The 42,556-nt window shown below is 68.2% G+C and carries 45 protein-coding genes and 1 tRNA gene (1 of these 46 cut by a window edge); 16 read left to right on the top strand and 30 right to left on the bottom strand.

Translation table 11 applies throughout. The annotated features are described in order from the left end of the window. The first annotated feature begins 70 nt into the window (after positions 1 to 70). Positions 71 to 370, top strand: a complete 300-nt coding sequence (locus AC3WLD_RS02500) for a DUF1761 domain-containing protein (RefSeq protein ID WP_492555341.1) — start codon at positions 71 to 73, stop codon at positions 368 to 370. 1 nt (position 371) lies between these two features. On the opposite strand, the gene AC3WLD_RS02495 is transcribed toward AC3WLD_RS02500, so the two are convergent. The 3 genes from AC3WLD_RS02495 to AC3WLD_RS02485 form a co-directional block, all read right to left on the bottom strand. Continuing rightward, on the bottom strand, positions 372 to 1,094 hold the full coding sequence (locus tag AC3WLD_RS02495) for a peptidoglycan DD-metalloendopeptidase family protein (protein WP_492555318.1): 723 nt from the start codon (positions 1,092 to 1,094) through the stop codon (positions 372 to 374). 20 nt (positions 1,095 to 1,114) lie between these two features. Continuing rightward, entirely contained in the window at positions 1,115 to 2,395 is a 1,281-nt protein-coding gene (gene serS, locus AC3WLD_RS02490; RefSeq protein ID WP_492555317.1) for a serine--tRNA ligase, read from the bottom strand. Positions 2,396 to 2,502: 107 nt separating this feature from the next. Beyond that, positions 2,503 to 2,577 (bottom strand) — tRNA-Val (locus tag AC3WLD_RS02485). 69 nt (positions 2,578 to 2,646) lie between these two features. Between AC3WLD_RS02485 and AC3WLD_RS02480 the strand changes: the two genes are divergently transcribed. Further along, the gene (locus tag AC3WLD_RS02480) at positions 2,647 to 2,946 is read left to right on the top strand and encodes a DUF3297 family protein (RefSeq protein ID WP_492555316.1); all 300 of its coding nucleotides are present in this window, start codon (positions 2,647 to 2,649) and stop codon (positions 2,944 to 2,946) included. Position 2,947: 1 nt separating this feature from the next. Here the strand turns inward: AC3WLD_RS02480 and AC3WLD_RS02475 are convergent, their stop codons facing one another. Continuing rightward, on the bottom strand, positions 2,948 to 3,145 hold the full coding sequence (locus tag AC3WLD_RS02475) for a hypothetical protein (RefSeq protein ID WP_492555315.1): 198 nt from the start codon (positions 3,143 to 3,145) through the stop codon (positions 2,948 to 2,950). A gap of 115 nt (positions 3,146 to 3,260) precedes the next feature. Here AC3WLD_RS02475 and AC3WLD_RS02470 point away from each other — a divergent pair, with 115 nt between their 5' ends. The 6 genes from AC3WLD_RS02470 (at position 3,261) to mmsB (ending at position 8,134) form a co-directional block, all read left to right on the top strand. Further along, the gene (locus AC3WLD_RS02470) at positions 3,261 to 3,773 is read left to right on the top strand and encodes a hypothetical protein (protein ID WP_492555314.1); all 513 of its coding nucleotides are present in this window, start codon (positions 3,261 to 3,263) and stop codon (positions 3,771 to 3,773) included. Positions 3,774 to 3,822: 49 nt separating this feature from the next. After that, positions 3,823 to 4,086 (top strand): I78 family peptidase inhibitor, encoded by a 264-nt coding sequence (locus tag AC3WLD_RS02465; RefSeq protein WP_492555313.1) that lies wholly within the window; start codon positions 3,823 to 3,825, stop codon positions 4,084 to 4,086. Between the two features lie 74 nt (positions 4,087 to 4,160). Beyond that, on the top strand, positions 4,161 to 5,306 hold the full coding sequence (locus tag AC3WLD_RS02460) for an acyl-CoA dehydrogenase family protein (RefSeq protein ID WP_492555312.1): 1,146 nt from the start codon (positions 4,161 to 4,163) through the stop codon (positions 5,304 to 5,306). After that, positions 5,303 to 6,352, top strand: coding sequence for an enoyl-CoA hydratase/isomerase family protein (locus AC3WLD_RS02455; RefSeq protein ID WP_492555311.1), 1,050 nt, complete (start codon positions 5,303 to 5,305; stop codon positions 6,350 to 6,352). Before AC3WLD_RS02460 ends, AC3WLD_RS02455 begins: the two co-directional genes overlap by 4 nt. 17 nt (positions 6,353 to 6,369) lie before the next feature. Continuing rightward, on the top strand, positions 6,370 to 7,152 hold the full coding sequence (locus AC3WLD_RS02450; protein WP_492555310.1) for an enoyl-CoA hydratase-related protein: 783 nt from the start codon (positions 6,370 to 6,372) through the stop codon (positions 7,150 to 7,152). A gap of 112 nt (positions 7,153 to 7,264) precedes the next feature. Further along, on the top strand, positions 7,265 to 8,134 hold the full coding sequence (gene mmsB, locus AC3WLD_RS02445) for a 3-hydroxyisobutyrate dehydrogenase (protein ID WP_492555309.1): 870 nt from the start codon (positions 7,265 to 7,267) through the stop codon (positions 8,132 to 8,134). Here mmsB and AC3WLD_RS02440 read toward each other — a convergent pair whose 3' ends face one another. Next, positions 8,135 to 9,019, bottom strand: a complete 885-nt coding sequence (locus AC3WLD_RS02440; RefSeq protein ID WP_492555308.1) for a CHAP domain-containing protein — start codon at positions 9,017 to 9,019, stop codon at positions 8,135 to 8,137. 110 nt (positions 9,020 to 9,129) lie between these two features. On the opposite strand from AC3WLD_RS02440, the gene der reads away from it, so the two are divergent. Beyond that, a complete protein-coding gene (der, locus tag AC3WLD_RS02435; RefSeq protein WP_492555307.1) occupies positions 9,130 to 10,512 on the top strand; it encodes a ribosome biogenesis GTPase Der in 1,383 nt (460 codons plus the stop codon). Between the two features lie 111 nt (positions 10,513 to 10,623). On the opposite strand, the gene AC3WLD_RS02430 is transcribed toward der, so the two are convergent. Continuing rightward, a complete protein-coding gene (locus AC3WLD_RS02430) occupies positions 10,624 to 11,652 on the bottom strand; it encodes a LacI family DNA-binding transcriptional regulator (RefSeq protein WP_492555306.1) in 1,029 nt (342 codons plus the stop codon). 84 nt (positions 11,653 to 11,736) lie between these two features. On the opposite strand from AC3WLD_RS02430, the gene AC3WLD_RS02425 reads away from it, so the two are divergent. Both AC3WLD_RS02425 and AC3WLD_RS02420 read left to right on the top strand, forming a co-directional pair. Then, entirely contained in the window at positions 11,737 to 12,960 is a 1,224-nt protein-coding gene (locus AC3WLD_RS02425) for an ArnT family glycosyltransferase (RefSeq protein ID WP_492555305.1), read from the top strand. 53 nt (positions 12,961 to 13,013) lie between these two features. Then, on the top strand, positions 13,014 to 13,973 hold the full coding sequence (locus AC3WLD_RS02420) for a complex I NDUFA9 subunit family protein (protein ID WP_492555304.1): 960 nt from the start codon (positions 13,014 to 13,016) through the stop codon (positions 13,971 to 13,973). 114 nt (positions 13,974 to 14,087) lie between these two features. On the opposite strand, the gene AC3WLD_RS02415 is transcribed toward AC3WLD_RS02420, so the two are convergent. Beyond that, complete coding sequence (locus AC3WLD_RS02415; RefSeq protein ID WP_492555303.1) at positions 14,088 to 14,759, bottom strand: glutathione S-transferase family protein; 672 nt, start codon at positions 14,757 to 14,759, stop codon at positions 14,088 to 14,090. 140 nt (positions 14,760 to 14,899) lie between these two features. Between AC3WLD_RS02415 and ku the strand changes: the two genes are divergently transcribed. Both ku and ligD read left to right on the top strand, forming a co-directional pair. Then, the gene (gene ku / locus AC3WLD_RS02410; protein WP_492555302.1) at positions 14,900 to 15,751 is read left to right on the top strand and encodes a non-homologous end joining protein Ku; all 852 of its coding nucleotides are present in this window, start codon (positions 14,900 to 14,902) and stop codon (positions 15,749 to 15,751) included. 3 nt (positions 15,752 to 15,754) lie between these two features. Beyond that, a complete protein-coding gene (ligD, locus tag AC3WLD_RS02405; RefSeq protein WP_492555301.1) occupies positions 15,755 to 18,373 on the top strand; it encodes a DNA ligase D in 2,619 nt (872 codons plus the stop codon). A gap of 93 nt (positions 18,374 to 18,466) precedes the next feature. On the opposite strand, the gene AC3WLD_RS02400 is transcribed toward ligD, so the two are convergent. The 19 genes from AC3WLD_RS02400 to AC3WLD_RS02310 all read right to left on the bottom strand — a co-directional run bounded on the left by AC3WLD_RS02400 (position 18,467) and on the right by AC3WLD_RS02310 (position 35,613). Next, entirely contained in the window at positions 18,467 to 20,533 is a 2,067-nt protein-coding gene (locus AC3WLD_RS02400; RefSeq protein ID WP_492555300.1) for a TonB-dependent receptor plug domain-containing protein, read from the bottom strand. 104 nt (positions 20,534 to 20,637) lie between these two features. After that, positions 20,638 to 21,009 carry a flagellar export chaperone FliS gene (locus AC3WLD_RS02395; RefSeq protein WP_492555299.1) on the bottom strand — a complete coding sequence of 124 codons (372 nt, stop codon included), beginning with the start codon at positions 21,007 to 21,009 and terminating at the stop codon, positions 20,638 to 20,640. A 1-nt stretch (position 21,010) separates the two neighbouring features. Then, on the bottom strand, positions 21,011 to 22,444 hold the full coding sequence (fliD, locus tag AC3WLD_RS02390; protein ID WP_492555298.1) for a flagellar filament capping protein FliD: 1,434 nt from the start codon (positions 22,442 to 22,444) through the stop codon (positions 21,011 to 21,013). 5 nt (positions 22,445 to 22,449) lie between these two features. After that, positions 22,450 to 23,616, bottom strand: a complete 1,167-nt coding sequence (locus AC3WLD_RS02385) for an EscU/YscU/HrcU family type III secretion system export apparatus switch protein (RefSeq protein WP_492555297.1) — start codon at positions 23,614 to 23,616, stop codon at positions 22,450 to 22,452. Beyond that, positions 23,613 to 24,395: a flagellar biosynthetic protein FliR gene (gene fliR, locus AC3WLD_RS02380; protein WP_492555296.1), complete on the bottom strand. Its 783-nt coding sequence runs from the start codon at positions 24,393 to 24,395 to the stop codon at positions 23,613 to 23,615. The genes AC3WLD_RS02385 and fliR overlap by 4 nt, the downstream gene beginning before the upstream one ends. Beyond that, positions 24,392 to 24,664: a flagellar biosynthetic protein FliQ gene (locus tag AC3WLD_RS02375; protein WP_492555295.1), complete on the bottom strand. Its 273-nt coding sequence runs from the start codon at positions 24,662 to 24,664 to the stop codon at positions 24,392 to 24,394. The genes fliR and AC3WLD_RS02375 overlap by 4 nt, the downstream gene beginning before the upstream one ends. Further along, positions 24,664 to 25,443: a flagellar type III secretion system pore protein FliP gene (fliP, locus tag AC3WLD_RS02370; protein WP_492555294.1), complete on the bottom strand. Its 780-nt coding sequence runs from the start codon at positions 25,441 to 25,443 to the stop codon at positions 24,664 to 24,666. The genes AC3WLD_RS02375 and fliP overlap by 1 nt, the downstream gene beginning before the upstream one ends. Beyond that, positions 25,440 to 25,706: a flagellar biosynthetic protein FliO gene (locus tag AC3WLD_RS02365; protein WP_492555293.1), complete on the bottom strand. Its 267-nt coding sequence runs from the start codon at positions 25,704 to 25,706 to the stop codon at positions 25,440 to 25,442. Before AC3WLD_RS02365 ends, fliP begins: the two co-directional genes overlap by 4 nt. Continuing rightward, entirely contained in the window at positions 25,706 to 25,987 is a 282-nt protein-coding gene (gene fliN / locus AC3WLD_RS02360; RefSeq protein ID WP_492555292.1) for a flagellar motor switch protein FliN, read from the bottom strand. The genes AC3WLD_RS02365 and fliN overlap by 1 nt, the downstream gene beginning before the upstream one ends. 21 nt (positions 25,988 to 26,008) lie before the next feature. Then, the gene (locus AC3WLD_RS02355) at positions 26,009 to 26,902 is read right to left on the bottom strand and encodes a FliM/FliN family flagellar motor switch protein (RefSeq protein WP_492555291.1); all 894 of its coding nucleotides are present in this window, start codon (positions 26,900 to 26,902) and stop codon (positions 26,009 to 26,011) included. Between the two features lie 3 nt (positions 26,903 to 26,905). Continuing rightward, complete coding sequence (locus tag AC3WLD_RS02350; RefSeq protein ID WP_492555290.1) at positions 26,906 to 27,508, bottom strand: flagellar basal body-associated FliL family protein; 603 nt, start codon at positions 27,506 to 27,508, stop codon at positions 26,906 to 26,908. Positions 27,509 to 27,532: 24 nt separating this feature from the next. Beyond that, the gene (locus AC3WLD_RS02345) at positions 27,533 to 28,060 is read right to left on the bottom strand and encodes a hypothetical protein (RefSeq protein WP_492555289.1); all 528 of its coding nucleotides are present in this window, start codon (positions 28,058 to 28,060) and stop codon (positions 27,533 to 27,535) included. A gap of 940 nt (positions 28,061 to 29,000) precedes the next feature. Further along, the gene (locus AC3WLD_RS02340) at positions 29,001 to 29,432 is read right to left on the bottom strand and encodes a hypothetical protein (protein ID WP_492555288.1); all 432 of its coding nucleotides are present in this window, start codon (positions 29,430 to 29,432) and stop codon (positions 29,001 to 29,003) included. Next, positions 29,419 to 30,717: a FliI/YscN family ATPase gene (locus tag AC3WLD_RS02335; RefSeq protein WP_492555340.1), complete on the bottom strand. Its 1,299-nt coding sequence runs from the start codon at positions 30,715 to 30,717 to the stop codon at positions 29,419 to 29,421. The genes AC3WLD_RS02340 and AC3WLD_RS02335 overlap by 14 nt, the downstream gene beginning before the upstream one ends. Before the next feature lie 26 nt (positions 30,718 to 30,743). Next, positions 30,744 to 31,340, bottom strand: a complete 597-nt coding sequence (locus AC3WLD_RS02330; protein ID WP_492555287.1) for a FliH/SctL family protein — start codon at positions 31,338 to 31,340, stop codon at positions 30,744 to 30,746. Then, positions 31,324 to 32,331 carry a flagellar motor switch protein FliG gene (fliG, locus tag AC3WLD_RS02325; protein ID WP_492555286.1) on the bottom strand — a complete coding sequence of 336 codons (1,008 nt, stop codon included), beginning with the start codon at positions 32,329 to 32,331 and terminating at the stop codon, positions 31,324 to 31,326. The genes AC3WLD_RS02330 and fliG overlap by 17 nt, the downstream gene beginning before the upstream one ends. Beyond that, complete coding sequence (gene fliF, locus AC3WLD_RS02320; RefSeq protein ID WP_492555285.1) at positions 32,328 to 33,998, bottom strand: flagellar basal-body MS-ring/collar protein FliF; 1,671 nt, start codon at positions 33,996 to 33,998, stop codon at positions 32,328 to 32,330. The genes fliG and fliF overlap by 4 nt, the downstream gene beginning before the upstream one ends. A 5-nt stretch (positions 33,999 to 34,003) precedes the next feature. After that, on the bottom strand, positions 34,004 to 34,366 hold the full coding sequence (fliE, locus tag AC3WLD_RS02315; protein WP_492555284.1) for a flagellar hook-basal body complex protein FliE: 363 nt from the start codon (positions 34,364 to 34,366) through the stop codon (positions 34,004 to 34,006). Beyond that, complete coding sequence (locus AC3WLD_RS02310; protein WP_492555283.1) at positions 34,363 to 35,613, bottom strand: sigma-54 interaction domain-containing protein; 1,251 nt, start codon at positions 35,611 to 35,613, stop codon at positions 34,363 to 34,365. Before AC3WLD_RS02310 ends, fliE begins: the two co-directional genes overlap by 4 nt. Positions 35,614 to 35,839: 226 nt before the next feature. Between AC3WLD_RS02310 and AC3WLD_RS02305 the strand changes: the two genes are divergently transcribed. Together AC3WLD_RS02305 and AC3WLD_RS02300 are read left to right on the top strand one after the other, a co-directional pair. Beyond that, positions 35,840 to 36,667, top strand: coding sequence for a flagellin N-terminal helical domain-containing protein (locus tag AC3WLD_RS02305; protein ID WP_492555282.1), 828 nt, complete (start codon positions 35,840 to 35,842; stop codon positions 36,665 to 36,667). A 139-nt stretch (positions 36,668 to 36,806) separates the two neighbouring features. Next, positions 36,807 to 37,493: a hypothetical protein gene (locus AC3WLD_RS02300; protein ID WP_492555281.1), complete on the top strand. Its 687-nt coding sequence runs from the start codon at positions 36,807 to 36,809 to the stop codon at positions 37,491 to 37,493. A gap of 33 nt (positions 37,494 to 37,526) precedes the next feature. Here AC3WLD_RS02300 and AC3WLD_RS02295 read toward each other — a convergent pair whose 3' ends face one another. Further along, positions 37,527 to 38,738, bottom strand: coding sequence for a S8 family serine peptidase (locus tag AC3WLD_RS02295; protein ID WP_492555280.1), 1,212 nt, complete (start codon positions 38,736 to 38,738; stop codon positions 37,527 to 37,529). A gap of 163 nt (positions 38,739 to 38,901) precedes the next feature. On the opposite strand from AC3WLD_RS02295, the gene AC3WLD_RS02290 reads away from it, so the two are divergent. Continuing rightward, positions 38,902 to 39,537, top strand: coding sequence for a hypothetical protein (locus AC3WLD_RS02290; protein WP_492555279.1), 636 nt, complete (start codon positions 38,902 to 38,904; stop codon positions 39,535 to 39,537). A gap of 11 nt (positions 39,538 to 39,548) precedes the next feature. Here AC3WLD_RS02290 and AC3WLD_RS02285 read toward each other — a convergent pair whose 3' ends face one another. The 3 genes in view from AC3WLD_RS02285 to motA are tightly spaced (at most 50 nt apart) and all read right to left on the bottom strand, a layout consistent with a single transcriptional unit that may run on beyond the window. Continuing rightward, complete coding sequence (locus tag AC3WLD_RS02285; protein WP_492555278.1) at positions 39,549 to 40,946, bottom strand: COG3904 family protein; 1,398 nt, start codon at positions 40,944 to 40,946, stop codon at positions 39,549 to 39,551. Between the two features lie 50 nt (positions 40,947 to 40,996). Then, on the bottom strand, positions 40,997 to 41,830 hold the full coding sequence (locus AC3WLD_RS02280) for a flagellar motor protein MotB (RefSeq protein ID WP_492555277.1): 834 nt from the start codon (positions 41,828 to 41,830) through the stop codon (positions 40,997 to 40,999). A gap of 1 nt (position 41,831) precedes the next feature. Continuing rightward, positions 41,832 to 42,556: the 3' portion of a flagellar motor stator protein MotA gene (gene motA / locus AC3WLD_RS02275; RefSeq protein ID WP_492555276.1), read on the bottom strand. Its footprint extends 139 nt past the window's final position; only the last 725 of its 864 coding nucleotides appear in the window; the start codon falls outside the window, past its right edge; it ends in the stop codon at positions 41,832 to 41,834.

Below are 42,556 nucleotides of genomic sequence, written 5' to 3'. Positions count from 1 at the left end.
TAAACCATCGAAATGAGGGGTCCCTTTTAGACGCCGATCACCCCGCTAACGGGGTCCTTTTTGCACGCCGATCCACAGCCTTGGCGCCCGCACCGCGCCGGCGCGCACGATCGCCCTCACGCTTGGCCTGCTGCTCGTCTCGTCGGCGATGATGGGTCACATGTTCGCGCGGATTGGCGAAGCGACCCTGGCGGTGAAGTGGTGGCTCTATTTCATGCAGAGCGGCGGGCTCGCCATCGCCTTCATCATCCCCTCGCTGTGGATCAGCTACACCCACCAGCGGATCAGCACCCGCCTCGCCCTGATCGATGCAGGCTTCTGGCTCGCCGCTTACCTCGCGATGGGTGCGACCTTCTGGGTGCTGGGATAAGTCAGAGCCGCGGCGGCAGGTAGAGCATCGGATCGCGCGGCACATTGTCGCGGCGCAGCTCGAAGTGCAGGGTCTTGCCCGAACCCACCCCAACCCCGATCCGCTCGCGATAGGTCACCGCGTCGCCTTCCTTGACCGTGACCTGCCCGGTGAAACCATAGGCCGTGGCCCAGCCGTTGCCGTGGTCGACGATCACCAGCTGGCCGAAGCGCGGCTCGCTCCCGGCGAACAGCACGGTCCCGCCGCTGGCCGAGAGAATGCGCTGGCCGGGAAGCAGTGACAGCTCGATCCCGTCATTGGGCTTGCCCGCCGGGGTCAGCATGCCGAACTTGCTGGTCACCGCACCGTCGGTCGGCCAGGCGATGGCCGGCGCATCGTACTCACGGGTGCTCTGGGCGAGGGGGCGCGGGGGCGGCGCAGGTGCTGGCGTCGGCGCGGGGGCGGTGCTGGGCGCCGGAACCGGCCTGGGCGCGGGTTTCGCAGCGAGCGACGGACCCCGGCCCGAGCCCGGCAGCCGCAGCCGTTGGCCCGGATGGATGGTGTATGGCGACGAAAGCCCGTTTTCCGCGGCCAGCGCCTTCATGCTCACGCCGAGCGCCGCTGCGATTTCCGAAAGGCTGTCCCCGCGCTCGACGATATAGATGCGCACCGCGCCCGATGACGCGGGACGGGAGGCCGGCACCGCCGAGCAGGCGGCCAGCAGAATGGCCAGGAGTGTGCTCATCGCGAGGGGCGCGGCGCGCATCAGTCCGCCGGGACGAGGCGCGTGAGCCCGCCCATGTAGGCGACCAGCGCCTCGGGCACCGTGACCGAGCCATCGGCCTCCTGGTAGTTCTCCAGCACCGCGACAAGGGTGCGCCCGACCGCAAGGCCCGAGCCGTTGAGGGTGTGGACGAACTCGGTCCCCTTCTGCCCCTCCGGCCGGTAGCGCGCGTTCATCCGCCGCGCCTGGAAGTCGCCGCAGTTGGAGCACGAGGAGATCTCGCGGTACGCACCCTGCCCCGGCAGCCACACCTCGAGGTCATAGGTCTTCCTTGCGGTAAAGCCCATGTCCCCGGCGCAAAGCAGCATCTTGCGATACGGCAGGGCGAGGGCCTGCAGGATCAATTCGGCGGCCTCCGTCATCCGCTCGTGCTCCGCCTCGGAATCCTCCGGGCGGACGATCGAGACGAGTTCCACCTTCTCGAACTGGTGCTGGCGGATATAGCCGCGCGTGTCGCGCCCCGCCGCGCCCGCTTCGGAGCGGAAGCATGGGGTGAGCGCAGTCATCCGCAGCGGCAGGTCGGCCTCCTTGAGGATCTGCTCGCGCACCGAATTGGTCAGGCTGACCTCGGCGGTGGGGATCAGCCAGCGACCGTCGGTCGTGCGGAAATTGTCTTCGGCGAACTTCGGCAGCTGGCCGGTGCCGAACAGCGATTCGTCCTTCACCAGCAGCGGGGTGGCGCACTCGGTATAGCCGTTCGCCCCCGTCTGGCGGTCGAGCATGAACTGGCCCAGCGCGCGCTGCAGCCGCGCCATCTGTCCGCGCAGGAAGGTGAACCGCGCGCCCGAGATCAGCGCCCCGGTCTCGAAATCGAGACCTAGCGCGGGACCGATGTCGGCATGTTCCCGCGGGCTGAAGGCGAATTCGCGGGGCGTGCCCCACCGCGAAACCTCCACATTGCCGTCCTCGTCCTCGCCTTCCGGCACTTCGGCGGCGGGGCGATTGGGATGGGCGGCGAGCGCTGCGGAAAGCTCCGCGGTGAGCGTGCGCTCCTCGTCCTCTAGCGCCGGCAGTTCCGCCTTGAGCGCCGCGACCTCGGCCTTCAGCGCCTCGGCAGCAGCCTTGTCGCCTTTGCCCATCGCCGCGCCGATCGCCTTCGATGCTTCGTTGCGGCGGGCCTGCGATTCCTGCATCCGCGTCGCCACCTCGCGGCGGCGGCTGTCGAGCGCGAGGATGTCCTGCCCCACGGGCGCAACGCCGCGGCGGGCCATGGCGGCATCGAAAGCGGCGGCGTCTTCGCGGATCAGGCGGATGTCGTGCATGGCGCGGGCTATGCCGCCTCGCATGGCGCGGCGCAAGGCAGTGGCGGCAGGACGTGGGCCCTGCGTTGCGTCTTGACGGAGAATCGTGGGGGCCATCCGGAAGGGGATGGTGGGCGCGACAGGGATTGAACCTGTGACCCCACCCGTGTGAAGGGTGTGCTCTACCGCTGAGCTACGCGCCCGCCTGATAAGGCGAAGCGCGCCCTTAGGCGAAGTTGCGCGGGCTGACAAGCGTGCTAGAGGGCGCTTCCATGACCGACGAGACCACCCCCGCCGCCACCGGCCCCGACCTGCCGCCCGACCGCCTCGCGATCAACCCGCGCAGCCCGCATTTCGATGCCGACCAGCTCCGCCGCGGCGTCGGCATCCGCTTCAAGGGCGTGGTCCGCACCAATGTCGAGGAGTACTGCATCTCGGAAGGCTGGGTCCGGGTCCAGGCCGGCAAGACCATGGACCGCAAGGGCCAGCCGCTGACCCTGAAGCTCAACGGCCCGGTCGAGGCCTGGTTCGAGGATCTCGGCGAGGACGCGCCTGTCGCGAAAGCGGGCTAGGCTAGCGCTTCGGCAAGGGCGGCGCCTCACGCCGCCGGTCCTGCTCGATCGCCTGCTGCTGTGGGGGACCGTAGAGCGGCGTATTGTCCGTGATCGTGCAACTCGAGGACTGCTCGCAGATCCCCAGCGCGATGTCGTTCGGCGTGGTGGCGCACGCACCGAGAAGCACGAGCGGGACGAGGGGAAGCAAGCTCTTCATGACACGCTTGGTGGCATGTAGCGCGCCGAGGGGCAGTGACGGCTTGCACAGCGCTGCGGGAAAGGTTTGGCCGCCGGCTCGTTGATCACAATTGGTGTCAACGATTCTGGAGACCATGATGAAACCCCGTCTGGCGCTGCTCGCCGCAATCGGCCCGCTCGCCCTCGCCGCCTGCTCGGGCGAGCCTGCTGTCGATTCCACCGATGGGCCGGCCGATGCGACTGCCTCCCCCGATCCACTTTCTCCCGACGAGGCAATGCCCGCCGAAGAGCCGACGGTCGAGGCATCCGATATCGCCGAAGCTCTTCCCGGAGCGATCATCCCTGTCGCGCTCCAGGGACGCTGGGGCCTGGTCCCGGCGGACTGCACGACCGCGCGGGGCGATGACAAGGGACTGATGAAGGTCAATGAAAAGACCATCAAGTTCTACGAATCCTTCGCGACGCTCGGTGCCATCAAGGAGACGACGCCGACCCGCCTGCGTGCGACGTTCGCCTATGAGGGCGAAGGCATGGAATGGAGCCGCGATCTCACGATGGATGTCCAGGACAATGGCAAGTCCCTTGTTTTGTGGGAGTACGGCGACGATGCGCCCCCGGGGCCCCGCAAGTACACTCGCTGCGCGTAGGAGCATGGTCATGATTGCACATCGCTCTGCCGCGCTCCTTGGATCGCTGATGGCACTCGCGGCCTGCGCTTCGTCACCGCCCGCAGCCGTGATCGAAGGCAATCCGCAGGACACCTGCCAGGCCCAACCCGGCCAGCGTTTCATCGGCATGGTCGCCAGCCAGGCATTGGGCTCGCAGCTGCTGGCCGCAACAAGCTCCCGCGAGATTCGCTGGGTGCCTCCCGGCACCGTGGTCACAATGGATTACAAGTTCGGCAGGCTGACCGTCGCCTACGACGACGAGATGCGCATTACCTCGGTCGCGTGCTCCTAGGGTGGACGTTCCGGAAAACGCAGGCTACCGGGCGTTCGTGACTTAACCGCGCAATTAAAGGCGGGAAGGGGCAGATGACCGACCAGTTCCAGCTTACCGAGGACCAGCTCGCCATCCAGGACATGGCGAGGAAGTTCACCGCCGACCGGATCACCCCGTTTGCATCGGAGTGGGACGAGAAGTCGCATTACCCGGTCGAAGTATGGAAGGCCGCCGGCGAGCTCGGCTTCGGCGCCATCTATGTCTCCGAGGAAAGCGGCGGGATCGGCCTCGGGCGGCTTGAGGCGGCGCTGATCATGGAAGCCATGGCTTATGGCTGCCCCGCCACCAGCGCGTACATCTCGATCCACAACATGGCGACGTGGATGATCGACAGCTTCGGCTCTGCCGAACTCAAGGCGCGTTACCTGCCCGAGCTCGTCTCGATGGAAAAGATCGCCAGCTACTGCCTGACCGAACCGGGCTCGGGCTCGGACGCGGCGGCGCTGAAGACCAGCGCGCGGCTTGATGGCGATCACTACGTTCTCAACGGTACCAAGCAGTTCATCTCGGGCGCGGGCTATAACGACGTTTATGTCGCGATGGTCCGCACCGGCGATCACAAGTCGAAAGGCATCACCTGCCTGGTGATCGACAAGGACACGCCGGGCCTCTCGTTCGGCGCGCCGGAAAAGAAGCTTGGCTGGAACGCCTCGCCGACCGCTCAGGTCATCTTCGAGGACTGCCGGGTACCGGTCGCGAACCGCGTCGGTGCTGAGGGCGACGGTTTCCGCTTCGCGATGATGGGGCTTGACGGCGGGCGGTTGAACATCGGCGCCTGCTCGCTCGGCGGCGCGCAGCGCTGCCTCGACGAGGCGATCCAGTATACCAAGGACCGTCAGCAGTTCGGCCAGCCGGTGGCCGAATTCCAGAACACCCAGTTCATGCTCGCCGACATGGCGACCGACCTCGAGGCGGCGCGGGCGCTGCTCTATCTGGCCGCGGCAAAGGTTTCAGCCGGAGCACCCGACAAGTCCCGGTTTTCCGCGATGGCCAAGCGCCTTGCGACCGACAGCGGCAGCGAGATCGTCAACCAGGCGCTGCAGCTGTTCGGCGGCTATGGCTATCTCAAGGACTATCCGATCGAGCGGTTCTGGCGCGACCTGCGCGTCCATTCGATTCTCGAAGGGACCAACCAGGTCATGCGGATGATCGTCGGACGGGACCTGCTGCGCCAGTGACCGAGGATGTCCTGATCCGCACCGAGGGACACGCCGGCTTTCTTTCGCTGAACCGGCCCAAGGCGATCCACGCGCTCAACATCGATATGGTCGATGCCATGACCGCTGCCCTGCTCGAGTGGCGCGAGAGCGAGGAACCGGGCGTCGTGATCATCGACCATTCGGAGGGGCGCGGCTTCTGCGCCGGCGGCGATATCGCCTTCCTGCGCAATTCCGCGCTGAACGACGGCGGCGTTTCGGGCCGCAAGTTCTTCCACGACGAATACCAGCTCAACCATCTGATCTTCAACTACGGCAAGCCGGTCGTCGCGTTCATGGACGGGATCACCATGGGCGGCGGCGTCGGGATCAGCCAGCCCGCCAAGTTCCGAGTTGCCACGGAGAACACCCGCTACGCGATGCCCGAAAGCGGCATCGGCCTGTTCCCCGACGTCGGCGGCGGCTGGTACCTGTCTCGGCTCAAGGGCCGGATCGGGCAATACCTGGCGCTGACCGGCGCGCGGCTCGACGGGGCGGAGTGCCTGTGGGCCGGCCTCGCCACGCATTATCTGCCGGCTGAGGCACTGCCCGAGGCGAAGCGGCGGATCGCGGTCGAGCCGGCGCACGTCGCCGATATCCTGGCCGATCTGTCGGTCGCACCGCCCGAGGCAAAAATCGCCGCTTATGCGGCGGACATCGAACGCCTGTTTGCCTCCGACCGGCTGGAGGACATCCTTGGCGCGCTCGAAGCCGATGGTTCGGATTGGGCACGCCAGGAACTGTCCACGCTGCGCACCAAGAGCCCGCAGACGTGCAAGGTCGCGCTGCGCCAGCTCGCCGAAAGCCACGGGATGATGAGCTTTGCCGACAACATGGCGATGGAATACCGCATCGCCAGCCGCGTCCTGACCCGCCCGGATTTCGCCGAGGGCGTGCGCGCGGTGATCGTCGACAAGGACAACGCGCCCCAGTGGAACCCGGCAAGTGCGCCTGAGGTGTCGGACGCGCTCATCGACAGTATTTTCGCTCCCTTGCCCGAAGGCGAGGAATGGCAGCCGCTCATCTGATCCTGGGGAAAACCGCCATGGCTTACGAAAACATTCTCGTCGAACAGCGCGGCGCAGTCACGCTGGTCACGCTCAACCGCCCGCAGGCGCTCAACGCGCTCAACTCGGCCGTACTCGAAGAGTTGATCGCCGCCTTCGCCGCGTTCGAGGCCGATCCCGGCCAGCGCTGTGCGGTCCTGACGGGCGCGGGCGAGAAGGCCTTTGCGGCCGGCGCGGACATCAAGGAGATGGCCGACAAGCCCGCCGCCGGCTTCTACTCTGAAGACTTCTTCAGCCGCTGGACCAGCCACCTCGTCAAGACCACCCGCAAGCCGTGGATCGCCGCGGTCAACGGCTTCGCGCTCGGCGGCGGGTGCGAGCTGGCGATGATGGCCGATTTCATCATCGCGTCCGAAAACGCGCGCTTTGGCCAGCCCGAGATCAAGCTCGGCGTCGCTCCCGGCATGGGCGGCTCGCAGCGCCTGACAAAGGCCATCGGCAAGGCCAAGGCCATGGAAATGTGCCTGACCGGACGGATGATGGGAGCCGAGGAAGCCGAGCGGTCGGGCCTCGTCGCGCGCGTCGTGCCACTGGCCTCGCTGCTCGAGGAAGCCATCAAGACTGCGACCGAGATCGCCGCGATGCCGCCGCTCGCCGCGATCGCCAACAAGGAAATGGTCAACGCCGCGTTCGAGACCACGCTCGAGCAGGGGCTGCTGATGGAGCGCCGGATCTTCCAGGTCCTGACCGCCACCGAGGACAAGGCTGAGGGGATGGCCGCGTTCATCGAGAAGCGCGCCGGGGTGTGGAAGGGCAAGTGAAACGGATCCCTTCCCGCTTGCGGGAGGGGTTAGGGGTGGGCCTGTTCCCACGCAATCTCGGGAGGAAACAGGCCCACCCCCGGCCCCTCCCGCAAGCGGGATGGGAGTACACATGAAAATCGCCTTCATCGGCCTCGGCAACATGGGCGGCGGGATGGCCGCGAACGTGGTCAAGGCGGGGCACGAGGTTCACGCCTTCGACCTTGCCGAGGACGCGCTGGCCCGCGCCCGGGACAACGGCTGCGCGACCTACACCTCGGTCAAGGAAGCGGTGCAGGGCGCGGAGGCGGTGGTTTCCATGCTGCCCAACGGGAAGATCGTGAAGGCGGTCTATTCCGCCGACGTCATCGGCCAAGCGCCTTCCTCTGCGCTGCTGCTCGACTGCTCGACTATCGACGTCGCGACGGCCCGCGAAGTTGCTTCGCTGGCGGCCGATGCAGGCTACGCGATGGTCGATGCGCCGGTTTCCGGCGGGATCGCAGCGGCCAATGGCGGCACCCTGACCTTCATGGTCGGCGGCAGCGACGCAGCGTTCGCCCGTGCCGAGCCGATCCTCTCGGCGATGGGCAAGGCGGTGATCCATGCCGGCGAGAGCGGCGCCGGGCAGGCCGCCAAGATCTGCAACAACATGATCCTCGGCGCGACGATGGTCGCGACCTGCGAGGCGTTTGCGCTGGCGGAAAAGCTCGGGCTCGACCTCCAGACCTTCTACGACATTTCGAGCAAGGCCTCGGGCCAGTCGTGGTCGATGACCTCGTACTGCCCGGTCCCCGGCGTCGGCCCGCAGAGCCCAGCCGACAACGGCTACCAGGGCGGGTTCGCCTCGGCGCTGATGCTCAAGGATCTCAAGCTGGCGCTCGAAGCGGCGAACTCGGTCGGCGCGAAGGTGCCGATGGGGGCGCGGGCGGAGGAGCTCTACGAAGCCTTTGCCGAAGCCGGCCACGGCGGGCTCGACTTCGGGGCGATCATCAAGACGCTGTGATCAGCGCGATCGGGCGGCAATGATCCGCCCGATCGGGTCGTCCGAGCGGGCCGGCGCGGCGTTCCGCGGCGGGGCTGAAGTCTTGGGCTTTGCTTTCGCCGGAGCGGCCGCCGGGCGCGGCGTAGGCGCAGCAGCCGCCAGCGTGCGGGTTGCCGGGGCGGCGCGCACCGGCACCTCGGGGCGGATACCCTTGAGGAAATCGTTCCCGATCCGTGAGGGTGCGGCGCTGGCGGTGCGCACCGGGGCGGGCGCTGCACGCGGTGCGGGCTGCGTGGCAACCCGCGCCGGAGCCGCCGAAGCGACCACTACGGTCGCCTTGCCCGGCACCGCCGGCCTTCCCTTCCCCGGCTTGACCTTCTCGGGATAGATGAAGCCGTTCAGCGGCCAGTGGGTCGTGCCCAGCCCCTGCAGCGGCGCGAACCACACCCTGACCTCGCTCCAGTCGTTGTTCGGCGAAACATCCACCGCGCGGACGTTGTCCTCGATCTGCCCGCGCCTGCCATCAATCAGCGACCAGTTTGCGTGACGCAGGAGGACGGTGCGCGAATCGATCACCCGGCTGACCGCGGCGACATGGCCGAGCCGCATGTTGCCATAAGGGCGGAAGCTCATCACCGCGCCGACTTTGGGCCGCGTGCCCTTGGCATAGAGCCCGTCGGCCTGATCCCACCAGGTCCACGCGTCGCCATAGATCTGTATGCCGCTGACCTGGCGGGCATAGGGCACGCACTGGAGATAGGGCAGGTCGCTCGCCGGCGCGTTGTCATCGTCGCCGCGCACGTCCTCGCGAACCGCGTCGATGTCGGCGGACCGGGCGAACACCGGGCTCCCCGAGGCGGCGGATAGCAGGGCTGCGAAAGCCAGCGAGGCAATGCGGAGCGTCACGCCATGCACCCTGCGACGGCATGGTTAAATATTCGTCAATCCAGGCTGCGCTTGGCCCCAAAACCCCGCGCGGCTTGCGTTTCGGGCCCAGAAGGGCCACGGGGCGAACGATGCTTCCCCAGGTCATCATCATTGGTCGTCCCAACGTCGGCAAGTCGACGCTGTTCAACCGGCTCGTCGGCAAGAAGCTGGCGCTGGTCGACGACCAGCCCGGCGTGACCCGCGACCGCCGGTTCGGCGAGGCCAGCCTGCTCGGGCTCGAGTTCCAGATTGTCGACACCGCCGGGTGGGAAGACGAAGACGCGCAGAGCCTGCCGGGCCGCATGCGCAAGCAGACGGAGGCCTCGCTCGAAGGGGCGGACGTCGCACTCTTCGTAATCGATGCCCGCGCCGGCGTGACCCCTCTCGACGAAGAGATCGCCCGCTATCTGCGCACCAGCACGGTGCCCGTGGTGCTCATGGCAAACAAGGCCGAAGGACGGGCCGGCGACAGCGGCCTCTACGATGCCTTCGCACTGGGCTTCGGCGAGCCGATCGCATTTTCGGCCGAGCACGGACAGGGGCTGGGCGATCTGTTCGAGGCGCTCCAGCCGCACATCGAGCGTGAAGACGACGACGATGAGCCGATCGAGCAGGACGACGCCGACTGGGAATTCGATCCCAAGGCCGTGCTCAAGCTGGCCATTGTCGGGCGCCCCAACGCGGGCAAGTCGACGCTGATCAATCGCATGCTCGGCGAAGACCGCCTCCTGACCGGGCCCGAGGCAGGGATCACCCGCGATTCGATTGCCGTCGACTGGTCGTGGACCGATCCCAAGACCGGCGAGGAACGCCCGGTCCGCCTGATCGACACCGCGGGCATGCGCAAGAAGGCGCAGGTCATCGAAAAGCTAGAAAAGCTCTCGGTCGCCGATGCGCGCCGGGCGATCGACTTTGCCGAAGTCGTCGTGCTGCTGCTCGACGCGACCCGCGGGCTCGAACACCAGGACCTCAAGATCGCCTCGATGGTGTTGGAAGAAGGCCGCGCCCTCATCATCGCGATCAACAAGTGGGACGTGGCGGAAGACGCATCCGCGCTGTTCAACGGCGTGCGGGCGGCGCTCGACGAAGGGCTGGCGCAGGTTCGCGGGGTCCCGCTGATGAGCGTGTCCGCGCGGACCGGCAAGGGCCTCGACCAGTTGCTGACCACCGCGTTCTCGATTCGCGAGGCGTGGTCGAAGCGTGTTCCGACCGCGGCGCTCAACCGCTGGTTCGACGATGCTCTTTCCGCCAACCCGCCGCCCGCGCCCGGTGGCAAGCGGATCAAGCTGCGGTACATCACCCAGGCCAAGACCCGCCCGCCGGGCTTCGTCCTGTTCGGCACCCGGCTCGACCAGTTGCCGGAAAGCTACCGCCGCTATCTCATCAACGGCATCCGCCGCGAACTGGGGTTCGAGGCGGTACCGGTGCGGCTGACCCTGCGCAGCCCGAAAAACCCGTTCGCGAAGAGCTAGGCCAGCTTACGTCCATCATGGCGAGCGGCGGTGCCGCGGCAATCCAGCGTCGCCGTCGGTACTTGGATTGCGTCGCTGCGCTCGCAATGACGATGGTTTGGCGGGAGTCCTTCACCCCCGCCGCGCGGTGCTGCCCCTGACCAGCAGGCGGACCGGCACCCGGCGGCTCTCGCTGTGCTTGCCCTCGATCGCCATGAGCAGGTTTTCGACCAGCATCTTTCCGGCAAGGTCGAAGTCGGGCTCGATCGAGGTCAGCGGCGGCGAGACATAAGCACCCTGTCGCAGCGCGTCGAAGCCGACGACGCCGACATCACCCGGTACCGCGATGCCGCGATCCTGGAGCTCCGCCATCGCACCCAGCGCGATCAGGTCGGACACCGCGAAAAGCGCGTCGAACCCCTCGCCCTCCTCGAGCAGTCGCGCCACCGCATGGCGGCCCTGCTCTTCGCGCGGGATGCCATCCTCGATCGGCGCAAGCCGCGGCTCGAGACCGGCCTCGCGCATCACCGTGGCATAGCCTTCCCACCGCTCGGCAAACTGCTTCTGCGGCGAATCCAGTGAGGCGAGGCAGGCGATGCGCCGATAACCCTGGTCGATCAGGTGCCGGGTGGCGACCATCCCGCCCTGCTGGTTGTCGGACCGGATCCATTCGAGATCGTCGAACGGACTTCCCCAGCAGACCCAGGTGATATGCTCGTCCTGCGCCCGGAAATAGTCCCACGCGGCGCGGTTGTCGGTCGTGCCGATGACAATAAGGCCATCGGCCTTCCGCTGGTCCTGGTAGTGGGCGAAGAGTTGCTCACGGCTCGACTGGAAGGAAACCAGCACTTCGTACCGCCGGGCCGATGCCGCCGCACAGATCGAACCTAGCAGCGAGTAATGGAAGGGATTGACGTCCTTCTTGTCCTCTTCCTCGCGGGTCACGACGACAACCGCCAGCGTATTGGTGCGGCCGGTGCGCAGGCGGATCGCGTTCTCGTTGCCGAAATATTCGAGGCTGCGCGCGGCTTCGGTCACCCGCAGCCGCGTCGCTTCGCTGATGCTGGGGTCGCCGGAAAGCGCGCGCGAGACCGTGGACTGGCTGACGCCTGCCAGCGCCGCCACGTCGAACGATGTTACGCGCACCTTGCGGGTGCTCATTGTGCGATTGCTCCCCGTCTGCCGGCCTGACTAGTGGCCCCATGCGCGCTTGCGGGCAAGGGGCAAGCGGTGCAATTCCGCGTCATGGTGGCGGATCGGGACAAATCTTTCGTTCGGGGGCTCGCAGGCGTCGCGGCTGCTGCGCTGCTGCTGCGGCTGTGCTTGCGCATTGCCACGGGCGCGGACGGGTACTGGGAGAATGGCTACACGTTGACCTGGCTGGCGGCGCAGGAGCTTGCGGCCGGTCGGGGCTATGCCATGCCGGGCACGGGCCTGACCGCCTACCGCGTGCCGCTTTATCCGATGTTCCTCGCCCTCGTCACCGGCGGGCGCGACTGGCCATGGGCGGTCATTGCCGCCCAGGCGCTGGTGTCGACCGGTACGGTGATCCTCGCCGGGATGATTGCCCGCGAGCTGTTCGGCCACCGCGCCGGACTTGTCGCGGCATCGATCTGTGCCCTCTGGCCGTACTATGCCTGGCACGACACCGCGCTGCAGGAGACGGGCCTGTTCACGTTTCTCGGGGCGGCTGCCACGCTGGCCATGCTCAGGGCGCGGGCGACAGGGTGGCGAGGGGCGGCAGGCGCGGGGGCGCTGCTGGGGCTGGCCTTGCTATGCCGTTCGACCATCGCGCCGTTTGCGCCGTTCGCGCTCGCTTGGCTGTTGTGGTGGGCTGGCAGAAAGGCTGCAGTTCTTGGCGCGATTGCTTTCGCGGCAATTCTCGCACCATGGCTGGCGTGGTCGGTGCACGTCACGGGCGAGGCAGGGCTCGGCACCGAGTTCGGCGCGGCAGTCTATTCCGGCAACCACGCAGAGACCTTCAGCCGCTATCCGGTGCGGTCCATCGATGAAAGCCGTGCCCGGGCGTTTGCCGCGATGAGCCCCGCCGACGAAGCCGAGGTTGCCGCGCTGGGCGAGGATTCGCCCGCCGCCAGCCGCTGGTTTGCTGCGCGCGGAATTGAGTGGATCAAGTCTCATCCGGGCGAGTTTGCATGGAACTTCGTGCGCAAGAACTGGGCGGCATTCGGGCCTTGGCCGTCGCCGCGCCACGGGATGCTCGCCGATCTCGCCTATGCCGCGACATGGCTGCCGCTCCTGCTGGCGGGCCTCGCCGGGTTCTGGCTCGAGCGACGAAACTGGCGGCGGGACCTCGTCATCACAGCCCAGTTCGCGTGCTTCGTCGTGATTTCAGGCGTTCTGTGGGCCCAGACCAGCCACCGCGCCCCGCTCGACGTTCTGCTGATGGTCTTCGCGGCCAGAGCGCTGGTACCGCTCGCGGCCAAGCTGCGGTTGCCCTTGCCGGGGTGAATGTGCCAAGGGCGCGGGCGAACAATCCCATGCAAGGCAGGGCAGGAATCACCATGGCTCAGGGCAAGTACGGCGCACTGGCGGGCAAGCTGGTCACGCTGGTCGGCGGATCGGGCTTTTTCGGCACCCACGTCGCGCAGGAGCTGCTGGCGAGCGGAGCCCGGCTGCGCGTAGTCAGCCGCCATCCGGAGAAGGCGTGGCGCCTGAAGCCGCTGGCGCCGCTAGGCGGCATCCAGTTCCTGCCCGGTGACGTGCGCAAGCCGCAGACCATTGCCGCGGTGCTGGCCGGGAGCGATGCGGTGGTGAACCTCGTCGGCGCATTCGCCGGGGATCTCGATTCGCTCCAGGGCGAAGGCGCAGGCCGGATCGCGGCCGCGGCCAAGGCTGCGGGGGCCACTGCGTTCGTCCATGTCTCGGCGCTGGGCGCGGATGCGGCCTCGCCGATCCCGTACAATCGCACCAAGGCCGAAGGCGAAGCCGCCGTCCTCGCCGCGTTTCCTTCGGCCACGATCCTGCGCCCTTCGGTTCTGTTCGGGCCCGACGACAAGTTCGTGAACATGTTTGCGGGGCTCATTTCAGCGTTCCCCGCGCTGCCGGTGTTCGGCCCCGACGCCAAGCTCCAGCCGCTGTTCGTGGACGACGCGGCCGAGGCGGTGGCGGCGGCGCTCGCCAACCCGGCCCAGCATGGCGGCAAGCGTTATGACCTCGCCGGTCCCGAACAGATCTCGATGATGGAGCTGAACCGTCGCATTGCCGCGGCCGAAGGCCGCTCCCCGCTGCTGATCGCCCTGCCCGATGCGGTATCCGGCGCGTTCGCGGCGCTGACCGGCTGGCTCCCCGGCGCACCGCTGAGCCGCGACCAGTGGGCGCTCTTGAAGGACGGCAACGTTCTGACCGGCAAGGATGGGCTGATGGAGCTGGGCATCGCGCCGCGACCGCTGAGCCTGTTCCTCGATCGCTGGCTCACGCGCTATCGCAAGCACGGGCGGTTCGGCGTGAAGGTGCGGGCCTGAGCTTACCCGCGCGTCCCCGCGAAGGCGGGGACCTCCCTCGTATTACGGTCCGCCAGATTGCATGAGGTGCCCGCGTTCGCGGGGACGCGACAGCTTGCCGATTGGACGGCAGTCCTACCAGTTCGGGTCGCTGTAGTGCGATGGCGGATGGATGACGTCCATCCGTTCGGACAGCAGCGGCCTGAAGCTCGGGCGGCTCTTGAAGACCGCGTACCAGCCCTTGGTCTGCTCGTGGCCGGACCAGTCGATCCCGCCAAGATAATCCGCGACCGAGATCTGCGCCGCGGCGGCAAGGTCGGCCAGGCTCATCGTCGCGCCGGCCAGCCAGGGGCGGTGGTCGATCAGCCAGTCCATGTAATAGAGATGCTCGTGCGCCAGCTTCATCGCCTCGCGCAGCAGCCGTGAATCGGGCGGCTGGCGGGTGATCAGGCGCTTCATCATCCGCTCCTGCAGCAGCGGCGCGGTGACGTCGTTGAAGTAGTTTTCGTCAAACAGCGCGACCAGCCGGCGGATTTCCGCGCGGTTCGCCGCGGTACCGTTGATCATCGGCGAGCGCTCGACCGTTTCCTCGAAATATTCGCAGATTGCCCGGCTGTCGACGAGGGTCAGGCCGCGCTCGTTGTTGCGGATGACGGGGGTGCGCGCCATCGCGTTCATGTTGGTGAACTCCTCGCGCCGCTCCCACGGGTTCTCGCGCCACAATTCATAGCCGACGCCCTTCTCGCTCAGCAGCAGGCGGACCTTGCGGCTGAACGGGCAAAGGGGAAACTGGAAGAGCTGCCACATGATTCGTCCCCCTTGCCGCAGCGCCGGGCCGAGTGCCAACCCCGTGCGAGTTCCCTCAACGCAGATTCCGGTGGAAGGTTCGCGGGAACCGCCATGCTCGTGAGGATTCTCCTCAACGACGGCAAGGAGGATCACGGCAGATGGCAGCACGCGCCTATTGGCAGGGACAGATCCGGCTGGCGCTGGTCTCGATCCCCGTGGAGATCTATCCCGCGACGCGTTCCGGTGCGGCGATCTCGTTCCGCCAGATCCACGAGCCCAGCGGCAAGCCGATCAATTACGAAAAGGTCGTACCCGGCATCGGTCCGGTCGATCGCGACGAGATCATCAAGGGCTTCGAGGTGTCGAAGGGCAATTATGTCCTGCTCGGCGACGACGAGATCGAGGCGGTGAAGATCGAGAGTCGCAAGACGCTGGATCTCGTGCAATTCGTCAATGCCGACGAGGTGGACGTGTTCTACTTCGAAAAGCCCTATTACGTCGTCCCGGCCGACGACCTCGCCGAGGAAGCCTATATCGTGCTGCGCGAGGCGCTGCGGAAGGTGAAGAAGGTCGCGCTCGGCCAGCTTTCGGTACGCGGGCGCGAGCAGCTGGTCAGCCTCAAGCCGTGCGGCCGTGGGATCGTCATGGAGACGCTGCGCTATGCCGACGAGGTCAAGAAGGCGCAGGGCTATTTCGGCGACATCGGCAACGCCAAGCCCGAACCCGAACTGCTCGACCTCGCTACAACGCTGATCGACAAGAAGACCGCGCCATTCCACCCCGAGGAGTTCCACGACCGCTACATCGATGCGCTGCACAAGCTGATCGAGAAGAAGTCGAAAGCCAAGGGCCGGAAGATTCTCGAGGATGTCGACGAGCCCAAGAGTGGCCGCGGCGCCAACGTGATCGACCTGATGGCTGCGCTGAAGAAGTCGGTGGGCGGAGACACCGCCAAGGCACCGGCCCGAAAGGCACCCGCCAAGAAAGCGCCGGCGCGCAAGCGAGCCTGAGCCATGGCGCGGTCCGATCCCCTCGCCGCGTATAACGCCAAGCGTAATTTCAAACGCACGGCCGAACCGTCCGGCAAGCTCGCCAGCAGCGGCGGGGGCAACCGCTTTATCGTCCAGAAGCACGATGCCACGCGGCTCCATTACGACTTCCGCATCGAGGTCGATGGCGTGCTGAAATCGTGGGCGGTGACCAGGGGGCCGAGCCCCGACCCCGACGACAAGCGCCTCGCCGTCCGCACCGAGGACCATCCGCTCGCCTATGCCGAGTTCGAGGGGACCATTCCCAAGGGCGAGTACGGCGGGGGCACGGTCATGCTGTGGGACCGCGGCATCTGGGCACCGATCGAGGGCAAGAGCGCCGAGGACCTGGACGAGGGCCATCTCCATTTCATGCTCGAAGGCGAGCGGATGAAGGGCGAATGGCTGCTCATACGCCTGCGCCCGCGCGGCAACGAAAAACGCGAGAACTGGCTGCTGCGCAAAATCCAGGACGAGTACGCCGAGGAAGGCGATGCCTTGGTCGAGCGCGAGTTGACCAGCATACTCACCGGCCGCAGCATGGCGGAAATCGCGGGTGACGAGGGCGGCGAGCAATCGCTGGCGGGCGTGAAGGGCAAGGACTTTGCCAGGGTCATGGCCAAGGCGGCGCGGCATAATGCGGACGTGGCCGGAAGCGCTGCATCCTCAACCAAAGCCGATGCTCCCCCGCGCATGCGGAGTTCCAGTGCGGTAAGCACTGCGCGATCTGGGTCCCCGCCGTCGCGGGGACGCACCAGTAAGAAGAGAGCAGTTGGAGGTGTACTTCCCGCCTTCCGCGCCCCCCAGCTCGCGACGCTGGTGGACGCCGTTCCCGCCGGCAATTCGTGGATCCACGAGATCAAGTTCGACGGCTACCGCGCGCTGATCGCGGTCAGCGGGTCCGACGTCCGCGTCTACACCCGCAACGGGCTCGACTGGACCGACAAGTTTGCGCCTCTCGCCGCCGCGGTGGCGGACCTGGACCTGCCGCCAAGCCTGATCGACGGGGAGATCGTCGCGTTCGATGCGGCGGGCAATCCGGACTTCTCCAGTCTGCAGAAAGTACTCAAGCGCGGTCACGGGTCGCAGACCGACCGCACCCCGCTGTCGTTCTTCGCTTTCGACCTGCTGGAAGTCGACGGCGAGGACCTCACCGGCCTTCCCCAGATCGAACGCAAGGAACGGCTCGAAGCCCTGCTTGCCACCGCGGCACCGCCGATTCACGTCTCGCAGCACGTCATCGGCGCGGGCGAGAGACTGTACAAGGCGATGTGCGCGGCAGGACAGGAAGGGATCATCGCCAAGCGGATCGACGCACCCTATTCGGGCCGGCGGAGCAAGGCCTGGGTCAAGGTCAAGTGCACCCGGCGGCAGGAATTCGTGGTGATCGGCTGGAAGAAATCGTCCGCGCGCGGCCGTCCGTTCTCGTCGCTGCTGCTCGCCCAGAACGAGGACGGCAAGCTGGTCTACAAGGGCAATGTCGGCACCGGCTTCGACGGCGAGGCGATGGCCGACCTGTCCGCCCGGTTCGCCAAGCTGGTGATCGAAGGGCCGGCGGCGGAGGTCCCCCGCGAGGCCCGACGCGGCGTCACATGGCTCAAGCCCGCGCTTGTCGGCGAGGTCGCCTTCGCCGAATTCACCGCCGAGGGGTCTGTTCGCCACGGCTCGTGGCTCGGCCTGCGGGGCGACAAGGATGCGGAGGACGTCGTGCCGGAAAGAGCGCAAGCAGCCCCTGAAGCGGAAGAACCCGTCGCGATCTCGAACCGTGACCGGGTGATCTTTCCGGAAAGCGGCGAGACCAAGGGTATGCTCGCGGACTGGTACCAGGCCATCGCGCCGCTGATGCTCCCCTTCGCCGCCGCCCGTCCGGTCAGCCTAGTACGCTGCCCGCAGGGGCGCGCCAGGAAATGCTTCTTCCAGAAGCACGACGCCGGGACATTCGGCCCGCATGTCCACCACGTCCCGATCGTCGAAAAGGACGGCCAGGCCGAGGACTACATCTACCTCGACGACGCGCAGGGACTTCTGGCCTGTGTCCAGATGGGGACGATAGAGTTCCACGGCTGGGGCAGCCGCGTCGCCGACGTCGAAGCGCCCGACCGCATGGTGTTCGATCTCGACCCCGACGAAGGGCTGGACTTCGCGGCGGTCAAATCGGCTGCGAAGGACCTCCACGACCGCCTGGCCGACATCGGCCTCGTCAGCTTCGCGATGCTGTCGGGCGGCAAGGGCGTCCACGTGGTGGTGCCGCTCGAGACCGGCCATTCGTGGGACGAGCACAAGGACTTCGCGCGCCGCTTTTCTGAGGCGCTGGCGCTGGCCGAGCCGGACCGCTTCGTCGCGACGATGAGCAAGGCCAAGCGCAAGGGCAGGATCTTCATCGACTGGCTGCGCAACCAGCGCGGCGCGACGGCGGTGATGCCCTACTCCGCTCGCGCCCGCGCCGGCGCGCCGGTCGCCGCGCCGATCGCGTGGGGCGAACTGGATAGGTTCGAGGACGCACACCCGTGGTCGCTCCGCGATGGCGATGCCCTGCTGCGCCGGGCCAAGAGCAAGGCGCTGGCCGGGTGGGGCTTTGCGGCGCAGCGGCTGCCGGCGTTGTAGCGCGCTGGATTGCCGCAGGCCTGCGGCCCTCGCAATGACAACGCGCCTATCCACCTCGCCATTGCGAGCGAAGCGAAGCAATCCAGCGAGGTTCTAGAAAGACCCCTTGACCTCGAACCTGAAGATCGGCCCGATCAGCCGGTTGCGGTCCTCGATGAAGGCGATCGGCGCGGTGTCGCGGCGACCGGCATAAACGGTGCGGTAGAACTTGTTGCGGGCGTTCACGATGTTCGCCACCTCGGCGCGCACGGTCAGGCCGAACACGTCCTTGTTCTCGACGAACAAGCCGGCGAAGATCGGCCCCTCGCTGCCGAGCGCGACCTCGTTCAGGCGGTATTCCTCGCGGACGTGGGTGTAACCGATGTCGCCGCCCCAGGCCCATGACGAGCCGGGGATGTCGTGGCGCAGGCTCGCCTCGTACTGGCGATCGAAGATGCCGCCGAACGGAATGCTTTGCCCGGTCAAAGGATCGGGCAGGCGCGAAAACTGGAACAGCAGGTGGATATCGAGCTTCGCGCCCTTCCAGCCGAGCGGGTCGAGCTGGAGGGTGGTGTTGTTCTCGATGATCCGCAGGTGCGCCTTGGGCACGTTGCCGATGGATTCGCCGTCGGTGCCAATCGGAATGACCGTGACGTAGTCCTCGATCTCGCGCGCGGTCAGCGCCAGCTTCGTCGACCCCCACTTGCCGAAGCTCTTGTTGGCCTCAAGCTCCAGCGACCAGTCCTGCTGCGGCTTGAGGTCGGCATTGCCGCTGTTCTGGTTGCCGGTGTCGAAGAACTGCTTCGCGAGGAAATCATAGAACGAGAGCTGGCCGACCGTCCGCTTCAGCTTCAGCGACAGGTCGAAGTCCTTCTGCGGCTTCCACGCGAGCGAGGCCGAGCCCTTCGGCCGGAAGAAGCTGCGGGTCAGCCCGTTCGCGCCGGTCTGAGACAGCGTGGACTTCTCCGCGCCTGCAATCAGCTGCAGCGAAAGTTTGGGCGACAGCGGCCGGCTGAAGCTGAGCGAGCCATCATAGCGGTCTTCCTTCACCCCGCCGGTGGCCGCCGGGAACGGGGTTTCGACGAACACGTCGTCGCTGCCGAGCGTGCCCAGCGCAGCGACATTGTCGAGCCGGTTGAAGGCCGCTTCGCCGGCCAGCTGCCAGTCGCCGCCGAGCATCTTCCACGAATACTCGCCGCGCGCGATGTCTTCACGGACCTCGCCGACCTGGCGGAACAGGTCGCCTGTGGAGGGCCTGCCGTCGTCATAGACGGTGATCACGGTCTGGCGGTACGGCTCGTGGCTCTTGCGGTCGAGCCCGATCAGCTTGAGCCGCCCGGGGCCGAGCGCGAACTCGTAGTCGCCGCTCAGCTCATAGTTCCAGGTGTCCCCGCCGTCTTTGAAGTAACGGGTGCGGTTGAAGCCCGTCACGCTTTCGCGGCGGCTCGATTCGGTCGCGGTCTCGTATGTGCGCTGGTAGACCACCCCCAGATTGGCGACCGAGCTGCCGGGGCCGTCGATGCCGATCTTGGCGGTAACCTTGGGCTGCTCACCCTTGTAGCGGAAGATATCGACGCGCCGCTCGAGCAGGGTGCCGCTGCCATCAGTGATCCGCGACCCGCCGCCCGCCGCACCGCGCCCGGAGTCCTTGTTCGACAGGCTGAGCGTGTAATCGACGCCCTTGGCCTTGCCCGAGATCGAGACTTCGGCCTTCGTCCACAGCGGCGCAGCATAGTGCGCGCGGAACCGCGGGCTCCAGTAGAACTGGCCCGAGAAGTTGTCGGTCTTCGCCACCACATTGGCAACAAGGCCGGTGAGTCCCGGCACATCGAGCGTCGCCGCATCGACCAGTTCGATCCGCTCGACGTTGCTTGCCGGGATCCGGGCGAGCTGGGTCGCGATGTCGTCGGACTTGGAGGTCAGCCGCTTGGAATTGACCAGCACATTGCCGTCGGCCTGGCCCAGCCCGCGGTTCTGCTCGGTCTGGCGGATGGTGAAGCCGGGCAGCTGCTGGATCATGTCGAGCGCGTTCTTCGGCGCAAAGCGGGCAAAGTCCGCTGCAGTGAAGACGCGCTTGTCGGTTTGCACGGGCGACGCCTCGATCCGCGCCTCGTCTGCGCGTGCGGTGGTCGCCGCGATTGCCAAGGCGATCGCCGATGCTGCTGTCAGGCCCCTTCTCATTGGTTTCCATTGCGACGAACCCGGTACTGGTGCGCGGCGGGTTCGACCAATGACATGCGTGGACCGACCGGCGCGTTCGTGGGACCGGATCGCCGGCTGGTCGATCAGCCGCGGCGCATCGCCTCGCGAATCTCGCTGAAATCGCTGCAGATCGCCCGCAGCGCCGCCTCGTCGAAGCGCACAGCGCAGTCGAGAACCGTTCGGCGCGCCGCGGCGTAAAGCTGCAGCAGGGCCGTGCCCGTCGGTACCGAACCATCCACGCCCATCTGCAACGCGGTGAGCGCGGCGACGGCCCGGGTCAGCGCCGCGCTCTTCATCCGGTTGTCACCGCGCGCCTCCGCGAAGATCGCCCGGTCGAGCGAGCCGGTGAGCTGCTCGAAGCACAGCTCGACCAGCTGACGCGGGTCGGCGCCGCTGACGCGGGCGTCGAAATCGACGCGGCGATAGGCTTCGGACGGGTCGCGCGCGCTCAGCATCTCAGTTCCCTTGCGCGTTCCACGCGTCGATCTGGTTCTGGAGGAACGACAAGGTCGATTTCGATGTGCCGACCCGGCTGTCGGTCGCCGCAAAGCGGGTCAGCAGGCTCTGGCGCAACGCTTCCTGTTTCTCGGTCAGCTTGGCGATGTCCTCGCCGACCGTCTTTTTCAGCCCCGAATAGCGGTTGACCGACCCGGTCAGCGTGCCCGGGTCGGAGGCGCGGGTGACCGTGCGCGACAGCTTGTCGATCGTCGCATAGGCGCCGAACAGGCCGGTGGTGAACATCGCCGCGGCTCCGGCCGGGCTCCGCTTCAACGTCGCGGAGAGACGCGTGTTGTCGACGAGAAACGTCCCGTCGCGCTGCGTCGCGAGGCCCAGGTCGGCGAGGGTCCGCGGTTCGTCGCCGCTCGCGTTCGGCATTACGACGGTCCCGGCCAGCTTCGCCAGCTCGCGCCGCAGCATTCGCGCTCCGGGATCGGCAGAAAGGTCGCCGCCCTGGTTCACATCCTCGTTCAGTTCATTGACGATCTCGTTGAGCGCGGCGGCGAGATCGGACATCGCGCTGGAAATGGCCGGCGACGGGTCACTGAAGCCGATGCGCGTCGGCGCGCCGGTGTTCGTGCCGGCGAGCTTGAGCGAAAGGCCCGGCGCAACATTGGCGAGGGTGTTGGAAGGACTGGTCGCGGCCAGCCCGTCCAGCTTGTAGGCGGCGTCCCCCGCGCTCGCCAGCTTGCGCGATGCGGCCCCGGTGAGCGGCTCCCAAGCCAGCGCCGCGAGGCCCTCCTCGCCGGGGGTTTCGGCGGCTTCGAGGACAAACCCGTTGGCCGCCCCTTCCTGGCCCTTCAGCACCAGCTTCGCGCCTTCGCTGGTCTGCGCGACATAGGCGGAGACACCTGCACCCGCGGCGTTGATCGCTCCGGCGACCTGCGTGAGGGTCGAGCCGCTCGGAATGGTCACGGTGACCGCGGCGTGGGCAGGGTCTTCGGCGAACGCGCCTGCCGAAACGGTCCCGAACCGCAAGGTCAGGCTGCCGGCACCGACCGCCGCGATCGAACTGGCGAAACCCGTGCTGGCCAGCGTCTGCGCAGAGGCGAGCGCGGTGACCTCCAGTGAATAGCCGCCGCCGACCGGCGTGCCCACGCCGGCGCTGGCAGTCGCAACGGCCGGGTTGGCGAGCGTAGGGATCGCCGCGAGATCGCCGGTCCGCACGCGGTCGCCCAAGGCGGAGGCCAGCCCCAGAATCTTCGACTTCAGGGATGCCGCTGCGGAAATCTGCCGGTCGAGCGTCTCGCTTCGCGTCTGGAGACGGGTTGTCCGCCCTTCGAAGCTGGCGGCGGCGAGGTTCGTGGCAAGCGCGGACATGTCGATCCCGCTGCCGCCGCCCAGCGCCGTGACAATCGAGGAGCCTGCTGTCGAGGAGGTGGTTGTCGGCATACTGTTCAGGACGACCGCCGGACGGACGGGTTAAGGCGGTCTTGCGGTATCTCCAGGCGTCCTTCGGCATCGAAGCGCAAGGCCACCGGAACCTCGACCGGAGGCGGCGAAACCGCGTCGCCGCGCTTCAGCGACAGGACGAAGGCGAGCACCCCGGCTACTGCGGCATAGAGTTCCTCTCGGATCACCTGCCGCTCGCGGGTGCTGTAATAGACCGAGCGCGCGAGCGCCGGGTATTCGAGCACCGGGATCTCGTGCTCGGCGGCCAGCTCGCGCATCGCCAGCGCCTTTTCGCCCCGGCCCTTGGCGAGGACGATCGGGGCTGGCGCCTTCGCCGGGTCATAAGCCAGCGCGACCGCGAAGTGGGTCGGGTTGGTGATGACGAACTGCGCCTCGCGCACGGCCCGGGCCACGCCGCCCATCGCGATCTGGCGCTGGCGCTGGCGGATTGCCGCGCGCTTTTCAGGGCTGCCTTCGGCTTCCTTGCTTTCGTCACGCAGCTCCTGATGGCTCATTTTCAGCCGCAGCAACCGCCTGATGAACTGGACCGGGAAATCGACCAGCGCGATCACCGCCAGAGCGGCGCCGAGCACGAACATCAGCCCGATCAGCGCGTCCCACGCCGCCGCGGCCTGCGGGCGGACTTCCGCCATCGCGAGGGCGAGCAGCGCCGGCACGTGACCGCGCGCCCACAGCCACGCAATCGGCAGGAGCAGGGCAAGCTTGAGCAGGCCCTTGGAGAGCTCGATCCACCCGTTTGCCCCGAACACCCGCTTGAGCCCCTGCAGCGGATCGAGCCGCGAACCCTTGGGCGCGAGGTTGCCGGGAAGCCACCGCCCCTCGCCGACCGCCAGCTGCGAGAGCAGCCCCGCCATCATGGCAACTCCGCCCAGCACGAGCAGCGGCGGCAGCACCGCCATGATCGCCCCCAGCAGCAGCGGACCCGGGGAGAATCCGTCTACCGCCGCGCGGTCGAAGGCGAAGCCGGCGCGCATCGTCCCGGCCACTTCGTCCAGCAGCCACGGCCCCGCGAACTTGAGCATGGCCGCGCCGACCAGCACGCCAACCGCGGTGCCGAGGTCGCGCGAGCGAAGGACGTCGCCCTTCTGCGCCGCATCGCGGCGGCGCTTTTCGGTTGGCGCGAAGCTCTTCTCGCCCGAATCCTCGCTCACGGCGCCAGGACCTGCGCGGTCAGCGCGATCCCCTCGGCCGAAAGCTGGGTGAGGCGATCGGTCATGAGCGGGGCGGACAGGATCAGCGCGGCGATCCCGGCGAGCACGCCCGCCGGCAGGCCGAGCGCGAAGAGGTTGAGCGCCGGGGCCGACCGGCTCAGCACCCCGGTCACGACCTGTACCACCAGCAGGACCATCGTCACCGGAAGCGCGATGGCTACGGCGGTGGCAAACAGCGCGCCGCCGAACCCGGCGAGCTGCTCCATCCGCGCGCCGGAGAACCAGGCCGAGCCCGGCGGAAACGCCTCATAGCTGCGCATGACCAGCGCGATGAACTGGAGGTGCCCCCCGGTGCCGAGGAAGATCACGATCAGAAACACGGTGAAGTACTGCCCCAGCGCCGGGCTGTGCGCGCCGCTAGCCGGGTCGGCGGTGGTGGCGATGGCCATGCCCATCGACCCGCCGATGGTTTCCGCCGCGACGATCGGTGCGGCAAAGGCAAGCTGGAGGACGAAGCCGAGCGACAGCCCGATCGCCACCTCGCCGAGCACCGCCAAAAGCCCGTCCAGCGAGAGCAGCGCGGGCGGCGCAGCCACCGGCAGCCAATTGACCGCCAGCACGGCGAGCGCGCCCGAGACCGCGACACGCAGTTGCATCGGCACCGCAACCGCTCCGAACAGCGGTGCGGCCAGCAGCGCCGCGCCGATCCGGGTCATGGCGAACACCAGCAGCCACAGACTATGCTCGACCGCCCCGAACCCGAACTGGATGCCGATCACCGCGCCACCGTCGCCGCCTGGGCCATGATCTCGCGCAGGAAATCGGCGACCAGCGTCATCATCGAGGCGCCGAACAGGACCAGCACCAGCGCGGTGACGGCGAGCTTGGGAATGAAGGTCAGCGTCTGCTCGTTGACCGAGGTCGCCGCCTGGATCACCCCGACGACAAGACCCACGGCAAGGCTGGCGAGCAGCACCGGCGCGGCGACCAGTGCGGTCACCCACAGCATCCGGTCGGCGAGAGCGAGCAGGGAGGCGGTGTCGTCCATCACCCGAAACTCGCCGCCAGGCTGCCCATGAGCAGCGCCCAGCCGTCGACCAGCACGAACAACAGCAGCTTGAACGGCAGCGAGATCACCGTCGGGCTCATCATCATCATACCAAGGCTCATCAGGACCGACGACACAACGAGGTCGATCACCAGGAACGGCAGGAACAGCATGAAGCCGATCTGGAACGCGGTCTTCAGCTCGCTGGTGACGAAGGCAGGCAGCAGGATCGAGAAGGGGACGTCGCTGGCCTGCGCGAACTGGCCCGCCTTCGCCATGTCGGCGAACATCGCGAGGTCACTCTCGCGAGTCTGGCGGATCATGAACGCGTGGAAATCGCCCGCCGCCGCACCGATCGCCTGCTCGGCGTTGAGCGTGCCGGCGGCATAGGGTTTCACCGCATGGGCGTTCACCGCGTCGAGGGTCGGGGCCATCACGAACAGCGAAAGGAACAGCGACAGCCCGATCAGGACCTGGTTCGGCGGCGACTGCTGCAGGCCGATCGCCTGGCGCAGGATCGACAGGACGACGAGGATCCGGGTGAAGCTGGTCATCATCAGGATCAGCCCTGGCAGGATGGTCAGCAGGCCCATCAGCAGGAGGAGCTGGAGCGACAGGCTCATCGCCCCGTCGCTGCGGCCCGCAACCTCGCCGAACAGGCGGTCGAGCGCGCCGGGCTGGGCGGCGGCGGGCACCGCGGCCGCGACCGCGTCCTGTGCATGGGCCAGGGCGGGGAACGCCAGCGCCAGTACCGAACAAAGGGCGAGGGCGCGCTTCACTTCGCCTCTTCCCGCGCCGGGGCCTCGGCCAGCCGGACCAGGCCCGAACGCGAGGCCGAGACGAGAATTTCCCGCCCCCCGAACTCGAGCACCGCCAGCCGCAGCGTCGGCGACAGCATCTGCGTTTCGACGACCCGCACCCGGCGCGGAGCGTGGTTGGCCTCCTGCCGCAGCTGCAGCTTGCGCATCAGCTTGAGACTGCCCCACGCCAGCGCGCCGATCAGCGGGAGCAGAACCAGCAGTTTGAGGATATACCAGGCCATCAGGCGTCCTCCGCCGGGGCCGGGGCGGACCGCGAGGTGCCCGCCAGCTCGACGATGCGCAGCCCGAAGCGGTCGCCTTGCGCCACGACCTCGCCTTTGGCGATGAGCTTGCCGTTGACCATCACGTCGAGCAACTCGTCAGTCAGGCGGTCGAGCGTGATGACACTGTCCTCGCCCAGCGCAAGAACGTCTTTCAGGGTCATTTCGGTGCGGCCAAGCTCCACCGAAAGGCGGACGCCGACATCCTTGAGGAGATCGAAACTGCGGCTGTGAAAGGTCATCGGGATCTCCGGAAGGGGCAATCAGGCAATGCGGGTGATCTGGACGGCGACCCGGTCATCGACCGCGCCGACGGTGCCGCGGGCGATGGTCCGGCCGGCGACCTGCACCGGGACGATCCGCGCGACCGCTACCGGCAGGATCTGTCCCACCGTCAGCGCCGCGACCGCCGCGACGGGCAAGTCGATCTCGGCCATGACCGCCCGCAACGGCAGGGGCAGGTCGCAGAACGGGGCATGGTCGGGACCCGCCGTATGGCTCCGGGCAGAACCGGCAGGCACGGCGTCGGTCAGACCCAGCAGCGCGGCGAGGCTGCCGGTGGGCAGCGCCAGCATGACACGCCATGGGGTCTGACCCGGCTCTTCGACCGTCACGTCGATCCGGCTGAGCGCCGTCTCTCGCGAAAATGGCGCGAGCTGGGCAAGGCCGGGAGCGCGGCGCAGGGGCCGAAGCGCATCGTCCGAACGCTCCAGCGCGGCCGAGAGCGCCTGCATGACCAGTCGCTCGATGCGCGACGCCATGAGGTCAGCGGCCATCGGGAACTCGTCCGGTAGAGGCGCGGGATCTCCACCGGGCCCACCGAAGGCCCGGTCGGTGAGAGAGAGGACGGCGCCTCCCTCGATCGAAAGCAGCACCGGCACTGCACCCGGCTCGGAAACCGCCAGGACATGGGCGACTAGGCCGGCGCCCTCCTCCATCAGGCTGGAAAAATCGATCGCAACGGGGGCGAAGGACCGGGTCACCGGCTGTCGCCCCCCCATCAGCGGAGCAAGCACCGGGCGCAGCGCGCGGGCGAACCGTTCACCGGCACGGGCCAGCGCCGGCAGCAGCTCGTGCGGCCCCGGCGCCGGACGCAGCAGCGCCGTGCAGTGCCGCGCGAGCGGGCGGCTGCCACCGAAGGATTGCGAAAGATCCATCGCCTACTGGACCAGGAACGACTTGAAATAGACCGCGTCGACCCCGCCGAATCCTTCGGTTTCGGTCAGGACCTTGTTGATCGCGGCGGTCAGCCGCTTCTGCAGGCGTTCCTTGCCCGCGATCGTGTAGACGTCCTCCTCGGGCGTGTCGGCGAGGACCGCGAGCATCCCCGAGCGGATCGCCAGCTCGTGCTTCTTGAGCCACATCAGCACGCGCCCGTCGCGGCGGGTCGAGGCGGCAAGGCTCATCTGGACCAGCGCGTCCGAATTGCGCAGGTTCGAGGTGAAGTCCTCAGCGAAGTTGTAATAGGCGGTGCGGAATTCGCTGCCGCCCTCACCGTCGACTTCCTCGACGCCGCCTTCGCCTTCCTTGCCTTCTGTCTTGGGCGCGTAGGGATCCTCCTCCCCCTTGCGGATCAACTTGGGGGATTTGTCCTCCTTTTCCTCGTGCTCGCCGCCGCCGATGATCCCGGCCTGGACCATCCCGAACACGCCGCCGCCGCCCGCTGCGACCAGCGCCAGCGCGCCGCCGACCTTGACCATCATGCCCTTGCCTTTCCTGGGCTTGGCCTCGCCGTCTTTCTTGTGGTCCTTCTTGTCGCTCATGAGCGGGTCCTCAGGTGTCGGGGATCAGGCAAAGATGCTTTCGCCTTCAGGATTGGAATCGGATGCGGTCGGCTCGCTGCGGCGCCCGGGCTGGTGCGAGAAAAGCGGCTGGCGGGACGGGGCGTCGCCCTGGCCGCGTTGCTGCGACGGCCCCTGGCTGCCTGCTTGTGACGAGAATGCCTGTCCGTCGGACGGCCGGGCAGTGCCGTCGCGTGACGTCATGGCATCGTTCGCGGCCGCCGCCGGTTGCGACGCGGCAACCGCGGCGACCGCGCGGCTGAAGTCGGGATCGGGGCTGGAGAGGTTGACGGCAAGGTCGCCGCGATCGTGCTCGAACCGTACCGAAACGGCCCCGAACTCGACGTGACGGAGTGCTACGTGAACCGAACCACCGCTGGCAGCGACCTGCTGCACCTCGGCCCGGGCACGGGCGATGGTTTCGACCATCCGGGCGAGATCGGGCCCGGTCGCCGCGAGGTTGGTGTCCGGTGAAGGCGTCCCTGTAGTCAGCGGCGGGGCGGCAGGCCCGATCGGATTCGCCAGCATCGCCAATTGCGGGGCGGCTGGGACTGCGTCTGCCGGAGCAAGGACCGCGGCTGGCGTTTCGGTCGGCGCCAGCGCCGCGAGGGTCGAGGCGGAAAACCGTTGTTCCGCCGGCTGGCGGGGCGCTGCCCCAGTGGACTCCGCCGCCTGGTGGCCGGGTCGCTCCCGACGGACAGCTCCCGGCAGGGCGATGGCTGGCGCCTCCCGGCGACCTGCGGGCAACGCTTCTGCGGTCTGGGCAAGGCCCGGCAAGGGCAGGGCAGAGGGTGGAACAGGGGCAGGTGCAGCCGCCGGAGCGACGGGTGCTGTACCCGCAACGGTCTCTTCGGCGCGGGACTCGTCCGACGTGGTCCGTGGTGCTGCCTTCGCCTCGCCGATGCCGGGCCCGTCGCTCCCTGCCTCGGATGTCGGTGCAGGGCGCCCTCGCCAAACCGGCGCAGCTATTGGCACTTGCGCGGGTTTCGCAGCGGGCGGCAGGACGGCTCTGCTACCATCGCCTTCGCCTGTCGGACCTGCCGGCGTGCCGGCCACTGCGACCAGCGATGGCACGCTGCTCCCGGCAGTTGCTGGAATTTGAGCAGCAGAAGCAGGACGCGCGGCCGGCGTCGCCGCCTCGCCCGTCACCGGCGGCAGGGTCACGGAAGCCTGCACCGGCGCGGCAAGCGGCAAGGACTTGCCGGCATCCGGCAGGATTGCCGCCGCAGTCGCCGGCCCGGACGGCACGGTCGCTCCAGTTACCGACGCCACCTCGGGTGCGGGCATCGCCTGGACGGGTGACGCCAGGCTACGGGTTCCGGTCGCGAGCAGGGCCCCGAAATCAAGCCTTTCGCCGTCGGGCGCCAGCGCAGCGGCCACAGGGCTCGCGGTGCCGGCAGCCGCTTCAGATGCCACGATCGCGGCGGGCAGGGAGGGAAGGGAAGGCAGTTGCGGTGTCATCGCCGACAACACTTCAAGAGCCGTGCCAACCACCCTTGCGGGCGGCCAGGCTAGGGGTTGTTGCGTAGCCCTTGCGCGCGATGGCACGGACCTCGCGCGTGGCCCTGTCGTCCACCGCAGCGCGCCGGCGCTCGGCTTCTGCGGCGGCGCGGGCCTTGCCGTCGGCGACCACTCGGGCGCTATCGGCTTCGGCCTCGGCATTGCGGGTCAGGCCTTGCATCCCGGCGGCGAAGCGCATCGCTCCGGCCAGGCCATGGGCGTCGGCGGCATCGTCACGGGCCGCATATTCGGCGGCGAGCAGGCGGGTGCGCTCGGCAAGGCCCGCCAGCTGCGCCAGCGTTCCCTCCGCCTTCGCCGCCTCTGCCAGCGCGGCCTCGCGGGCCATCGCACGGATGCGTTCGAGCCGGCGCAGCCGCGCCACGCGCTGGGCGTCAGACCGGGTCACCGATCAGCTCGTGAAGCTGCGCCACGCTCTGCTCGAGCGGGACGACCGAGACCGCCTGCTGCGCCAGGAACGCCCCGAGCGCCTGGTGCATGGCGATGGCGCGGTCGAGCAGCGGATCGGACCCGGCCCGGTACGCGCCCATCAGCACGAGGTCGCGGTTGGCCTCATAGGTTGCGGACAGCGAGCGGAAGGCGCGGGCAAGTTGCAGGTGCTCGGGCGCGACGATGTCGCCCATGACCCGGCTCAGCGACGCGGCGACGTCGATTGCCGGATACTGCCCGCGCTGGGCGAGCTCACGCGACAGCACGACATGGCCGTCGAGGATCGAGCGGGCGGTATCGACCACCGGGTCGTCGTGATTGTCGCCGTCCGCCAGCACGGTGTAGATGCCGGTGACCGAGCCGCCGCTTGCCGCCGAGTTTCCGGCGCGTTCGACCAGCTTGGTGATCGTCGCCAGCGCCGATGGGGGATAGCCCCGGGCCGCGCCGGGCTCGCCCAGCAGCAGCGCGATCTCGCGGGCGGCGTGGGCGACGCGGGTGAGGCTGTCCATGATCAGCAGCACCCGTCGCCCCTGCGCGCGGAAATACTCCGCCATGCTCGTCGCCAGCGCCGCACCGCGCAGCCGAAGGTTGGGCGCGTGATCGGCGGGGACGGCGACGACGACGGTGCGGTTGCGCTTGTCCTGCCCCATGTGCCGTTCGACGAAGTCCGAAACCTCGCGGGCGCGCTCGCCGATCAGGCCGACGACGACGATCTCCGCTTCCGCGCCGTGCGCGATCATGTCGAGCAGGACGGACTTGCCGACGCCCGACCCGGCCATGATGCCGATGCGCTGGCCCACCCCGAAGGTGGTCAGCGCGTTGAGGGCGCGCACGCCGACATCGAAAGGTTCGCGAACCGGGCTGCGATCGAGCGCGCCGGTGCGGACCCCGCCGGACGGCCAGTCGTGGCGCGCCGCGATCTCTCCCAGCCCGTCGATCGGCCGGCCTTCGCCGTCAACCGCACGGCCGAGAAAGGCCTCGCCCACCGGCACCCGGCCGGGCCGTCCCTCGGCACGGACGAACGAGCCGGGGCGGAGCAGCACCGGATCGCCGAGCAGCATCATCAGGGTCCGCCCGTTGCGGAAGCCGATGACCTCGGCGGCGCGCGCCCCGTCCTTGCGGTGGGCGATGCGGCACTGCGTGCCGATCGGCAGCGACAGGCCCGAAACCTCGACCAGTCCGCCGTCACATGCGGTGACGAGGCCATAGCGGGCGGGGCGGAAATCGGGCACGGCCCCGGCCATCGCGGCAAGCCGGTCCTGCGCCAGGCTCAGCACGAGCGGAGCACCTCGGCGAGCGTCTCGCGCCAAAGTCCCGGTCCGTCCTCGACCCCTCCCGCGGGGGTCTCAATGCGGATGGATCCGCGCTCCAGTGAGGGATCGGAAAGGACCGACCACTCGGCTGGAAGCCGGTTCCCGGCGAGCGCAAGGTCGTCCGGGTGGAGCCGGAAGGTTCGCTGATCCTCGGCGCGCGCCAGCATGGCGGCCGCGGCTTGCGCACGGCTTGCCAGAAACGATGGGTCGACAGCCGCCTCGGCCAGCACCTCGTGGCACAAGGCCTCGACCGTCTGGCGCAGCACGAAGGCAAGACGGGCGGTCTCGGTTTCGTCGAGGCGGGCGAACGACAAGGCCAGCGCCGACCGGGCGGCGTCGTTCGCTGCGGCGCTCGTCGCGGCCTCGGCCAAAGCTTCTGCGCGCCCGGCGGCGTAACCCTCGGCGCGGGCAATTTCGAGCGGGTCTGCCGGCTCCTCCGGGTCCAATGCCTCGGGCTCGGGTTCCGCCGCCGCAGCCGCTGCGGGCCAGAACCGCTGATCGCGCGCAAAAGCACCGACCGGGCCGGCGCCCGCCGACCTAAACATAATCGTCATCCCCGGCCCCGAACGCGATGACTCCTTCTGCGGCAAGGCGGCGGGCGGCGGCGACGATGGCCTTCTGGGCTTCGACCACCTCGGCCATCTTCATCCGCCCGCGGGCCTCGATTTCGTCGCGCACGCCTTGCGCGGCGCGGCTCGACATGGCGCGGAGGAACAGGTCGCGGTTTTCCGGGGCGGTGCCCTTGAGCGCCCCGATCAGGACATCGCTTTCGACCTCGCGCAGCAGCGAGCCCATCGACCGGTCGTCGAGCGCGAAGAGGTGTTCGAACTTGAACATCTCGTTCTCGATCCGCTTGGCGAGGTTCCGGTCGATCCGGGCGATTTCCGGCATAACCCGCTTTTCGACCGCCTTGGCCGCGGCGTTGATGATGTCGGCGGCTTCCTTCGGCCCGCCCATGCTGAGCGCGCCGTGGCCGTGCTGCTCGCGGATCCGCCGGTCGAGCAGTTCCTCGAGCAGCAGGATCGCCTCCGGTGCGACCGGTCCCAATGTGGCGACGCGGTGGACGACCTGTGTCTGGACATCGCCGGGGAGCGCGTGGAGCACCTTGGCCGCGACTTCCGCCTCGAGCTGGACCAGCAGCACGGCGATGGCCTGGGGATGCTCGCTCTCGATCATCGGGGCGATCACCTCGGGCGAAAGCCAGCGGGCCAGATCGAGCGAAGGCGTGTTGCTGGCCGGCGCGATTCGCTGCATCACGCTGGAGGCCTTCAGCTCGCCGACCGCGCGGGTCATCAGGGCACGGAAGTGGCCGGTGCGGTCCTGTCCGGCCATGCCGGCCTTTTCCGCCCGCTCGACGAAATCGCTGACGGCATGGGCGACGGCCTCCGGGCCGACCTCGCCCATCGCCACCATGGTCTCGCCGATACGCTGGATCTCGTTGGGCGCGAGCTTGCCGAGGATGGCCGCGGCCTCGTCGTCGCCGAGCAGCATGATCATCACGGCGGCGCGCTGGACATTGGAGATGATCGGGGCCTCGCTGCTCATGCTGCGGCCTCCGCTTCGGGTTCGGACAGCATCTGGCGCAGCGCAGCGACCGCGCTGTCCGGCTTCTCGCTGGCGATCTTCTGGGCAAAGCCGACCTGGCGATTGAGCGCCTCCGGATCGATCGTGCCGGTTTCGGGGTCGATCGGAGGCGCGAGCGGCTCGCCGGCATCCGGACCGATGGCCCCGGCATCATCGACCGGTGCGCCTTCGGGCGGCGCCGCGGTGGGCGATGCCGCAGGCTCGCCCCTGAGCGCACGGATCAGCGGCCGCACGCCCATCAGCAGGACCAGCAGGACCGCGATGAGCGCAACCCCGCTGCGGAGCATCGCAAGGAACCACGGCGTCTGCCAGAACGGCTCTTCTTCGAGCGTCGCGGGCTGGAAGCTGCGGACCATGACCTCGACCTGGTCGCCGCGCTGGGGATTGGCTCCGACCGCCGCGCTGACCAGCTGGCGCAGTTGCTGGATGTCCTGCGCTTTCGCCTGCTTCATCGCCTCGGCCGAAAGCGCGACGGCCACGGTGAGGCGGCGCAGCTTGCCGGGTGCGGCGTTGGCGACCTGGACTTCGCGGCCGAGCTCATAGACGCGCGTGGCGCTGCTCTCGCCTGAGGTGCCGGCAGGCGTTGCCGCGGGCGGCGGCGTGCCCTGCGGTGCGCCGGGCTGGGCGGTCGTGGGCGGCGGCGGGGTGTTTGAGAGGACGCCCGGCACCCCGACCGCCGCGGTTCCCGCCGGGGCCTGCGAGGCGGCCTGCGTCTCCGAGCGGACCACGCCCTGCTTGTCGTAGCTTTCGCGGGCGCTGGTCACCTCGTCCATGTCGAGATCGACCTGGATCTCGCTGGAAAAGTTGCCCTCGCCGAGCATCGGGGTGAGCAGCTGCGCAACCTGGCGACGCAGCTTGTCCTCCATGCGTGCCTGGAGGTCGAGCCGGTCGGTGTCCCCGCCGCCCGCTTCGGAAAGCAGCCGGCCCTGCTGGTCGACGACCTTGACGGCTTCGACCGAAAGACCCGGCACCGAGCCTGCGACGAGGTTGCGGACGGCCGCGACCTGGCTGTCGGACAGCTGGCGTCCCTTGGCCAGCTTGAGCATGACCGAGGCGGTGGGAGCAAGGTTGTCGCGCACGAACACCGATTTCTCGGCCTCGGCGAGGTGGACCCGGACCGCCTCGACTCCGTCGATTTCCATGATCGTGAGCTGGAGCTCGCGCTCGCGCGCGGTGCGCAGGCGTTCGGCCTCCATCGTCTTCGACGCGCCCATCGGCATGTTGTCGAGCAGTTCGTCGCCGCCCTGCGGTGCGGCCACCGCGCTGTCGGAGGCGACGATCATGCGGGCCTTGTAGAGGTCGTCCTCCGCCACCGTCAGCGCCCCGGTCGCATTGTCGATGGCATAGGGGATCGCTGCCTTGTCGAGCGCCGCGACCACACCGGCGCGGTCGCTGTCGGAGAGCTGCGAGTAGAGCGTGCGTTGCGGCGCGGGGCTGAGCAGCGCCCACACCAGCGCCGCACCGCCAAGCGCGGTCAGGCCGCCGAACCACGGCAGGGTGCGGCGGATCGCGGGCTGGGCGGTGAACGCCCGGAGCCGGGCCAGCGCACTGCCGTTCGCGGGATCCGACAGCGGCGAGAGCAGGCTGGCGGGCGGGCCGCCGGCGGGTGCGGGGACGAGGTCGCTCATTTACCTCACACTCCCATCCGCATGATGTCCTGGTAGGCGGAGAGCAGGCGGTTCCTGACCTGCAAAGTCGCTTCGAACGCGACCCCGGCTTCCTGGCGGGCGAGCATGACCTTGGCGACATCGACGACCTCGCCGCGCTCGAAACCCTCGGAGAGAGCGCTGGCCTTCTCCTGCGTCGCGCTGACGCTGTTGAGCGCCGATTTCAGGGCATCGCCGAACCCGGCAGCGGGGCCGTTCGGCTGCGTCGCTCCGGCTCCGGGGGCCTTGAGTTCCTGCAGCAGTTTCGAGCGATCGACGATCTCCTGGCGCAGCGCCATGACCTGCCTGAGGCCCGCCGCGCCCCCGCCGATGCCCCCGACCCCGCTCATCGCCGGCCGCCTGCGACGGCGATGCCGGCCTCGCGGAAGCTGGCGAGGCGGTAGCGCAGGGTGCGTTCCGAGATGCCGAGGCGGCGTGCGGCGGCAACGCGGCTGCCGTTGCACGCCTCGAGCGTGGCGAGGATCGCGCGGGCTTCCGACATCTGCACGATATTGGACAGGCTCGCGCCGCTTTGCGGCACCGCCGGGACGGGTTCGGCGACAATCCGCGCGGGCCGGTCGAAGGCGATGTGCTCGGGCCCGATCTCGGCTGCGTCGCCGGCAAGCAGCAAGGCGCGGCGGATCACGTTCTCCAGCTCGCGCACATTGCCTGGCCACGAATGGGTGGCGAGCAGGCCAAGCGCGGCGGCAGAGATCCACGGCAGCGCGCGGCCCTGCGGGCAGTGGCGCAGCAGCAGCGCGAAGGCCAGCGGGGCCACGTCCTCGCGGCGTTCGGCCAGCGGGCTGAGGGCGAGCGGGAAGACATTGAGGCGATAATAGAGATCGGCGCGGAAGCGGCCCTCCTCGACCTCCTGGGGGAGGTCGCGGTTGGCGCAGGCGATGATCCGCACGTCGACCTTGACCGGCCGGGTCGCTCCGATCGGCACGACCTCACCCTCCTGCAGCGCCCGCAGCAGCTTGGCCTGGAGCGACAGCGGCATCTCGGCGATCTCGTCGAGCAGCAGGGTCCCGCCGCTGGCTGCGCGGAAGAAGCCTTCGCCGCCGGCATTGGCCCCGGTGAACGCGCCCTTCTGGTGGCCGAACAGCAGCGCCTCGAGCATGGTTTCGGGCATGGCCGCGCAGTTGACCGCGATGAACGGCCCGTCGCGCCGTGGCGAGCGGTCGTGGATGAAGCGGCTGAGCACTTCCTTGCCGGTGCCGGTGGGGCCGTTGATCAGGACCGGAATCTCGCTCGCCGCCAGCCGTTCTGCCAGGGCGAGGACCGACAGGCTGTCGGGATCGGCGGCGATCGGCGCGCCCGACGCGGCAGCGCAGGCGAGAACAGCCGCGAGGGCCCCCTCGCCCGCCCCGTCGACATAGCGGACGGTGAACTCGCGGCTCGCGTCGCGGGCGATGCCGGGGCTGGCAGCGCGGTGGAGCCGGATCGCGGTGCAGCGCGGCGGCAGCGGCGTACGGTCCGCGGCGTCGCGCAGCACGACCGGCTCGGTTCCGCCCAGCGCCGCGAGGACGCCTGCCGCGCGTTGGGCCAGCGGTGCGTGGCGCTGGGCAACCCGGTCGTCGGCTTCGATGCATGTCATTTTGGGTAACCCCCCGATTAACCACTCCGTCGGGGGCTTTTTCGCGCGGAAACCGTCAAACGCCGGGAAAGATTAAGCCTCGGGTTTCGCCTTAGGGAAAATGCGTAGGCGCATCGTCGGCGATCCGGTGCTGCTTAATTTCCGCGCCGCTGCGCCGCTCTAGTTCGTGGCAGCCGCGCCGTTCCGGGCCCGGCCGTCCATTCGGGACCACGAACGGAGACAACACATGGCTGTTATCAACACCAACATCAGCGCGATCAAGGCGGCCAACGCATCGAACAGCGCCAACAAGATGCTCGGCGTCGCGATGGAGCGCCTGTCGACCGGCAAGCGCATCAACAGCGCCAAGGACGACGCCGCCGGCCTCGCGATCGCCACCTCGATGACGTCGCAGATCAAGGGCATGAGCCAGGCGATCCGCAACTCGAACGACGGCATCAGCCTCGCGCAGACGGCCGAAGGCTCGCTCAACGAAGTCAGCAACATGCTCCAGCGCGTCCGCGAGCTGGCTTCGCAGTCGGCCTCGGGCACATACCAGGACACGACGGACCGCGCCTACATGCAGACCGAAGTCGATGAGCTGACCAGCCAGATCGACCAGGTCATCACCAACAGCAGGTTCAACGGCATCGCGCTGTTCGACGGCACCAACGCCACCGTGACGATCCAGACCGGCGCGAACGGCAGCGACACCGTCGATCTGGTCATGGCTGATCTGACCACCTTGGCTGCCAGCGGCGGCGCGGCGGGTTCCTACGACGTTTCGACCGCAGGCGCGGCGAACGCCCTGCTCGGCACGCTCGATACCGAACTCGATTCGATCTCCTCGGCGCGTTCGTCGCTCGGTGCGGGACAGAACCGGCTCGAATCGGTGGTCAACAACCTGACCAATACCGTCACCAACCTGTCCGACGCCCGCTCGCGGATCGAGGACACCGACTACTCGGCGGAAACGACGCAGATGGCCAAGGCGCAGATCCTCAGCCAAGCGTCCTCGGCGATGATCGCGCAGGCCAACCAGAGCCAGCAGAACGTCCTCTCGCTGCTGCGCTGAGGCCGGCAAGCTCCCTCGGGGCACCGGGGCCCGGCGGTCGCGCACCGCCGGGCCCTTTCTGGGTTTCGGGGCCGATTGGACGACCCCGCCCACTTCGGGTATGCTCGCGTGCGGGGGAAACCGAGGGGCTGCGGTTCGCGTGTCGGGGGCGACGAATTTCGTCATTCTGTTTGTCGGACGTTCCGGCAGTTCGTGGCTCGTCGAGGCGCTCGACGGCCATCCCCGCATCGTGTCGCGCGGGGAGGAGTTGGTCGGGCGCGACGGAGCCGATCAGATCCGGTGGATCGAACGATTCTTGCGCCCCTCGCTCCTGAGACGGGAACGCGCGAAGGGATTCAAGACCAAGCTGATCGATGTGGCGCAGCCCGAGCGTTTCGCTGACATCCTGCGGCAGCGGGAGTGCCGCGTCATCACCCTCGTCCGTCACAACGCCGTCCGCCAGACCATTTCATGGTCCCGCAGCGAGGCGCTGTTCGCGGAGCATGGCCGGCACAATACCGACGATCCGGCGCAGGTCCCCGGAGCGGTCCGGATCGAGCCCGGCGAATTCGTCGAGCGGCTTGGCTGGATCGAGGAGGGTCGCCAGGAAGTGCTCGACTTTGCCGCCGGCCTCGGTCTGCCCCTGCTCGGGATCAGTTACGAAGACATGGTTCGGGACACGTCCCGGACCTTTGCCGCGGTCCAGCGCTTTCTCGGCGTGGAGCCGCGGGCTCTCAACGCGGGACTGCTCAAGATGACCGGCGAGGACCTCTCGGGCGCGGTCAGCAACCTCGCCGAGCTGCGCGACGCGGTCGGCAGCGCGGAGCATCGCCGGATGTTCGAATGAGTGCGGCGGGCCGGAGCCCGCCGCGCCATCTCGTCAGTGGATCCCGATCGTATCGGGGTTGCCATCAGGATCGGACTTCACCGTCCCGCCGGAGCGGATCGAGCCGAGCAGGAGCAGCCCCGCCATGTGCGGCGAGGCCATCGAGGTGCCCGAAATGGTGTTGTAACCGCCGTTCAGCCAGGTCGAGTTGATCGAAACCCCCGGCTCCGCATAGTCCACGGGCGGATTGCCGTAGTTAGAGAAGCTGGCGAACGTGTCGGTACTGTTGATCGCCGAGATCGTGTAGATATTGGGCCCGTTGGCCCGCGCCGGCGAGTGGTTGTTGGCGTCGTCGGTCTCGTTGCCAGCGGCCAGCGCGAAACGGACCTTGGTCGAGGCGTTGATCACGGCCTGGTCGAGCAGGGCCGAGACCGGACCGCCAAGGCTCATGTTGGCGACGTCGCCGGTAGCGCCGTTGGCGGCGACCCAATCGACCCCGGCAATGACGTCCGAATAGGCACCGCTACCGCGCCGGTCGAGGACACGGATGGCGACGACTTTGGCGCCCGCCGCGACACCGATCACGCCGATCGTGTTGTCCTTGGCCGCAATGGTCCCGGCCACGTGCGTGCCGTGGCCATTGAGATCCTGCGGCGAGTTTTCGCGGCTGACGAAGTTCTTGCTGCGGGCAACATCCACGTTGAGATCGGGGTGCGAGAGATCAATCCCCGAATCAATCACCCATGCCGTTCCGGTCGCACCGGAAATCCCGCCGCCGACGCGCAGGATGCCATAAGGCCTGGTTTGCGCCGGCTGGGTGCCGCCGCCGCCTGGCCTGGCCGCGATCATGATCGGTGCGGGGATGCGGGCAATCCGGTCGGCCTCGCAGGTGCCGATGTTCGGGTTATGCGCCTTCATCTGCGCCAGGCCCCGTGCCGAGGCGTGGACGGAGAAGCCCTGCAGCGCGGTGGTGTAGACGTGACCGAGCTGGCCGCCGCCGGCCGCTGCCGCGCGTGCCGCTTCGGCGCGTTCGTTCCCGCGGCCGACCGCGCCGGCCTTGAATGCGCAGATCCACGCATCGGCGATGGTGTCGCCTTCGACCGCCGCAGGTGTGGCGTTGACCGCAACGTCCGGCGCCTTGCTGGCACTCGCGGAAAGCCGGACCGCTGAACCCGACAACATTCCCGAACCGCCACCCGCGGCGGCATAACCCATCCCGGCCAGCGCGAGCGCGCCGACCGTCCCAAGCACATATGCCTTCTTCATCAACCGGAACCCCTTCCTGATTTGATGCGAGTGAAACTATCGCATCGATCCGGAAGCGCCAGCCCCATCCGTGGTTTGCCGGGCCGAAAGCATGAATTTCACCTCCGATGCGGGGCTATCCGACTCTGGTCAGAGCAGCGCAGGATGCCTAGGCTTCGGCGCGATGGGGATTGAGCGCCGTCTGTGTCGCATCATCGCGGGCCTCGCCACCGCCGCACTGCTGCTGCCCGCTGTGCCGCTCGAAGCGGCCGGCAAGCGGCCGGTCCGCGGTGCTGCGAAGGCGGCCGGCCCGGTCCTCCCGGACAAAGTGTCCTGCGTGCTGGACGCGATGCCGCAGGAAGACCGCGAGATCGCGTTGATCCTGATGATCGACGAGCTTCAGCGCGGCGGCGATGACACGAATTCGCCGCGGACCGACGAGATCGACCGATTGCTCCGCCTGGGAGAGGGGCGGTGCGTCGACGCTTGGCCGTGGACGGCGGGCAAGTCCGGCAGCTCGATCGCGTATGCCGCTGCTGCGCTTTACCACGAGGCCAACATGCAGGCGGTCGCGAACACCGGCCACGATCCTGCGGTGGTCGAGCGTTGGTTCGCCGAGAATCGCGCGCAGATCCTCAAGTCGCGCAACCCTGCGCGGTTATGGGCTCCGGCGTTGCAGAAACATCTCAAGGATCTTGCGTGGGGTGACAAGGACGCGCCTGCCGTCGGATTCGCCACGCTGCTTCTGGCGGACCTCGTCACCCTCGCACTGATCGAACAGGACTTCGCGCGGGGGGTCTACATCGACCGCAGCGAATGAATGTGCTGCCTTCAATGCCGGTTGCGGTCATCCTCCGGCGAATGTCTGTCCTCCGATGCGGCAGCGCCGGCGGCAGCATCCGCGGTGGCTTCCTCACCGGGCAATGACAGCATCGCCCGATAAGTCGACGCGCGCCGCTTGGGCTCGAGATCCGCGATAGCCTCGAGCGCCTGCAGACCGCTGCGGCAATCGGCCTCGTCGCCTTCGCCCAACCAGTCGAAGTGGCCGCGCGCGGCGATCTTCTTGGCCGCCTTGCGGAACACCCGGGTCGCCTCCTTGTCGCTCATTCGCGGAACGCGTGCCGGCTCGGAAAACAGCCGGACCATGAGCGCATCCTCGCGGGCGGCAAACGCGGCGATCTCGGGATTGGGCGCCTTCGGGACGAGGTCTCCCGCAGGACGGCACGAGGCATACCCAAGCTGCCGTTCGCTCCGCGCCATGTCTCCATACAGCACGATGGTGGCGTCGAGCAGCGGATCGGGGGCGGCCGGGAGCTCCTTCAGGGCGAAGTCCACGATCACGGCGCGGCCGGCCCAGCGGGCGATCGAGGGGCGCAGGCCGGTGTTGATCCCGCGCCACACCTCTTCCGCTGCCGCCTCGAAGGTTGCAGGTGAATAGGCGCGGAGCGCCTGCCACAGCGGCAGCCTCGCCAACGCTTCGTCACTCTCGGCACGGGGACTGCCGATCCCGGGCGGCGGGGGCAGTTCGGGCCGGGCGGCAAAGCGGGTATCGACGCGCGCGGCGCGCAATTCCGGCTCTTCGGGATACCACATCGTCTCGCTTGGCGTGGCGAGCGCCCTGGCGATGAATTCGCCATCCACGCCGCCGATTTCGTAGGATTGCCGCATCAACGCTGTGCCGCTGATGCCGACGATGGGTGGGAAGCCCCGGTCGGCCGAGTATGCTGTGGGCTCGTCCTTCGAAACTTCGATCGTCCCGTCGGCACCCAGCGAAAAACCCTGGTGGAACCCGATCCGCGCCGCCGGGCCGAGCACCCGCTCACGCCCCGCAATGAAGGCCATGGTGCAGGCCGAGGCACAGACCTGCTCGACATAGGTATCGAGCCCCCGGCGGCGTATATAGAGGCCGATCATCCGCCCCTCGATCGTGACCCCGCCGTAGGACGCAAGATAGACCCGGCGCAGCCGCGTCGCCGGTTCGGCGACCTGCGACACCTTGAGGTACGCGCCCTCGTCGAACGTGCCGACGATGTAGAGCGTCTCTCCGTCTTCAGAGAGCAGTACCCGGGGCGGCTGGCCGAGGCTTTCGGCGAACTGCGCAAAGGAAGGAGCAGGTGCCGGGGCGGCGACGGCAGGCGTGGCGATCGCGCCCGGCCTGGCTGCAGCCGGAATGGACATCGTCCAGCCCGCCGCAAATGCCGCCAGTGCCAAGCCGAGCCGTCGTCCCATCTTCCTGACGCTGCCCCAATCGGCCTTCGCCGACAAGGGATCACCCGCATTCAGCGCGCGAGAAGGATCGAAATCCGGCGGTTGCGCGGGTCTTGGGGGTTGTCCCTCACCAGCAGCTCGCGATCGGCCACGCCTTCGATCCGGGCGAAACGATCGGGGGCTATGCCGCTCCGCATCAGCGCCTGGCGGGTCGCCTCGGCACGGCCGGCGGAGAGCGACCAGTTGTTTCCGCCGCCATCCTTCCATGGCAGCGCGTCGGTGTGGCCGCGGATGGTGAGCAGTCCTCCGTCCGGTCCCACGGCCCCGCTGATCGCGCCGAGCAACGCCACGGCCTCGGGCGTCAGCACGGTGGTGCCCAGCCGGAACATCGCGAAGTCGGCATCGTCGACCAGATCGATGCGGATGCCCTCGCTGGTGTCGACCAGCCGCACCTGCCGCTGCAGGCGGCGCAGCTGGGCGTTTTGCTCGAGCTTCTCCTTGAGCGCCTGCTCGAGGTGCTGGACACGCTTGGCGTGCGCCGCGCCTTCCTTCGGCCCGCCAGTCGTGTCGAGCGGGATGGTCATGGTCCGGGTGCCGGTCTGGCCCTGGCGGTTGGGATAATTGTCGACATCGGTGATGGAATTGCCGCCCAGCAGCCCGTTCGAGCCGGCGCTCTCCTGACGAAGCTTGACCAGCGTCGGCGTGAAATAGTCGGCGATGCCCTTGCGCTGCTTTTCGGTGGTGGCGCCAAGCAGCCACAGCAGCAGGAAGAACGCCATCATCGCGGTGACGAAGTCGGCGTAGGCGACTTTCCACGCGCCGCCGTGGTGGCCTCCGGCGACCACCGTCACCTTCTTGACGATGATCGGCGCGACCGGCTCGCTCTTGCCCTTGGGCGGCGCCATCTCAGCGGCCCCGCAGGCTGTCGAGCAGCTCGTTGAGGCCGGGGCGGAAGGCGTGGCCCAGGCCCGAGCGCGCGCTTTCGACCACCAGCGGCTGCGGGTGGCCGTGGAGGGAGGCGATGATCACCTGCTTGACCGCGTGGAAGATCTGCTCGTCGGCGTCGTTTACCTGCTTCAGCCGCGAGGCGAGCGGCGCGACCATGCCATAGGCCAGAAGCACCCCCATGAACGTGCCGACCAGCGCCGAGCCGATCATTCCGCCCAGCACCGACGGCGGCTTGTCGATCGAGCCCATGGTCTTCACCACGCCCAGCACCGCCGCGACGATGCCGAGCGCCGGCAGCGCGTCGGCCAAGTTCTGGAGGATGTGCTGCGGTTCCTGCATCTCGTGGAACACGGTCTTCATCGAGTTGTCCATGACCTCCTCGACCGCGTGGGTATCGAGCGTGCCCGACGACACCACGATAAGGGTCAGCGTGTCGGCGATCAGGTGGACCAGCTCCTTGTTGGCAAGGAGGCGCGGGAACTCGGCGAATATCGCGCTGTTCTGCGGCTCGGCGACGTGGCTCTCCAGCGCCACCGGACCATCGGAGCGGAGCAGTTTCATCAGCCGCGTGGTCAGGATGATCGCGTCGATATGATCCTGCTTGGTGTGCTTCGGGCCCTTGAACACGCGGCCCAGCCCGCCGCCCAGTGCTTTCAGTTCATGCATTGAGTTGCCGGTGACAA

This window comes from Novosphingobium sp. FW305-C-111 (assembly GCF_058783565.1).
This window is presented reverse-complemented; position numbering and strand designations above follow the sequence as displayed.

What these genes read in the sequence shown, in the direction of transcription:
- AC3WLD_RS02495 (WP_492555318.1), bottom strand. Translation starts at nt 1,094, where the DNA reads ATGAGCACACTCCTGGCCATTCTGCTGGCCGCCTGCTCGGCGGTGCCG.
- serS (WP_492555317.1), bottom strand. Translation starts at nt 2,395, where the DNA reads ATGCACGACATCCGCCTGATCCGCGAAGACGCCGCCGCTTTCGATGCC.
- AC3WLD_RS02480 (WP_492555316.1), top strand. Translation starts at nt 2,647, where the DNA reads ATGACCGACGAGACCACCCCCGCCGCCACCGGCCCCGACCTGCCGCCC.
- AC3WLD_RS02475 (WP_492555315.1), bottom strand. Translation starts at nt 3,145, where the DNA reads ATGAAGAGCTTGCTTCCCCTCGTCCCGCTCGTGCTTCTCGGTGCGTGC.
- AC3WLD_RS02470 (WP_492555314.1), top strand. Translation starts at nt 3,261, where the DNA reads ATGATGAAACCCCGTCTGGCGCTGCTCGCCGCAATCGGCCCGCTCGCC.
- AC3WLD_RS02465 (WP_492555313.1), top strand. Translation starts at nt 3,823, where the DNA reads ATGGCACTCGCGGCCTGCGCTTCGTCACCGCCCGCAGCCGTGATCGAA.
- AC3WLD_RS02460 (WP_492555312.1), top strand. Translation starts at nt 4,161, where the DNA reads ATGACCGACCAGTTCCAGCTTACCGAGGACCAGCTCGCCATCCAGGAC.
- AC3WLD_RS02450 (WP_492555310.1), top strand. Translation starts at nt 6,370, where the DNA reads ATGGCTTACGAAAACATTCTCGTCGAACAGCGCGGCGCAGTCACGCTG.
- mmsB (WP_492555309.1), top strand. Translation starts at nt 7,265, where the DNA reads ATGAAAATCGCCTTCATCGGCCTCGGCAACATGGGCGGCGGGATGGCC.
- der (WP_492555307.1), top strand. Translation starts at nt 9,130, where the DNA reads ATGCTTCCCCAGGTCATCATCATTGGTCGTCCCAACGTCGGCAAGTCG.
- AC3WLD_RS02430 (WP_492555306.1), bottom strand. Translation starts at nt 11,652, where the DNA reads ATGAGCACCCGCAAGGTGCGCGTAACATCGTTCGACGTGGCGGCGCTG.
- AC3WLD_RS02425 (WP_492555305.1), top strand. Translation starts at nt 11,737, where the DNA reads ATGGTGGCGGATCGGGACAAATCTTTCGTTCGGGGGCTCGCAGGCGTC.
- AC3WLD_RS02420 (WP_492555304.1), top strand. Translation starts at nt 13,014, where the DNA reads ATGGCTCAGGGCAAGTACGGCGCACTGGCGGGCAAGCTGGTCACGCTG.
- AC3WLD_RS02415 (WP_492555303.1), bottom strand. Translation starts at nt 14,759, where the DNA reads ATGTGGCAGCTCTTCCAGTTTCCCCTTTGCCCGTTCAGCCGCAAGGTC.
- ku (WP_492555302.1), top strand. Translation starts at nt 14,900, where the DNA reads ATGGCAGCACGCGCCTATTGGCAGGGACAGATCCGGCTGGCGCTGGTC.
- ligD (WP_492555301.1), top strand. Translation starts at nt 15,755, where the DNA reads ATGGCGCGGTCCGATCCCCTCGCCGCGTATAACGCCAAGCGTAATTTC.
- AC3WLD_RS02400 (WP_492555300.1), bottom strand. Translation starts at nt 20,533, where the DNA reads ATGAGAAGGGGCCTGACAGCAGCATCGGCGATCGCCTTGGCAATCGCG.
- AC3WLD_RS02395 (WP_492555299.1), bottom strand. Translation starts at nt 21,009, where the DNA reads ATGCTGAGCGCGCGCGACCCGTCCGAAGCCTATCGCCGCGTCGATTTC.
- fliD (WP_492555298.1), bottom strand. Translation starts at nt 22,444, where the DNA reads ATGCCGACAACCACCTCCTCGACAGCAGGCTCCTCGATTGTCACGGCG.
- AC3WLD_RS02375 (WP_492555295.1), bottom strand. Translation starts at nt 24,664, where the DNA reads ATGGACGACACCGCCTCCCTGCTCGCTCTCGCCGACCGGATGCTGTGG.
- AC3WLD_RS02365 (WP_492555293.1), bottom strand. Translation starts at nt 25,706, where the DNA reads ATGGCCTGGTATATCCTCAAACTGCTGGTTCTGCTCCCGCTGATCGGC.
- fliN (WP_492555292.1), bottom strand. Translation starts at nt 25,987, where the DNA reads ATGACCTTTCACAGCCGCAGTTTCGATCTCCTCAAGGATGTCGGCGTC.
- AC3WLD_RS02355 (WP_492555291.1), bottom strand. Translation starts at nt 26,902, where the DNA reads ATGGATCTTTCGCAATCCTTCGGTGGCAGCCGCCCGCTCGCGCGGCAC.
- AC3WLD_RS02350 (WP_492555290.1), bottom strand. Translation starts at nt 27,508, where the DNA reads ATGAGCGACAAGAAGGACCACAAGAAAGACGGCGAGGCCAAGCCCAGG.
- AC3WLD_RS02335 (WP_492555340.1), bottom strand. Translation starts at nt 30,717, where the DNA reads ATGGCCGGGGCCGTGCCCGATTTCCGCCCCGCCCGCTATGGCCTCGTC.
- AC3WLD_RS02330 (WP_492555287.1), bottom strand. Translation starts at nt 31,340, where the DNA reads ATGACGATTATGTTTAGGTCGGCGGGCGCCGGCCCGGTCGGTGCTTTT.
- fliG (WP_492555286.1), bottom strand. Translation starts at nt 32,331, where the DNA reads ATGAGCAGCGAGGCCCCGATCATCTCCAATGTCCAGCGCGCCGCCGTG.
- fliF (WP_492555285.1), bottom strand. Translation starts at nt 33,998, where the DNA reads ATGAGCGACCTCGTCCCCGCACCCGCCGGCGGCCCGCCCGCCAGCCTG.
- fliE (WP_492555284.1), bottom strand. Translation starts at nt 34,366, where the DNA reads ATGAGCGGGGTCGGGGGCATCGGCGGGGGCGCGGCGGGCCTCAGGCAG.
- AC3WLD_RS02310 (WP_492555283.1), bottom strand. Translation starts at nt 35,613, where the DNA reads ATGACATGCATCGAAGCCGACGACCGGGTTGCCCAGCGCCACGCACCG.
- AC3WLD_RS02305 (WP_492555282.1), top strand. Translation starts at nt 35,840, where the DNA reads ATGGCTGTTATCAACACCAACATCAGCGCGATCAAGGCGGCCAACGCA.
- AC3WLD_RS02295 (WP_492555280.1), bottom strand. Translation starts at nt 38,738, where the DNA reads ATGAAGAAGGCATATGTGCTTGGGACGGTCGGCGCGCTCGCGCTGGCC.
- AC3WLD_RS02290 (WP_492555279.1), top strand. Translation starts at nt 38,902, where the DNA reads ATGGGGATTGAGCGCCGTCTGTGTCGCATCATCGCGGGCCTCGCCACC.
- AC3WLD_RS02285 (WP_492555278.1), bottom strand. Translation starts at nt 40,946, where the DNA reads ATGGGACGACGGCTCGGCTTGGCACTGGCGGCATTTGCGGCGGGCTGG.
- AC3WLD_RS02280 (WP_492555277.1), bottom strand. Translation starts at nt 41,830, where the DNA reads ATGGCGCCGCCCAAGGGCAAGAGCGAGCCGGTCGCGCCGATCATCGTC.